The organism is Aquihabitans sp. McL0605 (assembly GCF_049993875.1).
GTDB lineage: Bacteria > Actinomycetota > Acidimicrobiia > Acidimicrobiales > Iamiaceae > Aquihabitans.
In genome coordinates this window covers 1,083,007-1,137,551 of the sequence record NZ_CP188252.1, presented here as the reverse complement: position 1 = coordinate 1,137,551, position 54,545 = coordinate 1,083,007, and the positions used below count along the sequence as shown (strand labels likewise).

Below are 54,545 nucleotides of genomic sequence, written 5' to 3'. Positions count from 1 at the left end.
GGACCCGGTTCGGCTGAATGGATGCCATCCGTGGAGGATCTGGTGCGCTGTCTCTCGGAACACGGTGGCCGGTGGATGGTCTCTCTCTACCTAGGCGAGTGCGAGCGTCCGCCAACCGGGGCCTTCTCCGTGGCAGATGCTTTCGCAACAGCGGATCAGAAACACCTGCGAACGCCCCCGGCCGCATACCGCCTTTCGGATTCGAACATTCCGAACCGGTGGACAGGTGAACGGCACTCATGGATCCGGGCGTGGGGTTCCGGTGCTACCGAGATCATCACCGTCACTCGCTCAGAGAGCGATGCGGATGCCGGGGAGCGATTCTCCATTTCGCTCCGTTACGAGGTCTGACCGGCCTGCCCCCTAACGCCGGGTCGATGGCGCGACCGCCGGCTGGCGCATGCGGGACACCCGAGAGCTTGCTTGGCTACGATCCGCCGGCGACGGCATAAGGAGATGATGTGCCAACGATCCTGATCGGGATGATCCTCGGCCTCGTCGGAGTCTTCGTCGTGACCGCGGCACGACGGCCGGGCGACGCAGTGATCGGGGGGACCCGTCCGCCACGCAGTGCACTGCTGCACACCGGCCAGTCTGTGGCGTACCTCGGCGTCGCCGCCCTGTTGGTGGGGGCGCTGCAACTGCTGTTCGACCTCTGAGGTCTCAGCGTCGCTGGGCGGGCGCCGAGTCAACGTGTGTCCCATAACGCCGGGTCGGCGCAGTGGTGAGTCGGGCAACCACGGTCAGGTCGACTCATGGCATAAGGCGCCGACCCAGAACTCGTCCTCGGCATCCTGGCCCAGCATGGCATTTACCGTCGCTCCCACGTCACGACTGCATCTCCCCCGGAGGGGTGGACGGTTCTTGCGGCAGTGCCTAAAATCTGGGTCCTCGTTACTGCTGGGGGAGAGTCCGCGGGGACCTTGCTCGGCCTCTGTGCAAGGAGGGCATATGTCTCACACTCGTCGCGTCGGTTTCGGCGTATCTGTCGTCGCCGCCAGCTTGTTGCTGGCCTTCATCCCGCTCGCCACGGCGGCGTCGGCGGCTCCACCGCCGGTGCGAGCGAACGTGACCGATGCTCCGATCTGTCCGGCAGCCACACCCAACGGGCGCTTCGTCCGTTGGATCTACCTTCAGATCCTGAACCGCTGCCCTGATGCGAGCGGTGCCAGCTACTGGACCGCCAAGCTCGACAAGGGGACCGATCGCTGGGCCTTCGCCCGCCAGATCGATTACTCGGACGAGAACATCTACAAGAACAACGTCGACGGCCTCTATAGCGACCTCCTCGGCCGGACACCGACCGCTGACGAGGCGGCCGCGGGCGCCGCGTCGATCCGCAGCACCGAAGGCGATGCCAACCTGATCGCGCACCTTGCTTCGAGCGACGAGTTCTACGCCACGATGCAGGGCGCGACGGCAGCTGACCGTGACCAGGCGTGGCTCAATTTCGCCTACAACGGCATCGTCGACCGCGACCCTGATGTGCAGGGCCGGGCCCACTACACCGCTGTGCTTGCCAGCCCTTCGACCGAGGCCACGCGCCACAAGGTCGCCATGTCGCTCGAGCACAGCGCGGAGAACGCAGGCGGCTGGACCACGGCGGTCTACTTCGCAGGCCTGAACCGTCCGCCGGACCCCTCGGGCTTCGCCCACTGGAAGAACTGGCTGCTGACCACCGGCTTCCGCACCTTCCGCATGTGGACGGGCATCTTGTCGTCGGACGAGGCCAACCGCTTCGCCCAGACTCAGCCCAACCCGCCGGCCCCCGCCCCGGCCACGCAGACCCGGGCCTGGGGTCACATGTAACCCGTCAAGCTGACCGACGCGCCTGAAACCCCACCGGCTGACAGCCGGTCGACTAAACGCCCGGTGGTCCTTGCGGCCACCGGGCGTTGTCGTCCCGACGGCGCCGAGTGCAGGACAAGCATGGAACGGTCGTCGAGGCACCAACCGGCGTGTCGCCGCTCCCGACGAGGCCGCCCCTGCGAGCCGCTCTAGCACCGACCGGCGGTGGAGGACCGCCCCCTAACGCCGGGTCACGGTCACCTCGATTGGCACATCGGGGCGAGCAGGTGCTCGGCACGATGCGCGGTCGGTAGCGTCTCGGCCCATGGCGCAGCAGGCCCCAAGAATCTCGTACTTCCGACGTCTATGTGAGGACGACTTCGGGCGTGTGGGGATCTTCATGCTCGGACTCGCCGTCGTGTCGCTGATCCTCCGCAACTGGATTTCCGTGGGGCTCAGCACTGCCACCTTTATCGCTGCGATGGCCTGCCTCTGGGTGCGCGAGCACCAACGCGCAGCCGGGAGCTGAGCCCCACCTGGGTCCTGGGGCTCCTGCCCCAGAACGCCGGCTTGAGGGGGCTACCTCGAGCGTTGTCCCTCCACGTTTGGGGTAGAACAGCGGCGTGGCGGATGACTTGTCGAAGAGGACAAGGGACGGGCTGCTCTTCCGGTCCATCTACGTCTGGTGGGCGCAGGTGCCGTTGTACGGCTTCATCTTTCTGTTGCTCGCCGGTACCGCTCTGAACCCCGATGCCCCCTGGACGGGCCGAATCGCCGCGGGTGCCGGTGCGGCCGTGATCGCCGCGGTCGGTGTCATCACGCGCCGCTCAGGGATCGTTGTCACGCCAAACGGGCTCATCGTGCGGCGGTACCTGGGGAAGGAGACCCGGGTGGACTGGGACCAGGTCGAGAACGTGCGCCTCGTGTCGGGCGGCCGGAATGCTTACGTCGCCGTTGAAGTCACCGACGGCCGCACCCTTCGCACACAGGGGCTCGCCACCGGCTCGACCCGTTCGAAATGGGGTCATCGGGTCGTCCAGCAGATCGAAGGTCACCGGCCGGCAGGCCACCGACCACCCCCCGGCCTCCACCGAGCCGCGCAGGCGGCTGCACAAGCGGCAGATGCACCTCAGCCCTCTCCGCCGCCGATGCCGAGCGAGCGGGAGACCCAACAGGCTCGGATCAAGGCACTCCAGGTGGATCTCGCCCGTCTCCGCTCGTCGCTCGACGCACCGAGCCAACCAAAACGCCCCTGACAACTGCCCCAGAACGCCGGGTCAGGGTCGCACCGAGCGGCACTTGGAGGGCACCCCCGTTGCGGTCGAAGGGTCCACCTATTGGCCAGCGCTTTGAGCATTCCGCCCTTGGATTTCAACTCCCGACAGGGCGTCGACAAGTCGGCGGCTGTGGCGGGTGACGAAGCGGTACTCGTCGCCTTCACCTGGCTTCACCGTCAAGGTCATGTCCATGAGTGCCGGCCCTCTTTGAACCTCGATGACAGGCTCTCGGCTAGCAGTGATGCTCACCTCGGCGATGTCGTGCCTGCGGGAGTGGCCGCTCGGCATCCAGGCAACCGAGCTGCCGGTCACGGAGAGCTGACCAGACCAACGCTCGGTCCCCAGAACCTGGTCGGCGGAAGCCGCGTACAACGCACCAGTGGCGCTGTCCCCCCGACGGCGCCAAGCAACCGGAACGAGCAACAGCCCCAACCCGATCGACAACGCAGCGACTTGAACGCCGTGCCGCCCTAGCAGTGCCACGAGCACGACGAGTGCGAGGGCTCTACAGGCGAGCGCTAACCGCGCAGAGTTGGATCGACCTGAGACCTTCACCCGGATCAAGACTCCCACGACGAGATGCCAAGCAGCCAGCTGCCCCCTATCGCCGGGTCAGTGACCATCTCCGACCGGCACATCGAGTGCACTAAGAGCGCCGACGATCTAGATCCCGTGAAAGACTGGGCCATCAGCGCAGCCGAACGTAACCGTCGCCCTAGCATCCCCACGGCGATGCAGGACGACGACGAAGCAGCCACGTGGAGTGCTCCTGACCGGGACCAGAAGTCCATACCCGTGGGACTCCTCCTGCTGTTCTTGCGCGGTGCGCTCCTGTGGCTGGTCGTTCCGGTCGGGTGGATCTGGTGGCTCGCGGCGTGGCGCTCGTTCCGGCGACAAGGCATCCAGCCTGGTCAGCTCGTCGGCTGGATGGATTTGAATCTCATCTCCGCAATCGAACGCACGGTGCTTCGCCCTGTGGTCCCTTCGCCTTTGCCTTGGACACCCTTCGACGCGCTTCCTCGAAGTGCGCACCGAGTCGGTTTGAACGACCCACTCTGATCCCGGGCGCCCGCTCCCGTCGTTGGTGAAGGCCGAATGCCACGCAGGCTGCCCCTGATCGCCGGATCAGTGTGACGGCAGATCGGCACGTGGATGACACCGTGGCGCTCGGCGAGCGTGCATCTGGCACGATGCCGCTTGTGGAGCTGATCACCGGTCTGAACCCTTGGAAGGTCAAGATGGCCGACGGCTCGGTTCTCCTTCTGTGGGCCTCGGGCTACACCGACGTTGGCTCGGAACGAGTGTTCACGGTGTTGATGGAGGCGACCGCAGAGGAACAGGCGTTGCTGGACGTGATCAGCCGAACACCCGCCGGACCTCCACGGGTTGACGTTGCGCTCGCGCGAATCCCGATCGCTCAGATCGAGTCGACGCGGGGTGGGTGACCAGGGACCCTGCCCCATAACGCCGGGTCAGGGGCGGCCAGCCCTCATCTTCAGACGATTAGCAAGTGGGGCCCGTGCTGAAGGCTGAACTGTTCGTAGGGCTCGGTCGAGTCGAACACGGACAACCGGCTCCCGTCGCCGAAGGTGATCGAGAGTTCGACGGGGCCGACGACCTCCGCGTGAGCCACCGGGTGCTTGAGCAGGGGCAGTAGCGCCGGCGCTGCATCGAACGGTAGGGCGAAACGCTGCACGGTGCCGTCGGGGTGGACGAGCTGCATCTCGCCTTCAATCGAGAGGCTCGCTCCGTCGAAGTTGAGAATGACCTGGAACTCGCCCACGGCGACCTGCTCCAAGCGGACGCCATCGAGATAGCTCGCGTCGTAGTCGAGGGGCACGCCGTACATGGGGCCAGTCAATCACGGCTGCCCCAGAACGCCGGGTAGCGGTCGTCACCGACCGGCACCTTCAGGGCGCCAGGTTCAGGTAGTGGCAGACCGCACGGCCTCTTCGAGGTCGAGGTGGTCGAACAGCCGCTCGTGGAGAACGTCAGCGATCTCCTCTCCGTTCCGGTCGGTGAGGAACACCTTCCTCCCGTCGGCCGCGAGCGCGGTGCCGCCGTCAAGCGTGACGAGAAGCGAGTGCGCGAGTGTTGAAAGGAACTCGGCGACCACGGCCACAAAATCCGCCTTCTGCTCAGTCGTGACGAGCACCTGGTGAAGGCGCTGCAGGGGGTCCCACGCCCGCCCGAACCGCAGCTCCCCGTCATCCACATCGTTGGAATCCACCGCCTCGGCTGCGGACCGGATGGTGGAACGAACGGCTGCCGCTACCTCGTCGAGGTACTCATCGCGAAGCTCCTCGTCCATCGGCTCAGATTGACACAGCTCAGTGGCAGCGGCACGTCTACTCCGTCTCGGCATCGCGATCTTGTTGGTGGACGATGGGGTCCGCTCCGACTGCCCCAGAACGCCGGTTCCGGGCATGGCTGGCCGCTGGCCTGCCTGCCTCGCCGCCGGGCCACGATCGTTGATCAGAACCTGTTCAGTAGGGTTTCGCCATCGGCGAGACCTGGTTCCTCGATTGGTTCGGCGACAAGCCGGTGGTCACCAGGATCACTGACGTATCCGCGTGGACGACCAGTGACGGCCTGTCTTGGACCGAGACCCCGCAGCGAGGGGATCTTCTCCGGGATGGTCGGACCGGCGTCGCTGAGCTCTCGCCCGAGGCGCTCAACGCGCTGTTCGATCCAGCAACACAGGATCCACCGGTACAGCCTCATCCCGAGGAACTCCTCCTCGAAATCGGCACCGCCAAGAGGGGCAGCCCGGGCCGGCCAAGGCCAGGGGTCCCCGAGCGCGTGCGTCAGCGGCTGCGCGCCGTACAAGCGTCAGAGTCCACACCGCCGCTTCCGCCCTGGCCGCCGCCGCTGACAGTCGGCGACCTCATAGATCTCGATGACTTCCGCCGAAGGGCCAGCGACGCCCAGCCGATGTGGACCACCCACACCATCAGGATCGACGGTGAACGCCCGATGGCGCTCAGAGCAGGGGGCGCAGTTCGGCGCTTGGGCCACGCGGTGACGGTCCACCGGTCACCGCCAGAGGCGGTGCGGCCCTGGGAGCTCACCATCTTCTGCCAGCTCGAGTTGGCAGACGACTACGCCGCAGCCTGGACCATCGGCGAGCTTGTCGTGCTCGGAAACGAGTACGACGGGCAGTACCTCGGATGGGAGCCCGCAGATCCCGAGCACTCGCCTGTTTAGGTGCCCCAGAACGCCGGGTCGGGGCTCGTGCGACCTCAGAAGAGGATTGGGTCGGTGCGGTTGCCGTTCAGTCTCACGGCGAGGATGGCGACGGGGTCGGCCGTCGAGATCACGACGAAGGCTCCCATCGGCGCCGGAGTCACCGGCCGACCACCGCCAACTCCCACCTCCTGGACGACGTCAACGTCAGGCGCACAGAAGCCGCTCACCGCCGTGACCGTCCGTGCGTGGCCTTCCGCATCCTCGTTATCCAACCTGACGGTTTCGCCCGCAACCGTCCATCCGTCCGTCCACAGGCCTGGATCATCGAGCGGGATCGCGGGGAACGTTGTCCCTCCAGACCCGGCATCCTCCCAGGTCCCATCCGCGGATCTGGTGACGATGATGGTGTCGGACGTCCAAGTCGTCCCATCACGCGACGTCCGAAGGCAGAGGAGAGCCCCGAGATCCCCGGCTCGATTCACCGCAATCACGGTCGGGTCGTGCTGCCCGTGTTCGAACTTGGCGATGTCACCGGCCATCGCGGCCTGGATCCCTGCCTGGTCAACCATGCCATCAGTGTCGCGGCTCCGCTCTCGCTGCGCCCGACAACGCCGGGTCAGGGTCCGGTCAGAGAAGGAGATCCCGATAGAAGGCCGCGGTATCTGGCGATGCGTGGGCAGCCTCGTAGATCGAGTTCAGAACCGATGAACGGGTCTGTTCCCTAAGAGCAAGACTCAGCGCCGAGGCGAGGCGCGCGGACCTGAACAGAGTTGCCCAGTTCGGGTCGGCGGCCTCCTGTGCGGTGAGGTACCGGTCATCGGTCCGCTCAGCGAGTTCCTCAAGCTTCCGTGCCAGGTTGTCATCGGGTGTCCCACGGACGAGTTGGGAAAGAGCGAGATCCACGAGCGGCTCATGATCGGTCCGAACCGTCGAAGCGCGCTGGCAGGCTTCGAGCACGAGACGTCGGAGCGACTCTGGGTCCTGTGCGTCGAGATGGACAGCCACTTCGGGTGCCTCGATCTCAAGGCGTTCTCGTGCCACCCGTTTACCGTATAACCGACTCCTCCTGGTATCCCATAACGCCGGCTCGGGGTCATGGCCCAACGGCACCTATGCCACGGTGCACAAGCCAACGACGGGGTGTCTCCAACGGGCGAACCCAGGGTTCTCGCTGTGTGCTTGACTGCCGACGTGGCCGAGTTCTCCGAGGTCGAGCGCGAGATCGTGGCTTGGCTTCTCGATGAGCTGCCTGTGCCAGGCATCGCGCAGAAAATGGGCCGGTCCGACAGGGAGATCGAGCAACGCATTCGGGTCCTCTACAGCAAGCTCGGAATCGCGAATCGCAAGGAGCTACGCGCTGTGCCGAGCCATCTGATCTACGGGCAAGCGGACTGACGCGACCGCCCCAGAACGCCGGGATGCGGCATCGCAGGTGGTGGATCGGCTCGAATCACAGGGCTAGGGCAAGTGGCGAGGCGGCTGTTGGACCTGCGGCGTCGGCGTCCGATCTGGTGGGACGAGGCCGAGGCGAGGGTAGAGGTGCTTCTCGGCTGCAGAAAGCAACTCGGCAGCCTCCGCCAGGAGCCGCTCGGCACGTTCGCTGTCACCGGGGGGCAGCGATGGCCAGGCGGCTTCGAGTGCTCGTACCGCCTCAAGCATCTGGGTGTAGCCATACAAAGCATCGGCTGAGTAGTCCATGGCGGGCAGGCTACGAGGGTTCCTGGCCTCGCATCCCTCACTGCCCCGACCGCCGGGTGGGTGATCGGTGCGGTCGAAACGTGCGGGCCAGAACGAGCGAGCGCATGGCAGTCTTTGGATCTGCCCGCCCTAGGTCGGTCCAGCCGGTAAAGGCCGATCCGAGTTGGAGAGGAGGCTGCCCGTTCAAGCCGGGCCGGGTCCGCCGTCGGGGGGCGAAAGCCCCCAGGCGGGTATCCCAGAACGCCGGACTGAGGTCACAGTGACCAGGGTGCGCCGGTGTACCAATCGGGCGGCTCGCCCTTCCCGAACCAGTTCCAATCGTTCAGGGTGCAGATGAACAGGTCTCGGTCGAACCGGGCGTAGGTCGTGTCGTTCAGCAGTGAGCGATACGGGTCCGTGTTCATAGGCGCGGGAAGTGTGGGCCTCATCGAGACGGAAAATGCCGCCACGCCGTTGACCGAGCCGAAGTCCGGCAGGAACGCGCTGCAATCGATGGCGGTCCCGCCGATGACAACGCGGGCCGGTGCTTGAACGCGGACATCCAAGTCCGCCCCAGCCATTCGCCAGGCTTCGCTCACGAGATCCACAGTCACTCGATGAGGCTATGAGCTGACCAGCCCGGTACCGCCACCTATCGCCGGATCACTTGTCACCCGCCGGCTTCAAGCGCCGCCTCGGGGCGGTTCGGGACGAGGCGGCGCTCTGATGAGATCGAGATCGGGTAGACGGTGGAACGGCGCGTAGCATCGATGTGTCGTCGCTGGCCTGACAGGTCTGGTGCAACGAGGGAGGCCGGCGGTGGGGATCGAGTACGAGGTGATCTCCGATCGGCTGACGTCGGAAGCTGCCGACCTTTACCGCGACCTGGTTGCTGTACACCTCGAGGCAGGAACAGGCGACCGGCGTTTCATGCTCATGAAGTATTTGGGCGGCAACATGCTCCGGTTCCTCGGGCAGGGTCACCGTCGAGTTTGGAGGGACGTCGACCCGGGAGCGCTCGATGACCTTGCGGGGTACGGCCTGTTGTCTACCGAGTACAGCCCGAAGGGCAGCCCCAACTATCGGATCACCGGCGAAAGTCTGGCGTTCTACCGGTGGTGGATGCGAGAGCTCGGAGCGGCGATCGATCAGGCACACCAAGAGGTGTGGCGGGCCGTCGCTGGCGAGTCGTTTGCCGAGGCCCACCCCGGCGCATCGCACCACCTCAATGAGGCCTTCGATCTGCTCTGGAAGGACCGTCTTGATGATCAGACCGTGTCCGAGCTCGGCGACCACCTGAGGAAGGCGCTCATGGATGTCGTCAACGATGTCGTGAGCGGTGAAGGCGGGAAGGTCGAGCAGCCGGTCAAGAGCCTCAAAGCGTGGCTAGATACGCGACAGATCGGTGAGCGCGAGCGCGAAGTGGTGAACGCCGTGATCGAGCTCGCCCGGGCGACTCTGAGGCTCGACCACCGACTCAACCACGTACGAGATGAGCTCGAGCTCGGTGAACCGGAAGCGTCGATGGTCGAGTTGCGCCGTGCCGCATTCGCAACAGCGATGGCCTGCGAGCAGATCGGAAGCCTGTAAAGCAGTCGGGCTCCCCGGAGAAACAGGCTGCCCCCAAACGCCGGGTCGTGGCCCCTTCGCGTGCGGGTCTTTGGGCGCCCTCAAGGGTCGAAGCCCGGCTATGTCGGTGTGTCCGACGAGAGCTCGTGGATGAGTCTGTCAACAGCATCGAGATACTGGGCATCGACAGTGAACATCAGCGCACGGCCGGTGGGTAGCCGGAGCTCGAATGTCCCCATGCCCAAGCGCCGTCGCGCAGACATCCCAGTTCGGGTTCGACAGAAGACGAGATGCTCCCGCTCGGAGGAACGCACAGAATGGCTCCACACCACGAGTGAGTTGACTGTGAGCGCCACCACCATCGCCGACGGCGGCGACACAAGGCCCGCTTCGGTCCATCGCCTCCCCGACAACCACCTCTGGCTCGCTCCAGCCAACAGCACAAGGCCGGCGAGGAACGCAACGGAGACCGCGATCGTGGCGGCTGCAGACAGCTCATCCGCGACAACGCCGAAGGCAAGCGCGGCCGGGATTCCGATCCCGGCAAACGCCAACCACACCAACAGGCCCCTGCCAGGCTCCGCGATGAGCACGGTCTCGACAGGAGCGCCGGTCTCGGGGCCCGCATCGATCCACTCGGGAACCACCTCCGGCAACCCACGCCGCTCTGACCGAACCACGACCGGCCGCCACTCCGACCTATCCATGCCGAAAGCCTACTGACGCCGTGCCGACTTCGCCTCGACCCATCGGTAGCCCTGGCCCTGGCGCCAGGGTTACAGGACCTGCCCCAGAACGCCGGCTCGGTGTCACCGCAGACAGGTGCATCTCCACGCCTGCGGCCATGGACCGGACGGCCGCCGGCTCACGATCGCGATCGGACCGCCGATTGGAACCGATGTCGTTGTTTGCACATCCGGATCGGGCATCGAAGCGACAGCGATGAGGCCCTTAGGTGACGCTGGGCATGCCGACGACGACGTCGTCCTCCCGCTGGTGAACGGCACCTACCGGTCGCGATCGGTCTTCTGGTTCTGGACACTGATGAGCAGCCTGCTGTGGCTGCTGTTCCTCGACATGGCGACTGGGGGCGAGGAATCCGATGCCGCCACCTACGAATGGAACGCGACCGCAACGATGGCGACGATGGCGTTGCCCACGCTTCTCTTGGTGATCGGCCTCTGGCGAGCTGCGAGGTCAGGGGTTCGAGTGACAGACGACGCCGTCACGGTCCGGAACGTACGGCGGTCGATCACGGTGCCCTGGGACCAGGTGCGGGGATTCGCTGTCGCGTCCACAGCCTTCTCTCCGCTGATGGGTTCGGTCCAGCGGATCGATGGCACTGCCGTGCGCTGCTACGGCATCCAACGATTGAGCAAGGGTGGATACAAGGTCACCGGCAGCATCCACCGCCTAATCGCCGGTCTGAACGCGCGGACGGTACAAGAGCACCAGCGGCGCGCCCTCCAGGTTGAGCCCATCGGGGACCCACACGTCGGCGAGCTCGCAACGCGTCGCCGGGGACCGGCGCTCGGCTCTGGCCCAACTGCCCCACCCCTCTGACCAACGACCTGCCCCAGAACGCCGGGTCTGGGTCGTGAAGGGAGGCCGACCCCTCGGTGTTCGACGTGGCGTACCCGGTGGATCCTTGTGGCGACCGTCGTGTGGCGACACACTTCGGGAGTGACCTCTCGGGCGGACAATGACGACTGGGTATTGCACCGTCTCGAAGACCTTGAGAAGGCGCTTGAACAGGTTCGGGCCGACCTGGAGCGGACCTGGGAGGGCTCCGTTCTGGTCGAGGCGGTCATCAACGAGTCTGACTACCCGATGGTGCTCGTCAACGGGTCGGGCTCGTCAGGGGGTATCGACCTGGCTGGGCCTCGACACCAGCTGGTGGCCGAGGTGGCGGACTACGTCCAGTCCCAACTCATGGATCAGTACGTCACCAGGTTCTGGCCGGCGTGTCGTGAGCACGATCGCGGGCTCCACTCGGCGGTTCGAGACGACGTAGCGGTGTGGTGGTGTCGGGGTGGCGAGCATGTCGTGAGCGGGATCGGGGGCCTCGATCCAACGCTGATCGTCTGATCGAATCATCGTCGCCACCTAGCACGAGTGGGACCAACTCGACGGCGCCTTGCCTCATCTCCGACGTACCGCGGGACGATTCGATTGCTGGTGCCCCCTATCGCCGGGTTGATGTCGTCTCAGAGTCCAGGCAAGTGACGCTGGTTGTGGGCTCGGTCGAACAGCGCCAGGTCATGGGCGAACAGGCCTTGGATCACGCGCCCCACGCAGACGACGAGTCGAACGGCGATGAGTGCGACGAGCGCCATCAGGACTGGGGCGAACACGAGTGAGCCGATGATCGATCCGATCGAGAGCGACATCAGCCAGGGCGTCTTGACCACCATCTCTTGCCGGGTGCTCCAGCCCGCCACAGCGTCGACCGCGAACACGCCTAGAACGGCAGCTTCCGCAAGGTGGCGCAGAACGAAGTGCCGCCGGACCCGCGCCAGCCGCTCAGCTTCGTCCGCCTCGGCCTGCGCGAGCACCGACTCGAACGAGATCCACTCGCCGCTCATGCCTCAACGCTATCCCTGGACCGCCACAGATGCTTGGGAGAAGGCCTGTCGATCGGCGCGGTCCAATCGGCACCGTCCCAGAACGCCGGGTCTGGGCGTGGCAGGGCTGCCGCTCTAGCGCTCGCTCAGTGCTGATCCCAGCGGTACAGGTAGGTCGTGCCGTCCGTCGAGGTACCCAGGAGGGCGAGCAGGTCATCTGATTCGGCGGTGGTGAGCGCGTCGGTGCCGGTTCGGACGGTGAGGTCGGTGTCGCCGGTGGCGGTGACGATGTGGCTGGTGTCGAAGGTGATGCCGGCGCGGGGGAACGGCCCGTCTGACGTTGGGGCGGAGAACCCGGGAAAGGTGCTGGCGGTTGCCCGGTAGCTGTCTCCGTCTGGCTGGACCGTCACGGTGCCTCCGCCTTGGGTGGGGACGGCGATCGAGCCTGACGAGCACAGGACAGGTGCCGCGATCGCGGCTGAGTCTGGGCTCGACAGGGTCGGCTGCTCGACGACCTTGGTCCAGGTGAGGTCGTCCTGGAGGGCGTAGACCGCCCAGGAACTCGCTCCGGCCGGCGCTGTGGTTCCGGTCCCGCCGGTGCTACCGCTGGAACTGGCGCCTGAAGTCGGATCCTGCGCCCGGCCGAACAGGTAGTCATGGCCGCGGGTCGAGCAGGACATCATCGGACCACTGATCCCCTTCGGCCACTCGACATCGGACCACGTGCCGTCGCGGTCGAGGATGCGGAGCGCTGGGCCGCCGATGCTGCCCGGAGCGTAGGAGTACGAGCCCCGGAAGGTCCCGGCGTCGAGCAGCGATGGCTCGCTCCCAGCCGGGATGTCGAGGGGTACGGGCTTCCAGTCGATCGGTGACTCGGCGCTGCGCAGCAGCACGGTCCGGCACGACTCGCCTGTCGGGCACTGCTCACCGAGCAGGTAGAAGTCGCCGCCGACAACGGTTGCCGATCCCGGGGAGAACCCGGCGGGCACGCTGGGGTCGGAGCCGCCGATGTCGCCGGTCGCCGCGGTGACCTTCGTCGCGGCTGGGGTGACGGCAAGCACGAGCGTGACGGTCTCGCCGGGCAACAAGAGGATCCTGCGCTGCGCCGCGAGGTCTACGTGCACGGCGACGGGGTCGGTGGTCTGGGTCGCGGGTCCGGTGGTGACCGTCGAGGAGCGGTCGTGCAGCGTGATCGCTGTGGCGGCCATCACGGCGACGAGGATCAGCACGGCTGCGATGGGCAGCCACCCAGCGCGGCGCGGGCGCGACGCCGGGGCGACTGGTACGGGGGCGGGCTCGTGGGTGATCTCGGCGAGCCGATCGGGCGGCTGGATGTCTCGGGTGGCGGCGGAGAACCACGCGGCGATGTCGTCATCGTCGTTCACGTGTCCATCTCCTTTCGTAGCGCGGTGATGCCCCGGCTGATGAGCGGTCCGACGGTGCCCGGTCGGCACTCGAGCGCGGCGGCGATCTGGGCTTCGGTGAGGTCCGCGACGTATCTCAAGACGACCGCCGCACGCTGCCGCTCGGGAAGGCGCGTCAGCGCCCGGCTCAGATCGATGAACTCCTCGGTGGGGGGCGGTGCCTCGCTCACCTCCACCGGCCGGTCGGCGCGTTCACGTCGGCGTAGCCAGCCGAATGCGGCGTTGGTGCTGCAGCGGTAGAGGTACGCGGCGGGGCTGTCGAGGGTCTCCCAGCGTCGGTACACCTCGATCATGGCGTCGTGCGCCAGCTCCTCGGCCACCGCCGTGGACCCCACGAGGAGCGCTACCTGGCGCACGGTCGGGCCCAACCGGTCGCGGTAGAACTCGTCGAACACCGGTGGGGTGATCGCAGCCACGCACTGCCTCTCGATCGTCGGGACCTGCACCATCACCCAGTCATGAGTGCTCCCGGCGCCGGTTTCATGCAACAGAGCTTCGGGCGCAGCCCTGGCTCGCATGGTCCCGCCGCCGGTGCTCCACAGAGTGAACCACGCCTGCCACCAATGCCGAGCCTGCAGCCGCCAAGGCTCACGGTCGCGTCCTGCCGACCGTTGAGATGGCATGGGCAAGACCGCGAGGCTGAGGGTGGCGGTGCTGAGGTAGCCGACCGCCTGTCCCAGAACGCCGGGTGGAGGTCAGTCATCGGAGGAGTTGTTCCGCAGGGTGGGGCTTGCTCAGGGGCGGGCGGCGAGGGTGGCCACGATGCCGGATTCTGGTCGCCACACGAGGTAGCCGTCGCCGTCAAACGCACCACACACGACTGCTTCGATTCCGGCTGCTGCCTCGCTGATCGCGGTCGTTGGGATCTCGCTGGTCTCCCTGAGCTCTGGGCTGGTGTCGTTGACCAGGAAGCCAGCTCCACCCCAACCGGGGTAGTCGTAGATCTCCTGGATCGCCTGCCTGATGGCGTTGTCGTCGAAGTCGTCGAAGGCCAGTGAGAACACCTCCTCGCCGAAGAACCAAGCATCCTGCGGTGGGTCCAAGACGTCGGGGTTCATCCGGAAGCTGTCGGACTTCCGTGGGAGCGGCTCCTCCACCCAGAGCGATCCTGAGGGAACATGGTTGAAGAAGGTGCACACCAACTCGGTCATGGCGACCAGCGAACTACTACGAGCGAGCTGAGTGCTCTGAGCAGGGTCGGCATCCTCGACGAGGAAGTTCTCTGGGAACCAGGCCACCGCGGTTCCAGCGTCGAGGTCGGTCAGATCGACCGCTGCCTTCGAGAGCGCCAGGCCGCCGTCGAGGCGAGCCCGCACGTAGTCCACCCCTCGTTGCCCCAAGTCGACCCACGCGCTCATCTCACGATGATGCCGCTCTGCCTCCAGCCGCCATCTCGCAGTTACGACGAATCGCCGATGCCCGAGAACGCCGGGTTCAGGTCACCTGACCGGCCGAATCGCCTCAACAATCGAAGCCACCGACCGACTAGGAGAGCGCGTCCGGTGCCTCGGCGAGTACGTGAGGAGACGCACCCAGAGGTCGGGTAGCTCTGGATAGAGCAGGCTGAGGAGATGGCATCTTGCGGGCGCTAATCGTGATCCTCGGCGGCATGTTCCTAGTGCACCTCACGACAGCTCCGTCGCTCTGGCGATCCGTTCGGCGGGCGGGTGATCGGATCGAGTCCATCCAGTCGCCGTTCACCACGCGGCTCTGGGCGAGACAACTTGAGATGGACGAAGCTCGCGTTCGAGCCATCTACGCGGCGTTCGTGCGGTGTGTTTGGTTTGCATTCGGCGTCGCGATGGTCGTCGGCGGCGTGGTGTTTCTGGTGCAGCATGGGTGGGCCTGGGATTTGTGACACCGGGGGTTGTCAACTCGCCACCACAGGTGCCATCTGGGTCGGGGACGACGACCGTCGGGTGCCCCAATCGCCGGTTCTGGGCAAGTTCTCCCTTGGCTGCAGTGCAAACGCGGTGGGGTGCCGGGACCCCGAGGTGATTGACTGCCACGCATGGCGGAGGAACTCGGCCCGTGCCCGCGATGTGGACGACCGCTGGCACCGGACTACCGGGTGAACGCCCGCCATCCCGCCACCGGGCAATGGGCGGTGATGCAGATCGTTATCTGCCCTGGCGGAATCCACGCCTGGAGCCGATGGACCGACGACACCGCAGGCGCAGGCGGGTGGGCGGTAGGCGGCCGCGGCGGCAACGAGGCACACCGATCAGGGCAGGCCGGCACCGAAGCGGAGCCCCTTGTGGAGGTGCGGGACTGGTCCGCAATCCGCGCCTACCGCCGGGTGCCGCCCTCGAAGCTGCGAAGCGACCTCACATCGGCGGTCAAGGAGATAGGACTCCTGAAGGTGCACAAGAGCACGGGCTTCAAGGAGATCGTTCAGTGGGCGATCGACAACCTGCCCCAGGCTGCGCCGAACCATCCACGCTCGGCTGAGGCCAAGGCGATGGCCACGTACTACTGGCGCCACCGGTAGTCGGGGACTGTCCGTGAACTCGACGAGCTTGGCTGTCCCAGAACGCCAGGTAGCGGTCGCACCGCGCGGCACGTTGATAGCAGTCACGCAACGGTGTCTCGCTCTGGGTGCGACCTGACGGCACTCCGGTCATCGGCGGTTCACCGCGTCGGCGCGTGCATCGATGCTGGCGACGCAGTCATCTCGGCGATGAGCATTTCGTTCGACGTCGAAGCCCTCGGCCGCTTCGCGGAGACCATCGGCCCCGCCGTCGCCTGATCAGCGCGTGCGGCGGGTCCGTTCGAGGGCGTCGAGGATGAGGTCGAGCCCGGGCTCGAACTCCTCGGCGAACTGGTAGTCGGTGCGGCTGGCGTAATCGGCGGCCATCTCGGCGAGGTGCGGGATCGAGTCGGTCGGGACCGAGGCGAGGATCTCGGCGGCGAGGTCGGCCGTGTCCTCGCCCGGGGCCATGGGGAGCGCCAGTTCCTGGATCACGAAGCCGTAGACGAACGCGTCGACGGTGGCGAAGGCGAGGCCGGCGCCCCGGATGGTGAAGCCGCCGGCGCGCAGGCAACCGAGCACGGCGTCGTGGTGCTGGAGGTTCGCCATGCCGGGTGTCCGTCGGGAGTCGAGCCGACCCACCGCCCACGGGTGGCGCAGCAGCACCTCCCGTAGCGAGGTGCACCGGATCCGGACCTGGGCCTGCCACCGACCATCCGCCTCGGGCGCGGTGACCTCCGTGAACACCACGTCCACCATGGTGTCGAGCAGCTCGTCCTTGTTGGCGACGTGGTGGTACAGCGACATCGCCTCGACCCCCAAGGCCTGGGCGAGCTTGCGCATGCTGAGGGACTCGATGCCCTCCTCGTCGGCCAGCTCGACAGCCGCAGCCACCACGCGTTCCCTGCTGAGGGCCGCTCGTCGGGTTCGGGGTTGACTGGGGGCCATGGTGGGACTCCGGAGGGTGAGGCTGGCGCATCTGCACCTTACGGTGTACGTTGACCTTACGCCGTAAGTTACCCACCGACATCAGAGGATTCGACATGCCCGCCACGACGGAGCCACCGACCACCACCACCAGCAGGGGGAGCGATCCCGAGCCAGCGGACGGCACCATGCGTGCCGTGGTCGCCGACCGCTACGGATCACCCGAGGTCCTGCAGGTCCGCACCATCGCCCGGCCGAACCCGGGGAAGGACGAGGTCCTCGTCCAGGTCGCGTTCGCCGGCCTGAGCCGGGCCGCCCTCCACCTCCTCACCGGCACGCCGTACCTGCTCCGGCTGGCCGGCTTCGGCTTCCGGGCACCCAAGAACCCGGTCGGCACCGAGCTGGCCGGCACGGTCGTGGCGATCGGTACCGAGGTGACCCGCTTCGCGGTGGGCGACGAGGTGTTCGGTTACGCCAAGGGCACCTGCGCCGACATCGCCGTCGCCAAGCAGGACAAGCTCGCTCACCGGCCCGACGGTCTGAGCGCAGCGAACGCCGCAGCACTGGTCGACTCGGCCTCGACCGCCCTCCAAGCGATCCGGGACCACGGGAGGGTGGGCGCCGGCCACCGCGTCCTCGTGCTCGGCGCTTCCGGCGGGGTCGGCTCGTTCGCCGTCCAGATCGCCAAGGCGCTCGGTGCCGACGTCACAGCGACGGCGAGCACGGCGAAGCTCGACTTCGTCCGATCCCTCGGTGCGGACGCAGTGGTCGACCACGCCACCACCGACCCGCTCGAGACCGACCAGCACGTCGACGTCATCATCGACATCGGCGGGAACCGCTCGCCGAATGCGATGCGCCGAGCCCTGACCGCCGACGGCACCCTGGTGATCGTCGGGGGCGAGGGCGGCGGTCGGCTGACCGGAGGGTTCCAGCGCCAGCTCCTCGCTCCGATCCGGGCGACCGGGCGCGCCCAGACGGTGAAGACGTTCGTCGCAACCGAGCACCACCGCTTCCTCGATGATCTGGCCGAGCTGGTCCTGGCCGGCCAGGTGACCCCGGCCGTCGATCAGACCCACTCCCTTACCAAGACGGCGAGTGCGCTCGAGCGGATGGCCGCCGGCGAGATCCGCGGCAAGGACCTGGTCGAGGTCCGTCCCGCACCCTGACCGTCCGCCTTGGATCAACGGCTGCGCGTGCCGCCTCAGCCTTGTCAGCCGATTTGGACGGACCGCCCACCACCAAGGCAGCCTGACTGTCCCCGAACGCCGGTTCCCGGTCACCGCCTACCGGCACCTAGTGATACCGGCACCGTCCTGACGATACGGCCATGCATCCCGCCTACGACCGTGGCGTTGCCCGACATTCGTGGGGGCGGTTTTTGCGATGGACGGGGCTGTTTGGGTGCAGTTGCGGGTACCGATGGTCCGTACCCGAGCGTCGGGTGCTGAGGAGGCGATTGGCATGGATGCCTGGATCATCGTTGCGTTGATCGTGGTTGCACTCGTGGTAGCAGCGATTGTTTACATGGCGGCGCAAAGGAAGCGTCACGCTGTGATCGACGAGCGTCGAGATCAAGCGGCCGAGCACCGAGCCACCGCCCGCAAGCGTGAGCTCGAAGCGGAGGCCGTGCAGGCGGAAGCGGATGAGCGAGCAGCGCAAGCTCGCCGAAGCGCCATCGAGGCGGAGGTTCATCAGGCTGAGGCCGAGCAGCGACGCGACGAGGCGACAGAGCTGTCACGACGCGCAGACGACCTTGACCCAGATGTTGATCCAGCGGCCACTCCTGACGAGGCAACCGAAACCAACCGGACCTAGGCGCTCTTGGGACGTGTGCCTCCGGTCGCGTAGGTCGTTCCGCTCTACATCTTGAGCCTGCAACGCGACGAGGCGGTCTACGGCACGAGGCCATCTGCGACCTAGCCGGGAATCTCCGCACGAGACAGCGTGGACCCGTGTCCCCGAACGCCGGGTGGGTGGCGCGCCGGCCTGGCCTACGTTCGGGCTTGCGGGTAACTCATTGTTGGCATCGAGGCAGTGTCCCGCCCCGGAATCCCGCTGGTGCGGCTTGGATCACCGGTCACCCGCATCCTGCAGCGCCGGGCGGCCGACGCGTACCTCGCAGCGCTCCACACGTGGGTCCGGTCTGCGTCCGACCGTCCCTGAACGCCGGGTTCGAGCGCCGTGCAGGAGCCGGCCGAGTTGTCTCAGCCCGGGGGGCCGGTGGCGTGCCTGCTGCCAGCACGCTCCGGCGCAAACCAGGTCGGGACTATCGTCGCGTTGGTGGCAACCACAGGCGGGTGGCGGCGAAGCCGGCGACGGATCGGGGTCGTTCTCGCGGCGCTGGTCGCCGTCGCAGTCGCTGCTGGGTGCGAGCCGATCCACGAGTATGCGAGCGGGGACTACGTCGTCCAGGCCGCGCAGTTCCGGGTGCATGCGTTGACGAGCGGTGGCACCTCTGGGGTGGAGATCCGCATCCGCGACTGCGACAAGGTGGAGTTCAAGGACAGCCCGAACTCCCCGACGGTCATCACTGCGAGCCCGCTGCGGCCGTGGTCGACGGTCACCGACTCCAAGGGGGTCGTGGTGTTCCGGAACGCGCCCCGTGCGCCGCACACCTACCCGAGCCCGACCGACAACGTCTATCCGGCCCGCTACTCCGTGTCCGACGGCGATTCAGCCGCTGGTGACAGCATCTGGATCGGGGTGAGCGCAGCCCGCGGCCCGTTCAGGGTCACGGCCGGGTGCACGAATCAGGGCAGCGCGATCCGCGCTGGCGAGTACGACTTCACGATCGGGAGTTGCACCACGATCGACCTGGTGTGCGGGCCCGTGAAGGGTGGCGCCGGCTCGATCATCGAGCCGATTGCCTGACGCCTGCCACTAAACGCCGGGTGGTGGGCAGGGCTAAACGGCGCCACCGGGCGATCCAGTTCGTGTGATGCTGGGGCCGTGGCGCTGCAGGTCGAGTTTGCGAACGTCATCGCCCGGCTTCGATCGGTCGAGCGCCGAGTGGCCGGTGGCCTCGATGCCTACGCAGCCCGCCACGCGAACTACACCCACGACGACCACCTCTGCCGCGTCGGCTTCATGTCCACGAGCGAGGCCGCGGGTCTCCGCGATGAACTTGCTAGTTCAGGCCTTGGTGCAGACGAGGTGACCATCGTCGAGAGCACCTCTGGCCTTCCTAGCTGGTTGGAGTACGGCGCCCTGCCCGACGGGCACGGCGTGTGGCTCCGAGGGACCGAGCCCGGCCCCCTGATCCCAACCGGCTTCGGGTTCTTGCTTCGAGGTCCGGCGAGCCTGGCCAACCGTTTTTCGTCCGTCCTCACAGCGCAGGGCATGACGATTGAGTCGAGTCCGGAACGAGTGGCGGGAGCCATCGGCTACACCGTCCGTCAAGACAGGGCGGCGGTAGCGCTCGACGTGATCACGTCGGGCGGGAACGCCAGCGGCTTCTGGGCGATGCGAGAGCCGGAACGCCCCGCGAGTCGCTTCGTCGCCGATCTCGCACTCAGCCACAGGATCGAGGAGATCCTTCGGCAAGAGGGCGGGTCGTAGGGCCGCGGTTGCGCCCCCACTGCCCCACAACGCCGGGTCGGGGCCGTCGCTGAACCTGCACGTTCAGGGGACCGTGGATGGCGCGAGCGCCGCCCAACGACTGGATCCTCGGTCAGGCGGAACCGATGTGCCTCTCTCGCCGTTCGAGCAGGTTCAACGCGAGAGTCGGTACGAAGACGATGAGCGTCGCGTAGGAACTCCAGTTCCACAGGTGGTTCCCGAAAACGACCAGCGCGACCAGAACAACGATCGCGCCCAAGGCCACCTGCCGTCGCAGCTTGGTGCGCTTGGTTGTGGGGACGCTCACCTGTCGGATGTTACCGACGTCTCGCGTCTCCAAACGCCAGGTCAGAGCTGGTCCTTCGAGTCGTTGGCTCGTCGACGGCGGAAGCGCAGGATGGCAGTGTCTCGGGCCCGGATCGGCAAGGTGAGCAGGCAGGCCAACAACCAGTTGCCCAGCTTCGGGCGCAATGGCACGCCTACCTCGAACTCCGTTGGTCGCGGCGGGAACCACGGTTCTCCGGTCCAGTCCCGCACCTTCAACATGTGAACAAGCTAGGGACCTTGTTGGGTGCCCCTGATCGCCGGGAGGGTGCGGCAGCGAGCGGCACCTCCGGAGGGCGCCGCCGTAGCAAGTCAGCCGAAGTCGCGGAGCATCCAGGCGAAGAACAGGAGCACGATGAACCCGACCACGACCAGCGAGGCGAGGACGCCCAACACGTTCACCGGGCCAGACGCCCTGCCGAAGCGGGCGCGGGAGGACGAATCGGGCATGGTCGCCAATCGGCTGGGCCAGGCAAGAACTGAGGCTCAGCCGAGCAGCCGGCTGTCCGCGGCCACTGCTCCGGGGAGTGCCCCGGAACGCCGGCTCTGGGTCATGGCAGATCGGCACCTTGAGTGCATCCTGACCCGGGGTTCTCCGCCGGTCGGGGACCGGGGACTGGCTACCCTTCGGCGATGTGGCAGATGTTGCAGGGCTACCGAGCGCGAGTGGGCCTCTCCCTGTTCCTGGTGGTTGCAGAGGCGGCCGGCGCGGTGGTCGTGCCCTTCGTGCTCGGTCTGGCCCTGACCGACTACGCCGACGGCTCCAACCGTGGACTGATCCTGTTGGCGGCAACCGGGCTCGTCACCATGGTGTTCGCAACGGTTCGTCGTCTCCACGACGTCCGGCTGTACTCGCAGATCTACCAGCGCGCCGGCGAGACGGCCTTCGCACAAGAAGCAGGCCTGTCTGAGAAGACCGCCCGGCTGAACATGCTGCGCGAGGTGGTCGACTTCCTCGAGCACTCCATGCCTGCGCTCGTCGGCAGCATCAGTGGGTACATCGGCACCCTGGTCTTCCTGGCACTGCTCTCGGTCCCGGTGCTCATCGGAGCACTGGTGATGAGTGCCTTGATCGTGCTGATCTACGCCGCCAGCAGTCGCCGCACCGTCGCCTTCAACCGCGGCTACAACGACGAGTACGAGCGTCAGGTCGACGTGCTCGGACGCAACGACAGCACCCTCACACGCCGCCACATCGGTCTGATGAACAGCTGGACCATCAAGCTGTCCGACGTCGACACGATCAACTTCGCGCTCTCGCTGACCCTCACCGTCGCACTTCAGGTGTTCGCGATCGTCTCATCGACCAGGCAAGGGATGGACGAGGGCACGCTCCTCTCCGTCGTCCTCTACGTGTTCGAGGTCTCCGCCGCCGCGTCGTACCTACCTGCCTCATGGCAGGAGTACCTGCGCCTCCGAGACATCCTCCAGCGCCTGAACAACCAAACATCCGTAGCCGCCACCAGCTGACAAGCCGGGTCGTCCGTCCGGAGCTCGCAGGCGGTGCGCCAGGCCGTCCAGCGCACGAAGGCCTCGAGCGTCGAGAAGGCGCGGGCGCCGAGTGACCCGGATCGCCAGCTCGGCGGCGCATCCGATCCTGCTCTGCGACACTGTCGAGGTGGGTGGAGCTTCGGTGATCGGGCGCCGGGTCATCGTGACGGGACTCGCCGGCTCCGGCAAGAGCACGCTGGCGCTGGCGATCGCATCCAAGACCGGACTGCCCGTGATCCACCTCGACCTCCACTACTGGAAGCCGGATTGGATCGCGCCGTCGGAGACTGAATGGCGCAGGGTGCAACGGGACGTGCTCGCTGGCGATGCATGGATCGCCGACGGCAACTACCCCGAGACGCTCGACCTCCGACTCGATCGAGCCGACACGGTCGTGCTCCTCGACCTGTCCTGGTGGGTCTGCTCGGGACGGGCGTTGCTGCGCGGCTTCCACATGCCGGGCGAGCTCCCGCCGGGGTGCGAGTACACGAGATGGATGAGGTTGCGCGACGAGTGGCGGCTGGCCGTTCGCATCGGGCGAAAGGACCGCTCGCAACCGGAGCGAGAACGAGCGATCGTCTCTCAGCATGGCTCGCACGTGACCGTCTACGAGCTCGGGTCGAAACGGGAGGTCACAGAGTTCCTGCACAACCTGGCGCTGAACAGTGCGCCAGATGGCGATTCGTGACCGGTCGCACGCACGGAGCACAGAGCAGGTGTCCCACAACGCCGGGTATGCATCACTCCTTCGTAGGGTGCTGCGGTGATCTCGGTCAGGCGTCCAGATCTGCGTGAGGCGGAGCGGTACCGGCAGGCCCGGTTGCAGATGGAGCCGACGGCCGCGCCGTCAGCTGTTCTCCCCAAGGGCTTCCGCCGCGACGTCTTCACGCGTGTCATCGGTTCCGGCGCCGACGACTTCGAGCGGGCCAAGCGCGGTCTTGAGCAGTGGGCTGCTCACCGTGGATCCGGCGTCGAGGTGCTCCCGCCGGACGCCGCATTGGCGACAGGAACGACGGTCGCGCTCGTCACGCGGCAGGTCGGCCTGTGGGTGCTGGCTGCCTGCCGGGTGGATTCCGTGATCGACGAGCCCACGAGGTTCGGCTTCGTCTACGTGACCCTGCCCGACCACCCTGAGTGCGGCGTCGAGTCGTTCACGATCACCGGCACGGAACACGAGGTCATGTTTCGCATCGAGGCGGTGTCCCGCCCGGGAGTCCCGCTGGTGCGGCTTGGATCACCGGTCACCCGCATCCTGCAGCGCCGGGCGGCCGACGCGTACCTCGCAGCGCTCCACACGTGGGTCCGGTCTGCGTCCGACCGTCCCTGAACGCCGGGTCGTGGTCGCCGGCAGCGTGGAACACCCGGGATGGTGGTTCACAGGACCGTGCGGGCAAGAAGCGTGTCGGTCACCTCGGAGTCAGCGCTGGCAATGGTGGAAGCGCTCCAGTTGGTCGGCGATCGCTTCAAGATTCGACCTGGAGGATGCGAGTGCCATGACGAAGTCGTAGATCTCGGCGTTTGACGCAACGGCGACGCTGGCGTCGTTGATCTCCAAGAAGACAGCAGTGGCGAGCCATCCAAGACGCTTGTTTCCGTCGATCAGCGCCTGGTTGCCGACGATTGACTGAAGTAGCGCTGCGGCCTTCAACCAGACGGTTGGGTAGGCGTCTTCGCCTCCGATGGTGGTTTGCGGACGCGCGACTGCCGATCCGAGCAGGCCGGCATCTCGAATCGGGGGTGGGTCACCAAGCAGTCGCCGGGCGAGTTCGATGATGTCGTCGAGGTCGAGGAACTCGACCTGATCCCTCACGTTCCGAGACGCTCGATCGCCTGGGCATGAACATCGAGGATCAGCTCCGTCGCCGTCGACACCTTGGAACGGTGCTCACTCCTGGCGACGTAGTCGCGAATCGCCCGGCGTGCGACGTCCTGCATGGAGATGCCCTCCGCCGCTGCGCGCGCTTTGAGCGCCTCCTGCTCCTGGTAGTCGAGCCTCAGGGTCATGGCCATCGCGCCGATGGTATCAGATTGATACCAGAAGGGCACCAGAGCTCCGAAGCTACGCCGCCTCCGCCGCCATCCAGATTCGCAGCGCCGGGGGACTGCCCCAGAACGCCGGGTTGAGGTCGCACCGATCGGCACGCGGAGGCACCCGGAGGCCATCGTGTGGCGCCCCGTGAGCTGGGTCAGGCGACTGCGTCGAGGGTGGCGAGTTGGGCGTCGGTGAGCGTGAGGGTTTGGGCCCCGAGATTGTCCTCGAGGTGACTGATCGACTTGGTGCCGGGGATCGGGAGCATGACGGGGCTCTTGTGCAGCAGCCAGGCCAGGGCGATCTGGCTCGGTGTGGCGCCGGTCTCGTCCTCGATGGCGGCCACCGGCCCGCCCGTCTTGGTGAGCTCGCCGGTGGCGATCGGGAACCAGGGGATGAAGCCGATGCCCAGCTCGTCGCAGCGGGCGAGCACGTCCTCGGACGCCCGGTCGATGAGGTTGTAGCGGTTCTGCACGGTGGCCACCTCGATCTGCTGGCGAGCGGCATCGAGCTCCTCGACCGAGATCTCCGAGAGGCCGATGTGGCGGATGACGCCCTCGTCCTGCAACTCCTTGAGCACGCCGAACTGCTCCTCGCGCGGCACGTCTGGGTCGATGCGGTGGAGCTGGAAGAGGTCGAGCCGATCCACGCCCAGACGCCACCGAGTGACCTCTGCTTCCTGGCGCAGGTACTCGGGACGGCCGAGCGGGTGCCACTCGCCGGGCCCGGTGCGCAGCAGGCCGGCCTTGGTGGCGATCGTGACACCGTCGTAGGGCGACAGGGCCTCGGCGATCAGCTCATCGGCCACGTACGGGCCGTACGAGTTGGCGGTGTCGATGAAGTCGACGCCGAGATCGACGGCCTTGCGCAGGACCGCCAGCGCCCCGGCCTTGTCCTCGGCAGGTCCCCACACGCCCTTGCCGGGCAACTGCATGGCGCCGTAGCCGAGGCGGTTGACCGTGAGGTCGCCCCCGATGGTGAAGGTGACGGCTGGGGATGCGGCCATGGGAGAGCTCCTGGATCAGTCGGGGCGGCCCAGGGTAGGGACGGCGCCTGCCGATCCCACGAGGATCCGGCGATGATCTGTCCCGTACCGCCGGATCCGGGTCGCACCGAGTGAATCCTCTCTGGGTCAAGAGGGTCTTCTGAGCCGTGTTGGGGCGCGTCGAGGAGACGGCGTGGCGTCGTGGTTCTAGCGTTGGGTCGGGTCCGGGAGTGACCTCGCCGAAGAGCCGGTCGTCAGGGATGTAGGGCCGGTCACGCTGGCGTTCGAGTCGTTCCCGTTTGTCCTCCCGGGCCCGTTTCAGCCGCGGGTGTTGGCGGCGTCGGCGACGAGGTGGCGGTAGGCGGTGTTGCTGAGCTGGCGCTTGAGGGCGCGCAGGGCTTCTTTCTTGGTCTTGCCGCCGGCGACGCGCCGGTCGAAGTAGGCGCGGCCTTCGCAGTGGGGTTGGCGGAGCTGGCAGATGGCGGCCATGTGCAGCGCGTTGTTGACGTTGCGGTTGCCGCGGGTCGACAGCCGGTGGACGGTGCGGCCGCCGGAGGAGAACTCGACGGGTGCGGTGCCGTTGTAGGCGGCGTAGCGATCGCGGTTGGCGAACCGGCTGATGTCGCCGCTGAACCCGATGAGCATCGCGGCGATGATCGGGCCGATCCCGAAGACGTCGGTGAGCGTCGTGCCTGATGCGGCGACGGCGGTGCGGATCCGTTTGTGCGATGCCTTGAGCTGCTCGTCGAGTCGGCGGATGTCGGCGAGGAGCTCGAGGGCCAGGTCGTAGCGGACCTGTTCGGCCGGCGTCGCCGGCGAGATCTCGGCGAGGAAGCGGTCCACGTCAGAGGCGTTGATCTCCTTGGCGATCCCGCCCGGATCGAGCTCGATCAGAAGGGCGTGCATCCTCGACACGACTCGGCAGCGGTGGCTGCCGATGTCGCGGTTGCGTTTGGCCAGCAGCCGCAGCACCTCGCTGTGACCGACCGGCCGGACGGGGTGCAGCCCGGCGGTGCGCAGGGCGGTGACGGCGACGGACAGGGCGTCGTTCGGGTCGTTCTTGTTGGTGTGGCCGGTGCCCAGCAGTCGGGTCCGCGACGCGAGCGTGGCGGGCACGTTGACGACGTGCTCACCGGTGGCGACGAGCTGCTGCGCCAGCAGGTAGCCCATGCCATCGGCGCCCTCGATCGCCCAGGTCCGGGCGGGGAACGGTTCCGCCCACGTCAGCAGGTGGTCGACTTGGGTTCGTGCCGCCCGGACCTTCTTGTGGTCGAGCTCCTGCTCGTTCGTGTCGATCGCGACTGCGGTGTGCGTGGCCTTGTGGGGGTCGACCCCGATGATCACTTGCATCCAACGTCCTCCGTGGCTCGTTCGGGTGGGGAACCGCGCCGGGCACTCCTGCTTCGGATCGGGTGCTGTTCCTCTCTCGAGCCACGACACGGCGAAGCCCCGACCGAGTCGCTCTTCGTTTAGAAGCCAGACTCGCGAACGAGCCGGCAGGCACTTAGCGAGCTACCTCGGCTGGGACCTCTCGAACGCTACGAACCATCCGCAACGCCCGCCTCAAGTCTCAAGCAGGGCACCTAGGGGCGGCCAGCTGCGGGCTCCTCAGGGGCGTCGCTGGTCGGCACTGGGGGCATCGGGTCTGCTCGAAATGGACGACCGAGTCGGCACCGTGCTGCTGCGGGACTCAATCCGTGGGGACGTAGCACCTGCCCTTCGCCTTGTAGTCAGCGTAGAGATGCCGGTTGTTCCCGGTCACGATGCCAGGCTCCTTGACAGCATCGAAGTCGACATACGCGTCGTCGTCGACATATGGGTCCTTCTTGGTGGTGCTGCCGCGATGGAGAACGACGTCGATCATCGACGGAAGATCGGTGCGGCCCATCCGAAGAACCCCGTCGTCCACGGTGATCTGCGACAGTTCGTACACGCGCCGACCGTCGGCCAGGTGTTCGACGAGCTCCGGCTCGAACGGGCCGTCGGGCAGGCGCCCGACATCGGATTCGGACGTGGCGTCGCGAAGCTCCATGCTCGTGACATGAGCTCTGGTTCAACATCGTCGAGCCGTAGCCGGCGACCTTCGGTCTCAGAAGATTCGGGCCATCAAGGACATTGGGGGGTAGTCCGTCCCGAGGCCGGTGCAGGCGCTCCGGGCGACATCATCGAACGAACGACAGCGTGCATGAGCGCCATGGTGCAGGCCGTCCACCGCGTCTGCCCCAGAACGCGGGGGAGTAGGTGCGGCTCACGGCACCGCAGGGCACCGTCACCCAGCTATGCATCCGCCGCCAAGGCGGAACGTGGTCAACACCCAGATCGCACCAGACCGTTCCCATCGCTCTGTCGTCTTGGCGCCTCGATGCCCGTAGCAGTCCTCGTACGTGACGCGGTCCGCTGGCTTCGGAAGAACGGCTAGCCGCGGGACGACGTGGGGGACCGCGAGGCTCAGGGCGAGGTAGAGCGCCAGACCGATCACGACCGCGACAGCCGCTCGTCGAAACCGTCGGTGGTGGCCGCTCTCCACAGGAGCGCCGAGGTCCGACTTGCTGTCCTGGAGATGCTCCGCCGCCGACGTCACCCACTTCCGATCGGCCTCCCCTCACGAACGTTGAGGAGGTGGCACCGGAGCGGCAAACGGAGGGTGCCCCCCCAACGCCGGGTCGTGGTCGCTGCCGATCGGCACCTCAGGGACACCTCCACCCGACTTGCTGGCCTGGTGCCAAGCCCAGCCACGCCCGGGCAGCGATAGCTTCGGGCGGGCCGCCCGAGGAGGACCCGAAGTGAGCCCTGTCCAGCCCCCAGCAGTGCCCCGCATGACCGACGGCTACGTCCGCACGATCGCTCAGGCGGCGTACGTGTGGGCCTGGCCCATGGTGAACATGCACAACCGGCGGGTGGCGTTCTCGCAGGTCCCCGAGCCGGGGCTGATGGGCGGGGTCATGCCCTGTGGCCCCTTGAACGAGATCGCGATGCTCACCGACTACATCACCCCCGACCAGAAGTTCGTGGCCTGCCCGAACCAGGACGTCGTGTACGGCTTCGGGATCTTGTCCCTCGACCTCGAGCCGGCGGTGGTCCAAGTTCCGGAGATGGGCGGCGACCGGTTCTGGGTGTACCAGATCGCCGATCAGCGCACCGACGCCTTCGGCGGCCTCGGCAAGCAGTACGGGACCGAGCCCGGGCACTACCTGGTGGTGGGGCCCGACTGGAACGGGGACGTCCCGGACGGCATCGCCGGTGTCCTCCACTCGCCAACGAACCTGGCGTGCTGCATCCCCCGCCTCTTCCTCGACGACACCGACGAGGACCGAGCGGCCGTCCAGCCGCTGCTGAGCCAGATCAGCGTCTACCCGGTGAGCCGCTACGACGGGACGATGAAGATCAAGGACTGGCACGCCATCCCCGAGTTCCCCGGCCAGGACACCGGCGGCGAGGAGATCCGCTGGGTCGACCCGGCCACGTTTTTCGAGTCGCTGCCCACCGTGCTCGATGACGTCCCACCGCTCCCCGGCGAAGAGGCCCTCTACGCCGCGGTCCGGGCGATCCTCGCCGCCGCCGAAGCCGACCCCCACGTCAAGGAGCTCCTGGACGAGGTCGCCAGCGAGACCGAACGCGACGTCGTGCACCCCCTCTTCCACTGGTCCAACGTCGGGCTCCCCGTCGGGGCCGGCTGGACCAGCCCCAAAACCAGCGCCGAGTTCGGCACCGACTACTACGCCCGCCTATCGGTCGCCCGCACCAACATCTTCGTCAACCTCCCGACCGAGACGACCTACTTCTACAACCAGGCCGACGACACCGGCGCCGACCTCCACGGCGACCACGCCTACACCGTCACGTTCCCCGCCGGCGGCCTCCCGCCCGTCCAGGGGTTCTGGTCGCTCACCCTCTACAACGAGCACCACTTCTTCGCCACCAACGACCTCGTCCGCTACTCGCTCGGCACCAAGAACGCCGACCTCGAGCACAGCGAAGACGGGTCCCTCACGCTTCACGTGCAGGCCACGCCGCCCGCCGAAGCCCCCCACGCCAACTGGCTCCCCGCTCCCGCCGGCCAGCCGTTCTCGCTCTACCTCCGGACCTACTGGCCCGCCGAAGCGGTCCTCGCCGGCGAGTGGGTCCCGCCCACCATCGCCAGAAGTGACCGCTGACCGATCCACGACAGGTCAACACGGGCCCGCTGCCTCGGGTGTCCCCGAACGCCGGCTCCGGGTCATGGGCGCTTACCGGCTGTACGGTCCGGTGTGGCCACCCCAGGTCTCGCGTTAGAACTCTGCGGATGCCAAACAGTTCCGACTCCTCGGCAATCCAGACGGGGTGGCCGGGCCGGCCTTCGGCGCCGCTCGTGGTCGGGTTGGGCGCATGCTTCGACCTGGCGTCTGACGATGGGAGCTGGCGCGCTGCGGTAGCGGAGGTTGGCAGGGATGTGGACCGGGACGGGCCTCATGGTTCGGGTCTGTCGTGGACGCGGGTGGAGGTTCCGTGTTCGGGTGGGCCGAAGTTGCGCGACATCGACCAGGGAGCAGTTCGCGCCGAGGACCTGGGAGAGCCGCTGGCGCGCTTCCCGAAGAAGCTCGAGCACGTCTACTTCGACGAGGCCCTCGGGTCGGCCCACGTCGGGGTCGGTCTGCGGACCTTCTTCCAGGCACCTCAGGTTGGCGTCATCGATGCTCGCTCGGTCGTCCCGGACGACGCGATCGACTCGGTGGCAGCTGCTCGTCTTGACCGACTGCGTGAGCTGGCCCGATGTGAGGCGATCGTCTCGGGCTTCGTGCACGTGGACACCTGTCACGACCCGTATCAAGAGATCTACGCGAGCGGAAACCTCCGGTCGGTGCCATCGATCTATGCGCCTGGCTACTACTGGGCGGTCTTGTTGACCCAGCCGCACATCAAAGCCCTCGGCGGCGCCGACGCGGTGATCGAGCGGGCGCCCGTATGGCGGGTGGAACCCATCCCACGCGGGACCCCAACCCTGCTGTGCGTCCTCACCGAATCGCCAGACGACCTCACCGAGGAGGCCGTCCGCGCCTGGCGAGAGTTCCTGCTCCCCGTCCTACCCTTCGCCGTCCCACGCCCCCTTGAGGGCACCCGGGAAGGGCGCGCGCCGCTGAGCCGACCCGTGTGGATCTTCGAGGGACCGGCTTTGCCGCGTTACTCGCTCACGGTCCTGCGAGGCCAGGTGAGCCATCCCATCGTGCTACCTGACATGCCCGTGCTCCAGCTCGAGGGCCCGAGCGTCCCACCCGAAGATCCCTCCGAGCCCGACGTGCTCCACTGCTCGATGCCGATGGGTCCTCGCTTCGATCTTGAGGTTCACGGACCGCTCATCCAGGCCGTCGTCGATGCCTGGCTCGAGATGGGACTCCGCGGCGACCTTCGCGATCTTGACGCTTCCCTGCGCAGTGTCAACGAAACCGTTGAGTTCCATGGCGGCGACGGTGACCCGGTGGTCATGGAGTGGGGGTTCGCACCTGGAACTGCGGACCCGATGACGGCACTCAACATCCTCCACGGAGCACTGCTACCCCTTGAGCGGTTCATCGGCGCCAGCATCATCGGCCACGCCATCACCCTCGACATCCGATAGGGCCACCTCCTGCACGAGATGCCCGGATGGTGCGGCGCAATCGCAGGCCTCAACCGACCATCGAAGCAGGAGGGTGGAGACCCTGATATCCCGAATCGGCGGCTCGGGGTCGACGCTGACCGGCACAGTGGGCCCAGCTGGTGCTTGGGCGCGATGCGCGGCCGGTAGCGTCTCGGCCCATGGCGCAGGAGGCCCCAAGAATCTCGTACGTTCGGCGCCTGTATGAGGACGACTTCGGGCGTGCAGGGATCGTCATGCTCGGACTCGCCGTCGTGTCGCTGATCCTCCGCAACTGGATTTTCGTGGGGCTCAGCACCGTCACCCTCATCGCTGCGATGGCCTCCCTCTGGGTGCGGGAGCATCGACGCGCAAGCGGGAGCTGACCCCCATCTGGGTCCTGGGGACCTGCCTCAGAACGCCGGGTAGCGGTCGTCGCCGACCGGCACCTCTGGGGCGCGACGAAGGCGCTCAGCCACACCCCACCGGGAGGTCGATCCCCGGGCGCGGCACAGGCTCGGCCTCTCCCTGCTCGATTGTCCAGTACGTCGGCTCGCGCTTGAGGAGGGAGCCGACCAGATCGCCCACCGACGTGGCGTACTGGTGGCTCATGGCGTTGAACGCCTCGTTCGCCGTCCGCAAGGTCCTCCGCTCCATCTCGCAGGCCATCAAGACCGATGTCGTCTGCGTGGTGCTCGAGCCTGGTCCGAATCCATCCGTCACCGACGGCCGGCCGCATCCCGGCGGGATGCGGGCCCCCGGCAGCGGCCGCACCTCGGGTTTCCCGGCGACGACGGTCCAGAGATCGGACTTCTCGTAGAGGAGTCCGACGTTGATCAGTTCGTCATCGGACTCCGGATACTGCCCGTTCACGTCCTCGTACTCATCTTGCGCCTGGCGGTACAGCTCGTAGTCCGCGTTGCACGTGGCGAGGTCGCCGGCCGAGGGAAGCGAGCCGCTCATCGACCCATCAACCCCTGCCGTCGTCGTGGGGGACCCTTGGTCCGTTGGCTTCGCCTTCCCGCCACCACATCCGGCGGTCATCAGGACCAACGCGGCCAACACGCATGCGAAGCGACCCACCTGAACCTCCCGTCCCCTCCCCGCGACGCCGGACAGTACCAATCGACCGACGCCAGCGCAGGAGCTGGCTTTAGTGTCCAGAACGTGCGGACCCGACGGAACCTTCTATTCGCTGCGTTGGCGGTCGGCAGCTTCCTCACCACCGCTGGTGCTTGTGGTGGCGACTTCCACCAGACGAATCGGGTGGTCTCGGCGACGCCCACGAAGGTTTGCGTGACCCGTGTGGATGACAAGGTGAAGCCGGACGGCTCAGCCTGGATCGACTGCTTCGATCCCCGATCTGTTGGCGCAGATGAGACCTTCAAGGTCGGCCAGTGCGTACGGACGGCCCGGCGGGCGGAGAGCGCGACCATCACCGGCGCAACCTCGACGGTCTGCCCGGAATAACTGCCCCCTATCGCCGAGTCAGGGTCGCGGTTGAAGTGCGTCGAGGCACGCGCCCCGGCGTTGGGTGCTGGTACTTTTCGGGCCGTGCCGATCGACTTGACGACTCCTGCGATGGTCGCGTTGAACCTCCTGATGGCGGGGGTGTTGGGTGCATGCCTGCTTGTCATCTGGAATGCCCGCCACAGCCTTGGCCTGCTGGTGTTTGCGACCGTCATCTCCGGTGCGGTGGGGGGCGTGGGCATCCCGTTCTTCGCCGTCCTGGCGGCGATCACGGTCACCGTGACCGACCGCAATGCGAACAAGCCGCCGAGGCAGCACGGCCGACTGATGGCGATGGTCCTGCGACACTTCCGCGGCCGACCAGATCCCGCGTCGGTGGACGGATCAGAGATCAGCCCCGTTCAGGTCTGACTCCGCCGAGTGCCCCAGATCGCCGGCTCTAGGCCATGGCAGAGCGGCACATCGGGCACGGTCGAGGTTGCCGATCTCTGACCAACTCGCGCTCTGGGACAGACCGAATCGCTACTTGGGCGGAAGTGACTTGGCGTAGGTGACCCCACGGTCGACCCAGGCCGCCAGCTGGGTGCGCCGCCCGAGGTTGGCCGTGTCGATGGCGAGCCAGCCGGTCATTCTCCGGCCGCGCATCTCCATCGGCTCGGCGTTGGTGCGGGCGACGAGTGCTTCGCTGTCAGCTGGATCGATGCGGACCATGAGGCCGCCGGTGCTCAATGGCGCGACTGCCATGTTCCCGTTCACCATGAACCCGAGGCCGCCGAACATCTTCTTCTCGGTCACGTTGGGCTCGGCGACCAGGAGATCTCGGATCCGTTCGGCCAGCTTCTCGTCGTAAGCCACCTCGTCATCGTACGGTCCGAACCTGAGGCCGTCCGAGGTGCCCCCGAACGCCGCCTCGGTGACGCGGCAGATCGAACTTCGAGGGTGTTCGGCGACGACGCCTCGAACCCACGAGGTACTTCGGGACGAGCGCGAACGGACCGCGGGATCAGTCAGGTCCGATGACGCAGAACTCGTTGCCCGCTGGATCCTGCAGGACCCGCGTCGTCCACTCACCGGCCTCGGTGTGGGAAACGGTCGAGGCCCCCGCTGCCAGCATCTCCTCGACGAGGGGCTGAGCGTGATCGACGAACAGGTCGAGGTGAAGTCGAGCCTTTGCTTCCTTCGGCTCCGGAACCGTCTGGAAGGTCAGGATCGGCGGCCCATCCGGGCCGTCATCGCCCCGCTCGATCGTCACGTAGGGGCTTCCCGGATTGCCAGGGCGTCGCGCGTACCCCAGGAAGCGCTCCCAGAACGAAGCCAACTGCGCCGCGTCAGCGCAGTCCACCGTGATGCCAACCTGGCGCAGAACCATGCAACTCCTCGGGTCATGTGGTCAGCCGAGGGTACGAGCGGTCCCCGCCGCGGACCAGCGACTTTCGACCGCCCCCGAACGCGCCGGGTGAGAGCCAGGGCAGACCGGCACCTCGAGGGCGCCCCGTGACCGACCGAGCGGCCTCAGCGGTGGAGGCGCCAGGCGGAGACGGCCACGAACACCGAGAGGGTTGACGGAACCACCATGAGGCCGAGGAGCCCCGCGCCCTTGCCGGTGAACGCCACCCAGCCCACGAGGTAGATCGTGGCGTAGACCATCCCGCCCGCGACGAACAGGGCGACGGCCGATCCCCACCGTCGCTTGGACACGATCCCGGCCGAGGCGACGGCGGACCCGATGATGCCGATCGCGATGTCGGCGAAGAGGAACGAGTCGGTCACCGCGTGCTGGCGCGTCGACATCTCGAACACCTTGCGGATCGCAGGCACGGCGGCCACCGCCACCCAGAAGCCGATGCCAGCCACCGCCTGCAACGCGAAGTACCCGGCGTAGACCCGTGTGGCCGTCTCGTCCACCGCGGCTCGCGCCGCATCGTCGTCGACACCGAGGGTCGGGGTGGTGACCACGAACCGACGGTACCGGCAGGCGCTGCCGTCGTCCCGGATGGGGGTCCAACGATCCCCTCACGAGGCCGCAGCACTGCCCAGAACCCGGCTCGGCGACACGCCGAACGCACGCACCTTCGTGGTGTGGACCCGGCTCAGCTGAGCTGTTGGGCGAGCCCGACGAGGATGCCCTCCGGCCCGCGGATGTAGCAGAGCCGATACATGGTCTCGTACTGGACCACATCACTGCTGACGAGCTGCGCGCCGTGCTTGCCCAGCCGGTCGAGCGTGTCGTCGATGTCGTCCACCGCGAACATCACTCGGAGGTAGCCCAGAGCGTTCACTGGGGCGTTCCGGTGATCGGCGACCACATCCGGAGCGAGGAAGCGCGAGAGCTCCAGGCGGCCATGGCCGTCCGGCGTGCGCATCATGGCGATCTCGACGCGCTGGTCACCTAGGCCGGTGACGCGCCCTGCCCACTCGCCCTCGACCATGGATCGGCCTTCCAACTCGAGGCCGAGCTCCTGGAAGAACTGGATCGCGGCGGCGAGGTCCTCGACGACGATGCCGACGTTGTCCATCCTGAGCGCCATGGGGCGAGGCTACCGAGCAGTCCTGTCCCCGCTTGATCGCTACTGGGGGAGCATGGCGGTTGCGGCGCGGCGCCCGAAGAAGGTTCCCTCCCCCAAGGAGATCCCGGAGCAGTACCGCTCCAGCGCGAGGCTCCCGGCGGCACGGCCGGCGGCGTAGAGGCCCGGCACCGTGGTGCCGTCCTGCCGGACGACCCGCGCATGGTCGTCGGTGACGGTGCCTCCGAGAGGGAACCCGGCGTAGAGGATGGTGGCGACGCGCAGGTCGATGGCCCCGAACGGGGCTTCGGTGAGCGGCACGACCCACTCGGATGCCTTGGCGAACTGCCGGTCCTCACCATGGGCTGCCGCCTCGTTGTAGGCCGCCATGGTCTCGGCCAGGCGAGCGGGCGGCAGACCGATCTCCTCGGCCAGCTCGGACCACGTCTCGCAGACGTTCTCGGCGCGCATGCCCATCCGGTTCACGACGTAGCGGGGCTCGTCGAAGAGGAGCCACGCCACGCCATCCTGCTCGGTGAGGATGGTCTGGCCGAGGTGGCCGAAGTAGGTGTCCTCGTTGATGAACCGCTCGCCGTGGCGGTTCACGATCACGCCGCGCACCACGGTCCGGGGCGGCGTGATGGGTACGGCGACCTCCATGGCGTCCATGCCCTCGATCGCGGCACCGAGGCCCTGCGTCACGCGCAGCGCCCAGCCGTCGTCGGCGTCGGTGCCGAGGCGCCAGCCGATCTCGAGGAGGAGCGGGGTGTGCTCAGCGAGCAGCGCCTCGTTGTACGCCCACCCGCCCGACGCCAGCACGACGCCCCGCCGGGCCCGCAGCGCGTGGAGCTCGCCATCCACCCGGACCGTGACGCCGACGACCTGGTCGCCGTCGACCACGAGCCGCTCGGCCCGGTGATCGGTCAGCACCCGAGCCGACGTGCGCTCCAGCGCGTCGCGGAGGCGTTCGACGAGGAACCAGCCGGCGGCGTTCGGCGTTGCCGGGACGTGGCCGCGCGCCACCGGCCGGTGCTGCTGACGGTAGGGGTTGGCGTCTTCGCCGCCGCTGTAGATGAGGCCTTCGGTGCCTGGCGGCTCCATGCCCGGCTCGTCCCAGAACACCGGCTCGAACGCCACGCCGTGGCGGACCAGCCAGTCGTGGTGGTCGATGCTCCCGGCGCAGTAGGCGGTGAGTCGCGGATCATCGGCCGGCCGCCCCAAGGCGTCGGCGAGGAACGCTCGCATCTCGCTGGGGGTGTCGGACACGCCGGCGCCAAGCTGCGTCGCCGTGCCACCACCGAGGTAGAGGATCCCGCCTGCGTTCGCGGAGGTGCCCCCACCGCCGCTGCGGTCGAGCGCGATCACGTCGGCGCCGCGCTCTGCCGCCTCGATCGAAGTGGCCAGCCCGGCCGCACCCAAGCCGACCACGATCACGTCGGCCTCGTCGGACCACCCGTCCTCGAGGTCGTCGACAGCGAGCGGCGGGATCGGATCGGCGAGAGCGTCAGACACGGTGAACGTCTATTGCGAGGAGCTGGTGGCGGGCAAGTCTCACACCAGCCCTGACTCGACCGCTCGAAGACGCTCGACGCTGGCACCTCACATCAGGCGGCACCTCGGGCGGGCCGGTATCGCATGGCGACCGCACCGGACCGGAACTCCTGGCGATCCACGAGCTCGAGCTGGATGCGCTCGCGCAGGCCGGCGAGCAACGTCGGACCGTGTCCGGCCAGGACCGGCTGCACGAGGAACTCGTACTCGTCGATCAGTCCCAGGTCTGCCAACGCCAGGGGGAGCGTCACGCCCCCCACGAACAGGCCCTCACCTGGCTCCTGCTTGAGCCGCTGAACCGCCTGGCCCAAGTCGCCCGGCACCAGCTCGGCGTTCCAATCGACCCCGCTCAGCGTGCTCGACACGACGTACTTCTTCGCCCCGTCGATGGCCTCGGCGAACGGGATCTCCCGCTCACCCATCCAGTCCGGCCACGTGCCCGTGGCCGGCCGCCGCCACGCCGACTCCATCATCTCGTAGGTCACCCGGCCGAACAGCAGGGCATCGGCTCGTTCCATCCCCGCGGTCCAGTAGCGCATCGATTCGTCGTCGGGCGGGAGCCCTGCCTCGTGATGGCAGCAGCCATCGAGCGTGACGTTGATCGAGTAGCGAAGTGGTCTCATCTCGTTGCTCTCCCTTGATGCCGCTCCGGACGTGCGCCGGACGCTACCCAGACGACTGCCGGCACGATTTCTCATCGGCGCCCGATCGCACCTGCGCAACACCACCGTGGCGTGGACCACACCGCAGGCCGAGCGCGCGACCGGTCGAGCGCTCGGCGCTCAGGAGACGTCGCGCTCGGCCTTGATCGTGTCCGTGTCGTTGAGGCGGACGAGCAGCTCGCGGAGCTGGGAGTACGACGCGGTGCCGAGCTCGACCTCGAGCTCCTTCTCGATCTGGGTCACGGTGCGGCGGATGATCCGTCGGAGCCCTTCGCCCCGCTCGGTGAGCTGCACCCGCTTCGATCGCTGATCGTCGGGATCGTCGCTCCGGTAGATGTAGCCAGCCCGTTCGAGTTGGCCGAGGAGGTAGTTCATCGCTTGCTTCGTGGTCCCGACGTCGGCGGCGAGGTCGGATGGGCGGCGACCGTCCGGGCCGGGGTACCGCAGCACCGCCAGGTGGGCCGGCACCAGGTCCGTGAAGCCCGCTTCGTGCGCTTCGCGCAGGATCCGCAGGTGCACCGCCTCGGCCGGTCGTCGGACGAGCGCACCGATCAGCGGTGGGGCAGGCTCCCTCGTCATCGATCTCATTATAAAGCCACTTTACTACTGAGGAGGACATTGGTACAGTGGCTTTACCAGACCTGTGAGAGGAGCCCTCTGTGGCCAAGGCATCGAAGGCATTGATCGAGTCCCCCGGCATCGACGTCCAGTTCCTCGTGGATGCCGAGGATTCGGGCGGGAGCACGACCGCATTCATCGCTCGCGTCAGTCCGGGCGCCCGGACACCGCCGGCGCACAAGCACGACGACTGGGATGAGACCGTCTACTGCACGCAGGGGACGATGACCTACGTCATCGACGGAGACAAGGTCGACCTCGAGCAGGGGCAGGCGGTCTGCGTCCGGCGGGGCCAGACCCACAAGTTCGACAACCACACGGCCGACGACGCGTGGATGCTCGTCGTGTCGACGCCTGGCCTGTTCGAGGAGGACTACTTCCTCAGCATCGCCGAGATCCTCAACGCCGCCACCGACGGACCTCCCGACTTCGCTGCGCTTCTCGCCGTGCAGGCCCGCCACGGCGTCACGGTGCTTCCAGGCTGAGGCCACCGGCGTTCGTGGCCGCCCTCGAACGCCGGGTTCGCTCCCGTTGGTCGGCGATCGCGGTCCTAGGGTCTCGCCATGACCGATTCCACCCCCACGGCCATCGACCTCGTCGGTCGGGCGTACCTCTACTACTACCCCCTCGTCGAGAACCTGGCGCAGGTCGAGCGGTACGTGACGACCGGTGTCGGGTCCAACCCGGCGGCACCGTTCAACTCGTTCTCCCACGCCCGGAAGCTGGCGGACGAGACCGACACGTTCGTCACGATCAACAACGACACCGTGTACTCGATGGGGTCCCTCGACCTCTCGGTCGGCCCGCTGCGCCTCGAGGTGCCGCCCACCGGCGACCGCTACCACGTGCTGCAGTTCGTCGACGCCTGGACCAACAACTTCGCCTACATCGGCACCCGCGCCACCGGCAACGACGGCGGCACCTACCTGATCACCCCTCCCGGCTGGACCGGCGACGTCCCCGAAGGCCAGACCCAGATCGCCGCGCCCACCACGATCGTGTCGATCGTCGGCCGGTTCGCCTGCGACGGTCCCGACGACATCGGCGGCGTCGCCGCGCTGCAGGACCAGCTCGTCCTCACACCGGTCGCAGCCGACGCCGTCGCGCCGACGGGCATCCCCACCCCAGCCCCCGGTGTCGACCCGGCGATCGCCTTCCTCGAGCAGGCGCGCGTGCTGTCCCAGGCGTTCCGCGCCACCCCCGGTGACCTGGCCTACGCCGCCCAGTTCGCACCGCTCGGCGTCGACGAGGCGGCGAGCCCGTACGTCGATGCCGATCCGACCCTCGTCGCCGACCTGGCGGCCGGCCTCGACGCGGGCAAGGCGCAGATGGAGCAGACCAGCCACCACGGGCACGCCCCGGTGGTCAACGGCTGGACCGTCGGACTCCACATGTTCGACTACAACCTCGAGGTCCTGGGCCTCGGCACGATCGACGAGCCGGCCTGGAAGATGGCCTACCCCGACGATACCCGCTACGTCCTGCGCGCCGTCGCCGACCGCCTCGGTCTCTGGGGCAACCACGGCTACGAGGCCGTCTACTGCCAGGCGTTCACCGACATCGACGGCGAACCGCTCGTCGGGGCCAGCAGCTACACCATCGACTTCGACCAGGACCCGCCCGTCGGGGCGTTCTGGTCGATCACCATGTACGACATCCCGGACTACTACCTGGTGGCGAACCCGATCCGCCGCTTCTCGATCGGCGACCGGACGGCCGGCATCCAACGCGACGGCCAGGGCACCCTCACGTTGACGATCACCCACGACGAGCCCACGGACCCGACCGCACGGGCGAACTGGCTGCCCGCCCCCGGCGGCAGCTTCCGGCTCGTCTTCCGGCTCTACATCCCCGGCCCCCCGATCCTCGACGGCAGCTACGACTTCCCGCCGATCCGCAGAAGCCGCTGATCCACGCCCCACCTGCCGCACCTCGGGGCACCGATCGTTCTGGCCTGCTCCTGCGTCAGAGGACGACAGAGGAGGAGGTCACCTGCGGGTCGTGGCTCCACCGCAAACCAGAAAGGATCGCAATACGATGCAAGCGGTGGTGACCGAGCCCGATGCCTTGGGTGACACCCCACCGACCGGGAAGCGACAGAAGGGAAGGCCGATGGAACCTCACGCTGAACCCGAGCAGTGTGTCGTCGGAGGCTGCGATGCCGCCGTCCGACGAACGTCGTACCCGGCCGGAGCTGGTCGGTCCCCCGATCACGCCAAGTGCGACCGAGGACACCGGCTGCACTGGGTCGACGGCCACGGCTGGCAGGCGAACAGCACGACCTCGACCGGCGAATCCGACCGCTGAGCGGCTGCTGCGCCCTCAGCCTGTGAGCGCACGGCGTCGGTCTCACCGCTGCCGGTGTTCCCGCCAGTCGTCGCGGGAAGGGTCAGCCCCCACCTACGCTTCGGTGCGTGGGCGCTACGAACCGCTGTGCCAGGTGCGGGCGGCCGCTCGACACGCAGTGGACGCCCACGGCTGAAGGTGAGCTGTGCTCCTGGTGCACGACCGGGCACGGGCCGGGCTGGATGGAGGAACCCGAACCGGACGGGTTCGTGGGGCGCGGCCTGGCGCGCGCCCGGGCGTTCTTCAAGAAGCACGGCAGGCAGTCGATGCGGTGATCGCGTCGAGCTCGTCGGCCTCCCGACGTCGGTAGCGGTCGCCGCCTGATCAGCGGACCCTCGACCTCGGTGATGTCGTCGAGGCCGATCAGTGCGTTCGGCCCAGGGGTGACGACGTCTCAGAGGAAGGCGGCGAGCACCTCTCGAATGCCCTCGGGGAGGTACGTCTCGACGGGGGTCTCTTCGGCTTCGACGAGGTCGGCGAGGGTGTTCGACACCTCCGCGGGGTCGAGCTGGTCGGTCAGGATGATCTGGCGCACGAGCGTGTGGATCTCGGTGGTCGCCGTGTCCCCGTCCTCGATGAAATCGGCGGCGCCGTTCACCATCTGGTCGTTGAAGCCGGTGTCGTAGGGGCCGGGGTTGACCTTGGTGACGTCGATGCCGTGCGGTGCGAGCTCGGCGCGCAGCGACTTCGTGAACGCTTCCACCGCGTGCTTGGTCATGCTGTAGGGCGACCCGAGCGGCGACGCGAGGATGCCCGCGACGGACGAGACGTTGATGATGCGTCCCCAACCGCGCTCGCGCATGCCGGGGATGACGGCTTGCGAGAGCGCGACCATGCCGAAGACGTTGACCTCGAAGGTGCGGCGGACATCGGTCATCGGAACCGAGGCCATCGGACCGACCAGGCCGAGACCCGCGTTGTTGATCAGGACGTCGATCCCAAGGTCGGCGGCGCCTTCGACATCAGCGGCATCGGTGACGTCGAGCTTGATCACCGTCAGCTCTGGGTGCTCGGCACCGAGCGCTTCAGCCTGCTGGTCCGTCTCGCAGCCGGCGACCACGTCGTGGCCTCGACGGGCGAGCTCGATGGCCGCGCCTTTGCCGAACCCGGACCCGGCCCCCGTGATCAGGACCCTTCTGCGCGTGGTGTCTGCCATCGTTCGCCTCCATGCGAGTTCGACGGCCTCGAGCGACCGCCGGAGGCACCGTACCGGTCGGTGGCGCTCACCTCATCTGAGGGGGCGGGCTGGCGCCGCTGCACCGTCGCCTAGAGCGCCGGCTCGCGTCAGCGGGCCAGGGCGGCCTGGATGTCCCGGTCACCTGTCGGCGTGGTCGGGCGCGTCGTTGGACCAGAGGTCCGCACCGGGTCGACGCCGACGGTTCCACCACATCGCGGCCCGGAACCGCCGAGAGGTGCTGCGCGGGTCCTGGATCTCGAGATGACCGATGACCTCGTCGTCGGCGTCGAGGAGCTCCGTGGTGCGAGCGGCCGCCAGGTCGACCGTCACGACCCAGCCGTGCGGGGGAACGGGCCTGGTCCGACCGTCGGTTCGAGTCTGGGTCGCCGGCGCGACGAGGTGCCAGAGCCCGACGCTGTCCCCGGTCCGGACGTCGCTCTGCGTCGCGCTCTCCGACCATCCGTCGTTGCCCGACAGCGAACGAGGCGGGAGCGTCGGCTCGCTGAAGTCCGAGGTGGGCCCCACCTGCTCCCAGACCCACGCGCCGTCGTGGCGACGGAAGCGGTGGGCTTCGATCGCGAGCCCAGCCCGCTTGCCGCGGCGGGCCACCGCCACGGCGGCGAGGTCACCGCTCGCGTCGAGGCCCAGGAGCTGCCACCGTCGCCGGCGGCTCATGTCAGCAGGCGAACCAACCCCGCCACGGTCGAGCGCCACCGTCGCGGCAGCAACGATGTCTGCTCGTTGTGCCAGCACTCGTTCCCGATCAGCGCGGCGCACGGTGGCAACGATCGCACATGCGCCCAGACGCCCCCACGAGTTTCACGCGGCGGCGTATCGAACCATCTTCCACGACCGCCCGTGCTTCTCGACCGGCACGAAGCCAACCGACTCGTAGAGGGCACGCGCGGGGTTGTTCTCGCTGACGGCGAGGCTCAACGCAGGGTGCCCCTGCACGACGCTGGCCTCGATGAGGTCGACGAGGAGCCGTCGTCCGATGCCCTCGTGCCGACGCGAGGCGATGACCGCGATCGCCAGTTCAGGTACGTCCTCGGCGACGAAGCCGTGGCCGAGGTCCGCCTCGGTGAACGTCCGGTACCAAGCTGCTCCAAGCGGTCCGTCGTCTTCGGCGACGAGTCCGTGGTCGCCTTGCCGCGGCCATCCGGCCAGGTACTGCGCGTACCTCGGATCGGCCATCACCTGCACTGCGGTCGGAGTCGGCTTGTCCGGACGCCACACCGCGGACTCGCCCAGCATCGTGGCGAGGAAGGTGAAGTCCCCGGTTCCCGCCGATCGACACCGAACCTCATGCATCCCGGCAGTCCAGCAGGTCCATCAGGTCCGGGTCAGGCAATGATCCTGACCCGCGGTCGACGGCAAGCAGCTACGGTCCGGACCGCCCCGATCGAGCGTGTTCGGGGCTGCACCGAGCGATGACGATTGGGGTGCCATGGGACTGGTCGCTGCGCCGGATCTGCCGTTCCTGCTCACGGAGTCGCGGGCCACACCGATGCACGTCGGCGGCCTCCAGGTGTTCGAGCTGCCCGAGGGCGCCGGCCCCACCTGGCTGCGCGAGCAGTTCGAGGCGATGCTCGCCCACGACGACATCGCGCCGCTCTTCCGCCAGCGGCCCTACCGGTCGGTGCGGACCGGCGGGCAGTGGGCCTGGCGCGAGGACGACGAGCTCGACATCGAGTACCACGTGCGCCACTCGGCCCTGCCCGAGCCCGGCCGCGTCCGAGAGCTCCTGGCGCTCGGCTCGCGCCTCCACGGCTCGCTGCTCGACCGGCAGCGGCCCCTGTGGGAGTTCCACCTGATCGAAGGGCTCGAGGGCAACCGCTTCGCGGCGTACACCAAGGTCCACCATGCGATGGTCGACGGCGTGTCCGCCCTGCGCCTGCTCGAGCGCTGGCTGTCCACCGACCCCACGGCCGTGGTGCCGCCGGCGTGGGCGGCGCGCCCCAAGCGCGACCGGCCGGCGGGGGAGGGCGGTGCCAGCCCGCTCGACCTCCTGCTCGGCACCGCGAAGGGCGCGGTCGACATCGTCGGGGTGGCGCCCACGATGCTGCGCTCGGCCCGGCGGGCCCTGGAGGAGGAGCTGGCGGCGTTCCCGTTCAAGGCGCCGCCCACCATGCTCAACGTCCACATCACCGGTGCTCGCCGCATCGCCGCCCAGACGTGGAGCCTGGCGCGGGTCAAGGCCGTGGCCAAGGCCTCCGACGCCACGCTCAACGACATCGTCCTGGCCATGTGCGCGGGTGCGCTGCGGAGCTACCTCATCGAGCAGGGCGAGCTCCCGGAGGAGTCGCTGACCGCCATGGTCCCCGTCTCGCTGCGCACCGACGACAGCGCCGGCGGCAACGCGGTGGGGGCCGTGCTCACGTCGCTCGCCACCGACACCGCCGAGCCCAGCTGGCGCCTCGCCCGCATCCGCGAATCGATGAGCATCGCCAAGGGCACGCTCTCGGGCCTGTCGCCGGTGCAGGTCCTGGCCCTCAGCGCGTCGAACATGTTCGCCACGCCGCTGGTGTCGATGCTCGGCGGCGGCGAGGGCATGCGCCCGCCGTTCAACATCATCATCTCCAACGTGCCCGGCCCCCGCTCGCCGCTGTACCTCAACGGGGCGCGGCTCCAGGGCATCTACCCGGTGTCGATCCCGTACCACGGCCAGGCGCTCAACATCACCCTCACCAGCTACGTCGACAACCTCGAGATCGGCCTGACCGGGTGCCGCCGGCGGGTGCCCCACCTGCAGCGGCTCCTGGCCCACCTGGAGTCGTCGCTCGTCGAGCTCGAGGTGGCCGTCGGGCTCAGCTCCGGCACGTCGAAGCGCAACGGCCCGCCCGCCGACGCCTAGGCGCGTCGCGATCGTCGAGATCGTTTGCGTGGCGAAGGGAACCATCCGGGCCGTCCGTTCGTCGTAGCGTGCTGTCGGGATCCAGATCGGTGTCCCGGGACAGGGGGAACGACATGGCGGTACGGCGAACTTCTCGTGGCGGGCGGTTCCAGGGGCACGGACGGCGGTGGGCCCTCGCGGGCGGCGCCGCCGTGCTCATCGGCACCGGTGCGCTGGCCCCGGTCACCGCGGGTGCGGTCGTCGCCGGCGCCGACCTCTCGGTCACCATCAGCCACAGCCCGGACTCCCCGGTGTCGCCGTCGGACATGACGTTCACGGTCACCGCGCACAACGCCGGGCCCGACACCGCCACCGCCGCGGTCGCCGCCCTCGGGCTGCAGTACCCGATCTACACCCGCGACCTGCCCGACGCCTGCCGTCGTGCGTCCAACTACAACTCGCTCGTGTGCGACCTGGGCGACATCGCCTCGGGCGCCTCGGCCTCGATCGAGATCCCGGTGCAGGCCCAAGGGTCCGGCCTGGTGACCGTGCCCGCGGCCGTGGCCTCCGACACCGCCGACCCGGTGGCGGCCAACGGTGCCACGAACGACATCGTGCTGATCCGGCCCGGTCCCCCGCAGGCCGACCGGTACATCACCGGCATCTTCCCGATCATCCTCGACCGTCCGGTCGACCAGGCGAGCCTCACCTACTGGGCCGCCAAGTGGAAGGCCGAGAACAACCGGTACCCGCGCCACCTCGAGAAGATCCCGGCCGGGATCATGCAGAGCAACGAGTACCGCCGGCTCCAGATCCGTGCGCTGTACACCAAGGTCCTCGGCCGGTCCGCCGACGCCGCCAGCCTCACGTACTGGACCGCCAAGGCCGCTTCGGGCTGGAGCTACCCGCGGATCGAGCGCAGCCTGATCGCGTCGAACGAGTACCTGAACAAGCACCACGGCACCGAGATCCAGTCGGTCTTCCAGACCGTGCTCGGGCGCACGGCCACGTCGGCCGAGCTGAGCAAGTACGCGCACCTCACCGGTGGCCTCGACGTGCTCGCCGGGGCGCTGCAGCGCACCACCGAGGGCTACAACCTGGTCATCAACGCGGGGTACCACGACATCTTGGGCGTGGCGCCCACCCAGTTCGGCAAGTACATCTGGCAGGGCCGGCTCCGCCAGGGCGCGACGGCCGAGACCCTGCGGGCCCAGCTGCTCGTCAGCGGTGACTTCCTGCAGCACTACCCGTACACCGACGACGACTACAGCTACGGCGAGCCGGTCTACGACCTCCGCGCCACCGCGAACGCGGCCGCCGCTGCTCAGGCCGGCTGACCCGCACCGCTCACCAGCACGTCCTGGCGTAGATCCCCGTCGCTCGCCGACGCGGATCTACGCCAGAAGGGCTCGTCGCGGCGATCCCGGCTGAGGAGCACCGCCGTCAGATGGGGAGGTCGCCGGTGCCCATGCGGGTGCTGCCGGTGTCGCGGTAGGCGGCGATGGTGCGCTGGGCGATGCGCATCTGGTGGATCTCGTCGGCACCGTCGGCGAAGCGGGCCCACCGGGCGTGCTGGAACATGTGGGCGAGCGGCGTGTCGGTGGAGTAGCCGAGGGCGCCGTGCACCTGGATGGCCCGGTCGATGACCCGGCCCAGCATGTTGGCGACGAAGTGCTTGGCCATCGACACCTCGCTCTTGAAGTCGAGCTTGTTGTCGATGCGGTACGCGGCGTGCAGCACCATGAGCTTCGCCTGGTACAGCTCCATCGTGGAGTCGGCGATCATCCACTGGACGCCCTGCTTCTCCGCCAGCATCGAGCCGTGCGAGAACCGGTTGAGGGACCGGTCGACCATCATGTCGAGCGCCGTCTCGGCCTGGGCGATCCATCGCATGCAGTGCGCCAGGCGGGCTGGACCGAGGCGCGACTGGCCGAGGAGGTGGCCCTCGCCGCGGCCGCCCAGCATGTTGGCGTCGGGCACCCGCAGGTCCTCGATGACGATCTCGGAGTGGCCGGTGCCGCCGTGCATCGTCTCCACCTCGCGCACCCGGTTCCAGCCCTCGCTCGGGATGTCGACGATGAACGCGGTGTTGGCCGCCTGGGGCAGGTCGGGGTTGTCCTCGGTGCGGCAGATGAGGATGGCGAACTTGGCCCGGCGGGCGTTGGAGATGAACCACTTGTGGCCGTTGATGACCCACTCGTCGCCGTCTTGCACCGCGTGGGTGCGGATCAGCGTGGGATCGGAGCCGGCGACCTCGGGCTCGGTCATGGCGAAGCAGCTCATGGCGATGCCCTGGGTGAGCGGCTTGAGGTACTTCTCCTTCTGCTCGTCGGTGGCCCAGTTGAGGAGGGTGTGCATGTTGCCCTCGTCGGGGGCCTGGCAGTTGAAGACGAACGGCCCGTAGTACGCCTTGGCCGCCTCGGCCTGCACCATCGCCAGCTCGACGTGCCCGAGCCCCATGCCGCCCCACTCCTTCGGCATGTGGGGCAGCCAGATGCCGGCCTCCTGCGCCTTGGTGCGCATCCCGATGAGCTTGGTGAGGTACTCGCTGCGGTCCTCGATGTGGTCCGGGTCGGTGAGCTCGGCCTCGGTGGGCTTGATCACGTCGTCGACGAAGGCCCGGATGCGGAGCCGCAGCTCTTCGAGTTCGGGCGTCAGGGTGAAGTCGATGGCCATGGGCGAGAAGGTATCGCTCCCCGCCGCCCGTGTCTTGACCCGCGGGTCAAGTTTGGCGCCCACCAGCACGGTCGTTGACGCCCCCTTCGGGTGACTGATACGAATACGTATAGGCCACCCCGCTGACATGCATTCCAACGACGGATGGAAAGAACCATGAAGCGACGTACGGGCCTCACGCTGGCCGCTGCTGCCACCCTTGCCGCATCGGGGCTGGTCCCGGGCGGCATCCACCCCGCCTCGGCCGACACCCCCGAAGCCGACCCCGGGGCCAACCAACCCGACAACGGCATCGTTCCTGCCGACGTGACGGCCGACCTCGAGTCCCAGAACGAACAGCCCGGGCACTACGTCCTGGAGGCGCCGCCCTCCCATGCCGAGATGATCGCCGCGGCCGGCGCGAGCACCGACCTCATCGCCACGGGCGGCCCGGTGCTGATCCATGGCACGGTCACCGGTCCCTCCGGGGGCTCGGGCGGTGGCGAGCTCCTCGTGTACCTCGCCGACGAGTCCGCCGGTGCCGACGGCACGGTCTCGATGTCGCCCATCGCGCGCGCCGTGCTGACCTCCAGCGGCACCTACTCCATCAACCCGCAGGTCACGGCGCGGATGGTCGCCCAGATGATCGGCCAGGGCAACGTCAACCTGATGATCGCCGGCACCTTCCAGGGCAAGGCGTTCACCACCTCGCTGGTCCGGACCTATCACCAGGACCCCGGGAACTGGACGACCACGACCGACGCCACCAACCCGGCGGTCGATCTCGTCGCGTCGATCGCCACCGCGCCGTTGTCCGCCGCTCAGCAGGCCGCCCGGGCCAGCGCGGCCCCCGCCGCCGCGCCCTCGATGGGAGGTTGCTCGTCGCACACGGTGAGCAGCTACCAGGTCTCGTCCATCGTCGGCGAGGTGCACGACTCGTCGCTGTTCAACGGCGAGTTCGCGTACTCCAACGCCAGCGACACCGAGCTGGGCACCGAGGTCAGCCTCAGCGGCGGGCCGTGGAAGGTCGACGGTGCGTACAAGGTCTCGCACACCAACGCCGCCGCCAACAGCTTCCCGCTCCACACCGACGAGCACCTGTTCGTCTACGGCAACTTCCAGTACCACGACGAGCTGCACGAGTGCACCGACGGCTACTCCTACTCGTACTGGACCACCGCGCTGCCCTACGGGTGGAACGGTGGCATCCGGCGGGGGAGGAGCACGAGCGTCAAGTACTGCGGCGGCAACGACTGGACCTACCGCCAGACCGTCGAGGCCGGCGGCGAGTTCAAGCGCTCGTCGAACAAGGCCCAGACCTGGGTCGGGGGCCTCTCGGTCCACGGCATCGGGCTCCGGGCCCGGTCCGGCTTCAGCAGCGCGGTCAGCCAGAAGTGGAAGACCGGCAAGGCGGCCTCGTTCGTGTGCGGGAACGGCAACTCGCCCACGAAGTCCACCCGCGTCTTCACCTCGAACACCCAGGCGTGAGCCCCGCGCTCGGCCACCGCCGTGCCGGCCCAAGGCCCCGGCGGCGGTGGCCGCTGCTCCTCGTCCTGTTCCTCCTCGTCACCGGCTGTGCCGACCACCATCGGTTCCCGATCCGGTACGAGGACCGGCCTGGGCAGCACAAGTACCCCCTCACCGCCACGAGCGCGTACGGCGCCAGTGTCGTCGTGAAGTCGCCAGGCATGCCCTACACGGCATCGGTGATCGTGTCCGAGACCGGACGAGACACGGCGCACCTGATCAAGGTCGAACCCATCGCCCACTCCGCCAACCTCGAGGTCATCGGGACATCGGCAGCCGGCCCGCACCGGCACTTCGGCCAGGCCATCGGCTCGCACGGCTACCCGCCGGCCGATCTGCCGAAGCCGGCGCGCACGGGGTACCGGCCCATCGATGAGGTGCCCGTCCGCCCCGACGATCCCAAGCGGCCTCTCGGCGTCGACGTCCTGATGGGCGTCCGCTACCAGACCGGCACGCGCGCCTGGTTCGATGGGATCCGGGTCACCTACCGGGTGGGCGACCAGACCTACATCGGCGACTTCCCGGTGTCATGGGCTATGTGCGACGAGCAGCCCTGCGAGATGCCGGACTACGGCAGCCCGTGGGGGCCCGCATGACGTTCGACGAGCTCCTCGCCCTCATCGCCGAGGTGGCCGACCTCCACCTCCAGGGCGTCGGGCCCAACACCCCGCTCACCGACGCCGGCCTCGACTCGCTCGGCCTGGTCCTGCTGCTCCTGCACGTCGAGGAGCAGGGGGTGCCCCTCCCCGACGAGCTGGTCGAGTCGTGGACCACCCTCGGCGACCTCCACCACCAGATCGACCGGTGGTACGCGGCCGGTCGCCCCGACGACCGGGTCGAGCCACCCCCACCCGTGCGCCCGGCCGACCCGCTCGACGTGCTCCAGGTCGAGGGCCGCCACGTGGCGGTCGCGCCGGTGCAGCCCGACCACGTGCCCGTGCTCCACCACCTCGCCGGCACCAGCCGCAACGCGGTGAGCTGGTGGCCCCGGGGCCGCACCGTCAGCCTGGGGGAGTTCGAGGAGCGCCTCTGGCACGATGCGGTCCTCCAGCAGGTGGTGATCGACCGCCGGTCCCGAGAGCTGCTCGGGCTGGTGCGCATCGCCGACTACCACGAGCGCGACGGGCACGCGCAGCTCATGGTCCTGGGCTCGCCGCACGTGCGCAGCTGGTTGGCCGAAGGGGTGGCACTGACCGTGTTCCGCGCCTTCACCATGTGGCCGTTGCGGAAGCTCTACCTCCTCGTCCCGGCGTTCAACGACGGCCTCATCCGCAACCGGTCCGAGCTGCTGGCCCACGAGGGCACGTTCGTCGCCCACGAGTACTTCGACGGGCGCTACCACGACCTGCACGTGTACGCCCTGTACCGCGAGCAGTTCTTCGAGCGCTGGGATCTGCTCCAGGGCCGGGTGCGGGCCCGCTGACAGCTCCCGGTCCTACCGGTCGCGGCGGTCCCGCCGCAGGTTGGGACCGGCTTGGGACCGGTGACCCCTAGGTGCGGGGGGACGGCCGTGGAACCATGCGCCTTTCTCGGTCGCACCCTCCAGGAGCCAGCCCATGTCCTTCCCCCGTCGCCTCGCCGCCGTCGCCCTCACGGCCTCGTTCCTGCTGGGGGTCGCCGCGTGCGGGTCCAGCGGGGCCTCCGACAGCTCGTCCGACGACAAGGCCACCACCACCGCGGCCGATGGCGGCAGCGGCGACGCCACCACCACGGCGGCGGACAGCGGTTCGGGCGACACCGCCCAGGGGACCGGCAAGGTCACCCTGGCCGACGGTGAGGCGCCCGCCGACAAGACGTTCACCTTCACCAGCGACGGTGGCTTCGACCCGACCTCGCTCGAGGTGAACGTCGGGGAGCTGTTCACGGTCAAGAACGGTGGCGACGGGGTCAACGCCGTGAAGTTCGGCGACTCGTCCGACACCTACACGATCACCGGCGGCCTGATCGAGAGCTTCACCATCGACGCGCCCGGCACCTACACGATGACCGAAGACCTCACCAGCAAGACCGCCACCATCACGGTGACCGCCTAGCCCCCCCACACCATCGATCGGCCGGGCGGGGGCAGACGGGACCCTCGCCCGGCCATCGACACCATCGAACCCGCGCCTCCCTCGGGCGCTGGGCTCACCCGTCGGCGGGCGGGGCGGGTTGTGCCTCCCGCCCGCCGACGATGGTCTGGCCCTCAGGCTCCGGCGCGGGCCCGGGCGGCGGCGCCGAGCACCGCCTTGAGCGAGGCCGTGATGATGTTGGGGTCGGTGCCGATGCCCCAGCGCACGGTGCTGGCCGCGTCGACCGTCTCCACGTAGGCCACGGCGGTGGCGTCGGCGCCCGCACCCATGGAGTGCTCCACGTAGTCGACGACGTCGATCTCGATGCCGAGGTGGCTGATGCCGTCGACGAACGCGGCGATGGGCCCGTTGCCGGCACCGGTCACCGTGACCGGCTCGCCGTCGACCACGAGGTGGGCGGTGATCGACGTGTTGCCGTTCGTGTCGGTGGCCAGCTCGCTGGAGCGCAGCACGAGCGGGGCGTCGTCGGCCAGGTAGATCGACGAGAACGCATCCCACATGGCGCCGGGGGTGATCTCGGTGCCCGAGTCCTCGGCGATGTTCTGGATGGTGCGGGAGAACTCGATCTGCAGGCGGCGGGGGAGGGCGAAGCCGTGCTCGGTCTCCATGATGTACGCCACGCCGCCCTTGCCGGACTGGCTGTTGACCCTGATCACCGCCTCGTAGGTGCGGCCGACGTGGGCCGGGTCGATGGGCAGGTACGGCACGCCCCAGGCCTCGTAGTCCTTGGCCGGGTTCTCGACGCCCGCCGCCGAGGCGCCGGCGTAGAGGGCGGCGAACCCCTTCTTGATGGCGTCTTGGTGCGAGCCGGAGAACGCGGTGTAGACGAGGTCGCCCGCGTACGGGTGCCGCTCGTGCACGCCCAAGCGGTTGCAGTACTCGGCGACACGGCGGATGGCGTCGATGTCGGAGAAGTCGATCTCCGGGTCGATGCCCTGGGCGAACAGGTTGAGGCCCAGCGTGACCAGGTCGACGTTGCCGGTGCGCTCGCCGTTGCCGAACAGGCAGCCCTCGACGCGGTCGGCGCCGGCCAGCACGCCCAGCTCCGCGGCGGCGACGGCGCAGCCCCGGTCGTTGTGGGGGTGCAGCGACAAGGTGATGGCCTCGCGGTTGCGGACCGTGCGCAGGAACCACTCGATGGTGTCGGCGTACAGGTTGGGCGTGTACATCTCCACCGTGGCCGGCAGGTTCATGATCAGCTTCTTGTCGGCCGTGGGCTCGATGACCTCGGCCACGGCATCGCAGATCTCCACCGCGTACTCGACCTCGGTGCCCGTGTAGCTCTCGGGGGAGTACTCGTACCGGATGCGGTTCTCGGGGACCTCCTCCTCCAGCTTCCGGCACAGCTTGGCGGCGTTGACGGCGATCTCGGTGATGCCCGCCTTGTCGAGGCCGAAGACCACCTTGCGCTGCAGGGTGGAGGTGGAGTTGTAGAAGTGGACGATGGCCTCGCGGGCCCCGGCGATGCTCTCGTAGGTGCGGCGGATCAGGTCGTCGCGGCACTGCGTCAGCACCTGGATGGTGACGTCGTCGGGGATGAGGTCCTCTTCGATCAGCTGGCGCACGAAGTCGAAGTCGGTCTGGCTCGCCGACGGGAACCCGACCTCGATCTCCTTGTAGCCCATGGCCACCAGGGTGTTGAACATCTTGAGCTTGCGGCTCGGGTCCATCGGGTCGATGAGCGCCTGGTTGCCGTCGCGCAGATCGACCGCGCACCACTTCGGGGCCTTGGTCAGGCGGTGGTCGGGCCAGGTGCGGTCGCGGAGATCGAGCGGGATGTACGGCGCGTACTTCTCGAACGGCATCTTCTTGGGGGTCGCAGGCTGCGGGGGCATCTCGGTCTCGCTTCTCGGGTTCTGGGTTCAGTCTTGTGTGCGGAGCGGGCCGCGCCAGGGTTTGGGCGCCTCGCTGGGGTGGCGGGTGGGCCGCACCGTGGCCCGAAAACGAAGAAAGCTCCCGGCCCGAGGGCGCAGGAGCGTAGGCACGTGCCGCGGTGCGGCGAGCACGTGCCTACATAAGCAGAAGGAGGTGGGCGGAAGGACGCATCACCGCCAGTATGCGCCCACCCGAGCCGAACTGGCAACCCACCCACCCGCCTCCGCTCCGCTGGTCGATCTTCCACCCTGGGCGTGGACGATCGACCAGAGCCCGCCGCAGCCCGCCTCGGCTGGTCGATCTTCCACCGTGGGCGGGGAGGATCGACCACAAAGCAAGCGGCCGGTGGGTCGGCAGCGGCCATGATCTCTCGGTGAGCCGCCGCGGGTTGATCCTGTTCGCGACCATGTCGGTGATCTGGGGGCTGCCGTACCTGCTGATCTCCGTGGCGGTGGAGTCCCTGGCGCCGGCGACGGTGGTGGCGGGGCGCACCGGGATCGCCGCCCTCCTGCTGCTGCCGCTCGCCATCCGCCAGGGCTCGCTGCGGATCGCCCTCCAGCACTGGCGGTGGATCCTCGCCTTCGCGGCGATCGAGATGTCGGTGCCGTTCATCCTGCTGGGCCATGCCGAGCAGACCCTCCCGTCGGGCCTGACCGGGCTGCTGGTTGCCACCGTCCCCCTGTTCGGTGCGATCGTCTCGTACGTGCTGGGCGACCACCACGCCCTCACCCGCAGCCGGATCCTCGGGCTGGTCCTCGGGCTGGCCGGCGTCGCCCTGGTGGTGGGGGCGGCGGGCGGCGACGGCGACGTCCGGCTCGTCAACGTGGTCGAGGTCCTCATCGTCGCCGTCTGCTACTCGATCGCTCCCTTCATCACCGACCGCAAGCTGCAGGCGGTCCCCGGCATCGGCCTGGCCACGCTCGCCCTGGGCATGGTGGCGGTGGTCTACACGCCGATCGCCGCGCTCACGCAGGACGGCACCCCCACGCACCGGAGCCTCGAGGCGCTGCTCGCGCTGGCGATCGTGTGCACGGCGATCGCGTTCGTCGTGTTCTTCGCCCTCATCCGCGAGGTGGGACCCGCCCGGGCCACGGTGATCACGTTCATCAACCCGGTGATCGCGCTCGCCCTCGGCGTCGTCATCCTCGGCGAGACCCTGTCGGCCGGCCAGCTCCTCGGCCTCCCCATCGTCCTGGCCGGCTGCTGGCTCGCCGCCGGCCAGCGCACCGACGACGGCCCGATCCTCATCCCCGAGCCCTGACCCGGATCTTGTGGTCGATCTTCCCCCGAGGAGGGGGAGGATCGACCAGAAAGAGGGGTCTGGCGGCGTGGCGGGTCAGGCGGGTTGGAGCTGGTTGAGGGCGGCGACGTTGTCGGCGAGGATCAGCTTCTGGTCGGCCGCGGGGAGGTGGAGCACCTCGGCCACGTAGTCGAGCGGGTTGGGAAGGGCCTCGATGTGGGGCCAGTCGGACCCGAAGATGACCCGGTCGACGCCGCACGCCTGGATCACGTCGTCGACCTGATCCTCCCAGAACGGGTTGACCCACACGTGACGGCGGAACGTCTCGACCGGGTCCTCGGGGAACCAGCCGTTCATCTTGCGGCCCAGCACCTGGAGCCGCTCGAACATCCCGGGCAGGAACTTCGACCCGTTCTCCACCGACGCCACCCGCAGGTTGGGGAAGCGGTGGAAGAGGTTGTCGCACACCAGGGCCGACAGCCAGTCCTCGATGGGGCGCTCGAGCTGCATCATGCGGATGGGCTGGGGCACGCCGGCGAAGTCGGTGGTGAACCCGTCGGTGGCGTAGCCGTGCGACGTGTACCCGCTGTCGCCGGCGTGGACGACGACGGTGATCCCCGCCTCGTTGACCCGGGCCCAGAACGGGTCGAAGCGGACGTTGCCGGGGGAGAAGGGACCGTCGGCGGTGACGGCGGCGGCGGGGCGGGTCACGATCGTGCGGGCGCCCCGCTCGATGGCCCACTCGAGCTCGGCGCAGGCCCAGTCGACGTCGACGAGCGTGAAGTACGGCGCCGCGAAGATGCGGTCCTGGTAGGCGAAGCCCCAGTCCTCGTCGAGCCAGCGGTTGAAGGCGGTGAAGAGGAGCATCACGGCCTCGGGGTCGTGCTTGAGGGCGTCTTCGTAGATCATGCCGAGGGTGGGGAAGAGCCAGACCTTGTCGAGGCCGTGCTCGTCCATGGCGACGAGGCGGGCGTCTCGGTCGCGGTACTCGGCCCGGATGGGCTCGTGGCGGCTGAGCAGCTCGAGCGGGTCCTCGTTCTTGGGGTTGCCGCGGAAGTAGTCGGCCAGCACCCCGGGGTAGGCGACCGGGTCGAAGGTGGCGTTCTTGACGCCGCGGAACACCTTGCCGCCGAGCACCGGGTACGTGCGG

66 protein-coding genes (1 of these 66 running past the window's edge) are annotated in these 54,545 nt (G+C 68.1%); 33 read left to right on the top strand and 33 right to left on the bottom strand.

Features of this window, described 5'->3' with window-relative positions; all coding sequences use genetic code 11:
• Nucleotides 1-461: 461 nt before the first annotated feature.
• The 6 genes from ACPPVX_RS05230 (at nt 462) to ACPPVX_RS05205 (ending at nt 4,510) form a co-directional block, all read left to right on the top strand.
• A complete protein-coding gene (locus ACPPVX_RS05230) occupies nt 462-659 on the top strand; it encodes a hypothetical protein (protein ID WP_426573842.1) in 198 nt (65 codons plus the stop codon).
• Between the two features lie 292 nt (nt 660-951).
• Nucleotides 952-1,809 (top strand): DUF4214 domain-containing protein, encoded by an 858-nt coding sequence (locus ACPPVX_RS05225; protein WP_426573841.1) that lies wholly within the window; start codon nt 952-954, stop codon nt 1,807-1,809.
• 304 nt (nt 1,810-2,113) lie between these two features.
• Entirely contained in the window at nt 2,114-2,317 is a 204-nt protein-coding gene (locus tag ACPPVX_RS05220; protein ID WP_426573840.1) for a hypothetical protein, read from the top strand.
• A 94-nt stretch (nt 2,318-2,411) separates the two neighbouring features.
• Nucleotides 2,412-3,044, top strand: coding sequence for a PH domain-containing protein (locus tag ACPPVX_RS05215; RefSeq protein WP_426573839.1), 633 nt, complete (start codon nt 2,412-2,414; stop codon nt 3,042-3,044).
• Between the two features lie 636 nt (nt 3,045-3,680).
• On the top strand, nt 3,681-4,124 hold the full coding sequence (locus tag ACPPVX_RS05210) for a hypothetical protein (protein ID WP_426573838.1): 444 nt from the start codon (nt 3,681-3,683) through the stop codon (nt 4,122-4,124).
• A gap of 89 nt (nt 4,125-4,213) precedes the next feature.
• A complete protein-coding gene (locus tag ACPPVX_RS05205; RefSeq protein WP_426573837.1) occupies nt 4,214-4,510 on the top strand; it encodes a hypothetical protein in 297 nt (98 codons plus the stop codon).
• A gap of 50 nt (nt 4,511-4,560) precedes the next feature.
• Here the strand turns inward: ACPPVX_RS05205 and ACPPVX_RS05200 are convergent, their stop codons facing one another.
• Together ACPPVX_RS05200 and ACPPVX_RS05195 are read right to left on the bottom strand one after the other, a co-directional pair.
• Nucleotides 4,561-4,905, bottom strand: coding sequence for a DUF6188 family protein (locus ACPPVX_RS05200; protein ID WP_426573836.1), 345 nt, complete (start codon nt 4,903-4,905; stop codon nt 4,561-4,563).
• 84 nt (nt 4,906-4,989) lie between these two features.
• Complete coding sequence (locus ACPPVX_RS05195) at nt 4,990-5,376, bottom strand: hypothetical protein (RefSeq protein ID WP_426573835.1); 387 nt, start codon at nt 5,374-5,376, stop codon at nt 4,990-4,992.
• Between the two features lie 233 nt (nt 5,377-5,609).
• Here ACPPVX_RS05195 and ACPPVX_RS05190 point away from each other — a divergent pair, with 233 nt between their 5' ends.
• On the top strand, nt 5,610-6,272 hold the full coding sequence (locus tag ACPPVX_RS05190; protein WP_426573834.1) for a hypothetical protein: 663 nt from the start codon (nt 5,610-5,612) through the stop codon (nt 6,270-6,272).
• 35 nt (nt 6,273-6,307) lie between these two features.
• Here the strand turns inward: ACPPVX_RS05190 and ACPPVX_RS05185 are convergent, their stop codons facing one another.
• Nucleotides 6,308-6,823: a hypothetical protein gene (locus ACPPVX_RS05185; RefSeq protein ID WP_426573833.1), complete on the bottom strand. Its 516-nt coding sequence runs from the start codon at nt 6,821-6,823 to the stop codon at nt 6,308-6,310.
• 58 nt (nt 6,824-6,881) lie between these two features.
• The gene (locus tag ACPPVX_RS05180; protein ID WP_426573832.1) at nt 6,882-7,295 is read right to left on the bottom strand and encodes a hypothetical protein; all 414 of its coding nucleotides are present in this window, start codon (nt 7,293-7,295) and stop codon (nt 6,882-6,884) included.
• 150 nt (nt 7,296-7,445) lie between these two features.
• Between ACPPVX_RS05180 and ACPPVX_RS05175 the strand changes: the two genes are divergently transcribed.
• Nucleotides 7,446-7,649 carry a hypothetical protein gene (locus tag ACPPVX_RS05175; protein ID WP_426573831.1) on the top strand — a complete coding sequence of 68 codons (204 nt, stop codon included), beginning with the start codon at nt 7,446-7,448 and terminating at the stop codon, nt 7,647-7,649.
• A 557-nt stretch (nt 7,650-8,206) separates the two neighbouring features.
• On the opposite strand, the gene ACPPVX_RS05170 is transcribed toward ACPPVX_RS05175, so the two are convergent.
• The gene (locus tag ACPPVX_RS05170) at nt 8,207-8,545 is read right to left on the bottom strand and encodes a hypothetical protein (RefSeq protein WP_426573830.1); all 339 of its coding nucleotides are present in this window, start codon (nt 8,543-8,545) and stop codon (nt 8,207-8,209) included.
• A gap of 205 nt (nt 8,546-8,750) precedes the next feature.
• Here ACPPVX_RS05170 and ACPPVX_RS05165 point away from each other — a divergent pair, with 205 nt between their 5' ends.
• A complete protein-coding gene (locus tag ACPPVX_RS05165; RefSeq protein ID WP_426573829.1) occupies nt 8,751-9,521 on the top strand; it encodes a hypothetical protein in 771 nt (256 codons plus the stop codon).
• 98 nt (nt 9,522-9,619) lie between these two features.
• Here ACPPVX_RS05165 and ACPPVX_RS05160 read toward each other — a convergent pair whose 3' ends face one another.
• Nucleotides 9,620-10,207: a hypothetical protein gene (locus tag ACPPVX_RS05160; RefSeq protein ID WP_426573828.1), complete on the bottom strand. Its 588-nt coding sequence runs from the start codon at nt 10,205-10,207 to the stop codon at nt 9,620-9,622.
• A gap of 115 nt (nt 10,208-10,322) precedes the next feature.
• On the opposite strand from ACPPVX_RS05160, the gene ACPPVX_RS05155 reads away from it, so the two are divergent.
• Nucleotides 10,323-11,063: a PH domain-containing protein gene (locus ACPPVX_RS05155; RefSeq protein WP_426573827.1), complete on the top strand. Its 741-nt coding sequence runs from the start codon at nt 10,323-10,325 to the stop codon at nt 11,061-11,063.
• A gap of 120 nt (nt 11,064-11,183) precedes the next feature.
• Nucleotides 11,184-11,588, top strand: coding sequence for a hypothetical protein (locus ACPPVX_RS05150; RefSeq protein WP_426573826.1), 405 nt, complete (start codon nt 11,184-11,186; stop codon nt 11,586-11,588).
• 119 nt (nt 11,589-11,707) lie between these two features.
• Here the strand turns inward: ACPPVX_RS05150 and ACPPVX_RS05145 are convergent, their stop codons facing one another.
• The 4 genes from ACPPVX_RS05145 to ACPPVX_RS05130 form a co-directional block, all read right to left on the bottom strand.
• Nucleotides 11,708-12,085 carry a hypothetical protein gene (locus ACPPVX_RS05145; protein WP_426573825.1) on the bottom strand — a complete coding sequence of 126 codons (378 nt, stop codon included), beginning with the start codon at nt 12,083-12,085 and terminating at the stop codon, nt 11,708-11,710.
• Between the two features lie 125 nt (nt 12,086-12,210).
• Nucleotides 12,211-13,449, bottom strand: coding sequence for a hypothetical protein (locus ACPPVX_RS05140; RefSeq protein WP_426573824.1), 1,239 nt, complete (start codon nt 13,447-13,449; stop codon nt 12,211-12,213).
• A complete protein-coding gene (locus tag ACPPVX_RS05135; protein ID WP_426573823.1) occupies nt 13,446-13,904 on the bottom strand; it encodes a sigma-70 family RNA polymerase sigma factor in 459 nt (152 codons plus the stop codon). The genes ACPPVX_RS05140 and ACPPVX_RS05135 overlap by 4 nt, the downstream gene beginning before the upstream one ends.
• A 318-nt stretch (nt 13,905-14,222) precedes the next feature.
• The gene (locus tag ACPPVX_RS05130; RefSeq protein ID WP_426573822.1) at nt 14,223-14,846 is read right to left on the bottom strand and encodes a hypothetical protein; all 624 of its coding nucleotides are present in this window, start codon (nt 14,844-14,846) and stop codon (nt 14,223-14,225) included.
• Nucleotides 14,847-15,499: 653 nt separating this feature from the next.
• Here ACPPVX_RS05130 and ACPPVX_RS05125 point away from each other — a divergent pair.
• The gene (locus tag ACPPVX_RS05125; RefSeq protein ID WP_426573821.1) at nt 15,500-15,979 is read left to right on the top strand and encodes a hypothetical protein; all 480 of its coding nucleotides are present in this window, start codon (nt 15,500-15,502) and stop codon (nt 15,977-15,979) included.
• A 258-nt stretch (nt 15,980-16,237) separates the two neighbouring features.
• Here the strand turns inward: ACPPVX_RS05125 and ACPPVX_RS05120 are convergent, their stop codons facing one another.
• On the bottom strand, nt 16,238-16,852 hold the full coding sequence (locus tag ACPPVX_RS05120; RefSeq protein ID WP_426573820.1) for a TetR/AcrR family transcriptional regulator C-terminal domain-containing protein: 615 nt from the start codon (nt 16,850-16,852) through the stop codon (nt 16,238-16,240).
• A gap of 149 nt (nt 16,853-17,001) precedes the next feature.
• Between ACPPVX_RS05120 and ACPPVX_RS05115 the strand changes: the two genes are divergently transcribed.
• The 5 genes from ACPPVX_RS05115 (at nt 17,002) to ACPPVX_RS05095 (ending at nt 20,446) form a co-directional block, all read left to right on the top strand.
• Complete coding sequence (locus ACPPVX_RS05115) at nt 17,002-18,054, top strand: NAD(P)-dependent alcohol dehydrogenase (protein ID WP_426573819.1); 1,053 nt, start codon at nt 17,002-17,004, stop codon at nt 18,052-18,054.
• Between the two features lie 295 nt (nt 18,055-18,349).
• The gene (locus tag ACPPVX_RS05110; RefSeq protein ID WP_426573818.1) at nt 18,350-18,703 is read left to right on the top strand and encodes a hypothetical protein; all 354 of its coding nucleotides are present in this window, start codon (nt 18,350-18,352) and stop codon (nt 18,701-18,703) included.
• Nucleotides 18,704-18,922: 219 nt separating this feature from the next.
• Nucleotides 18,923-19,051: a hypothetical protein gene (locus tag ACPPVX_RS05105; RefSeq protein ID WP_426573817.1), complete on the top strand. Its 129-nt coding sequence runs from the start codon at nt 18,923-18,925 to the stop codon at nt 19,049-19,051.
• Nucleotides 19,052-19,168: 117 nt separating this feature from the next.
• Nucleotides 19,169-19,759, top strand: coding sequence for a hypothetical protein (locus ACPPVX_RS05100; protein ID WP_426573816.1), 591 nt, complete (start codon nt 19,169-19,171; stop codon nt 19,757-19,759).
• A gap of 78 nt (nt 19,760-19,837) precedes the next feature.
• The gene (locus tag ACPPVX_RS05095; RefSeq protein ID WP_426573815.1) at nt 19,838-20,446 is read left to right on the top strand and encodes a hypothetical protein; all 609 of its coding nucleotides are present in this window, start codon (nt 19,838-19,840) and stop codon (nt 20,444-20,446) included.
• 112 nt (nt 20,447-20,558) lie between these two features.
• On the opposite strand, the gene ACPPVX_RS05090 is transcribed toward ACPPVX_RS05095, so the two are convergent.
• From ACPPVX_RS05090 to ACPPVX_RS05080, 3 genes are all read right to left on the bottom strand, one after another.
• Nucleotides 20,559-20,753 (bottom strand): hypothetical protein, encoded by a 195-nt coding sequence (locus ACPPVX_RS05090; RefSeq protein ID WP_426573814.1) that lies wholly within the window; start codon nt 20,751-20,753, stop codon nt 20,559-20,561.
• Between the two features lie 41 nt (nt 20,754-20,794).
• A complete protein-coding gene (locus tag ACPPVX_RS05085) occupies nt 20,795-20,992 on the bottom strand; it encodes a hypothetical protein (protein ID WP_426573813.1) in 198 nt (65 codons plus the stop codon).
• A gap of 90 nt (nt 20,993-21,082) precedes the next feature.
• Nucleotides 21,083-21,220, bottom strand: coding sequence for a hypothetical protein (locus ACPPVX_RS05080; protein ID WP_426573812.1), 138 nt, complete (start codon nt 21,218-21,220; stop codon nt 21,083-21,085).
• Nucleotides 21,221-21,403: 183 nt separating this feature from the next.
• Here ACPPVX_RS05080 and ACPPVX_RS05075 point away from each other — a divergent pair, with 183 nt between their 5' ends.
• The 3 genes from ACPPVX_RS05075 to ACPPVX_RS05065 all read left to right on the top strand — a co-directional run bounded on the left by ACPPVX_RS05075 (nt 21,404) and on the right by ACPPVX_RS05065 (nt 23,588).
• On the top strand, nt 21,404-22,240 hold the full coding sequence (locus ACPPVX_RS05075) for an ABC transporter six-transmembrane domain-containing protein (RefSeq protein WP_426573811.1): 837 nt from the start codon (nt 21,404-21,406) through the stop codon (nt 22,238-22,240).
• A gap of 91 nt (nt 22,241-22,331) precedes the next feature.
• Entirely contained in the window at nt 22,332-22,949 is a 618-nt protein-coding gene (locus ACPPVX_RS05070) for a hypothetical protein (RefSeq protein ID WP_426573810.1), read from the top strand.
• A gap of 75 nt (nt 22,950-23,024) precedes the next feature.
• Complete coding sequence (locus ACPPVX_RS05065) at nt 23,025-23,588, top strand: DUF1990 family protein (RefSeq protein WP_426573809.1); 564 nt, start codon at nt 23,025-23,027, stop codon at nt 23,586-23,588.
• A gap of 90 nt (nt 23,589-23,678) precedes the next feature.
• Here the strand turns inward: ACPPVX_RS05065 and ACPPVX_RS05060 are convergent, their stop codons facing one another.
• From ACPPVX_RS05060 to ACPPVX_RS05040, 5 genes are all read right to left on the bottom strand, one after another.
• Nucleotides 23,679-24,071 (bottom strand): type II toxin-antitoxin system death-on-curing family toxin, encoded by a 393-nt coding sequence (locus ACPPVX_RS05060; protein WP_426573808.1) that lies wholly within the window; start codon nt 24,069-24,071, stop codon nt 23,679-23,681.
• Nucleotides 24,068-24,271: a ribbon-helix-helix protein, CopG family gene (locus ACPPVX_RS05055; protein WP_426573807.1), complete on the bottom strand. Its 204-nt coding sequence runs from the start codon at nt 24,269-24,271 to the stop codon at nt 24,068-24,070. Before ACPPVX_RS05055 ends, ACPPVX_RS05060 begins: the two co-directional genes overlap by 4 nt.
• A 176-nt stretch (nt 24,272-24,447) precedes the next feature.
• Entirely contained in the window at nt 24,448-25,296 is an 849-nt protein-coding gene (locus ACPPVX_RS05050; RefSeq protein WP_426573806.1) for an aldo/keto reductase, read from the bottom strand.
• 297 nt (nt 25,297-25,593) lie between these two features.
• A complete protein-coding gene (locus ACPPVX_RS05045) occupies nt 25,594-26,625 on the bottom strand; it encodes an IS110 family transposase (RefSeq protein ID WP_426573805.1) in 1,032 nt (343 codons plus the stop codon).
• Nucleotides 26,626-26,965: 340 nt separating this feature from the next.
• The gene (locus ACPPVX_RS05040) at nt 26,966-27,307 is read right to left on the bottom strand and encodes a hypothetical protein (protein ID WP_426573804.1); all 342 of its coding nucleotides are present in this window, start codon (nt 27,305-27,307) and stop codon (nt 26,966-26,968) included.
• Between the two features lie 784 nt (nt 27,308-28,091).
• On the opposite strand from ACPPVX_RS05040, the gene ACPPVX_RS05035 reads away from it, so the two are divergent.
• From ACPPVX_RS05035 to ACPPVX_RS05025, 3 genes are all read left to right on the top strand, one after another.
• On the top strand, nt 28,092-29,429 hold the full coding sequence (locus ACPPVX_RS05035; protein ID WP_426573803.1) for a DUF1254 domain-containing protein: 1,338 nt from the start codon (nt 28,092-28,094) through the stop codon (nt 29,427-29,429).
• Nucleotides 29,430-29,779: 350 nt separating this feature from the next.
• The gene (locus ACPPVX_RS05030; protein WP_426573802.1) at nt 29,780-30,868 is read left to right on the top strand and encodes a hypothetical protein; all 1,089 of its coding nucleotides are present in this window, start codon (nt 29,780-29,782) and stop codon (nt 30,866-30,868) included.
• Between the two features lie 179 nt (nt 30,869-31,047).
• Nucleotides 31,048-31,251, top strand: a complete 204-nt coding sequence (locus tag ACPPVX_RS05025) for a hypothetical protein (RefSeq protein WP_426573801.1) — start codon at nt 31,048-31,050, stop codon at nt 31,249-31,251.
• 85 nt (nt 31,252-31,336) lie between these two features.
• Here ACPPVX_RS05025 and ACPPVX_RS05020 read toward each other — a convergent pair whose 3' ends face one another.
• Nucleotides 31,337-31,930, bottom strand: coding sequence for a hypothetical protein (locus tag ACPPVX_RS05020; RefSeq protein ID WP_426573800.1), 594 nt, complete (start codon nt 31,928-31,930; stop codon nt 31,337-31,339).
• A 489-nt stretch (nt 31,931-32,419) separates the two neighbouring features.
• On the opposite strand from ACPPVX_RS05020, the gene ACPPVX_RS05015 reads away from it, so the two are divergent.
• Complete coding sequence (locus tag ACPPVX_RS05015; protein WP_426573799.1) at nt 32,420-32,746, top strand: hypothetical protein; 327 nt, start codon at nt 32,420-32,422, stop codon at nt 32,744-32,746.
• A gap of 111 nt (nt 32,747-32,857) precedes the next feature.
• Here ACPPVX_RS05015 and ACPPVX_RS05010 read toward each other — a convergent pair whose 3' ends face one another.
• The 7 genes from ACPPVX_RS05010 to ACPPVX_RS04980 all read right to left on the bottom strand — a co-directional run bounded on the left by ACPPVX_RS05010 (nt 32,858) and on the right by ACPPVX_RS04980 (nt 37,631).
• On the bottom strand, nt 32,858-33,190 hold the full coding sequence (locus ACPPVX_RS05010; RefSeq protein WP_426573798.1) for a TfoX/Sxy family protein: 333 nt from the start codon (nt 33,188-33,190) through the stop codon (nt 32,858-32,860).
• 148 nt (nt 33,191-33,338) lie between these two features.
• Nucleotides 33,339-33,704, bottom strand: a complete 366-nt coding sequence (locus ACPPVX_RS05005; protein WP_426573797.1) for a VOC family protein — start codon at nt 33,702-33,704, stop codon at nt 33,339-33,341.
• Between the two features lie 143 nt (nt 33,705-33,847).
• Nucleotides 33,848-34,291 (bottom strand): hypothetical protein, encoded by a 444-nt coding sequence (locus tag ACPPVX_RS05000; RefSeq protein WP_426573796.1) that lies wholly within the window; start codon nt 34,289-34,291, stop codon nt 33,848-33,850.
• Between the two features lie 134 nt (nt 34,292-34,425).
• A complete protein-coding gene (locus tag ACPPVX_RS04995) occupies nt 34,426-34,863 on the bottom strand; it encodes a VOC family protein (protein WP_426573795.1) in 438 nt (145 codons plus the stop codon).
• A gap of 39 nt (nt 34,864-34,902) precedes the next feature.
• The gene (locus ACPPVX_RS04990) at nt 34,903-36,351 is read right to left on the bottom strand and encodes an FAD-dependent oxidoreductase (protein WP_426573794.1); all 1,449 of its coding nucleotides are present in this window, start codon (nt 36,349-36,351) and stop codon (nt 34,903-34,905) included.
• Nucleotides 36,352-36,443: 92 nt separating this feature from the next.
• Entirely contained in the window at nt 36,444-37,013 is a 570-nt protein-coding gene (locus tag ACPPVX_RS04985) for a dihydrofolate reductase family protein (protein ID WP_426573793.1), read from the bottom strand.
• Between the two features lie 159 nt (nt 37,014-37,172).
• Complete coding sequence (locus ACPPVX_RS04980; RefSeq protein WP_426573792.1) at nt 37,173-37,631, bottom strand: MarR family winged helix-turn-helix transcriptional regulator; 459 nt, start codon at nt 37,629-37,631, stop codon at nt 37,173-37,175.
• 80 nt (nt 37,632-37,711) lie between these two features.
• Between ACPPVX_RS04980 and ACPPVX_RS04975 the strand changes: the two genes are divergently transcribed.
• Together ACPPVX_RS04975 and ACPPVX_RS04970 are read left to right on the top strand one after the other, a co-directional pair.
• Complete coding sequence (locus ACPPVX_RS04975; RefSeq protein ID WP_426573791.1) at nt 37,712-38,155, top strand: cupin domain-containing protein; 444 nt, start codon at nt 37,712-37,714, stop codon at nt 38,153-38,155.
• A 78-nt stretch (nt 38,156-38,233) separates the two neighbouring features.
• A complete protein-coding gene (locus tag ACPPVX_RS04970) occupies nt 38,234-39,580 on the top strand; it encodes a DUF1254 domain-containing protein (RefSeq protein WP_426573789.1) in 1,347 nt (448 codons plus the stop codon).
• Nucleotides 39,581-40,410: 830 nt separating this feature from the next.
• Here ACPPVX_RS04970 and ACPPVX_RS04965 read toward each other — a convergent pair.
• The 3 genes from ACPPVX_RS04965 to ACPPVX_RS04955 form a co-directional block, all read right to left on the bottom strand.
• Nucleotides 40,411-41,172 carry an SDR family NAD(P)-dependent oxidoreductase gene (locus tag ACPPVX_RS04965; RefSeq protein WP_426573788.1) on the bottom strand — a complete coding sequence of 254 codons (762 nt, stop codon included), beginning with the start codon at nt 41,170-41,172 and terminating at the stop codon, nt 40,411-40,413.
• A gap of 159 nt (nt 41,173-41,331) precedes the next feature.
• Entirely contained in the window at nt 41,332-41,868 is a 537-nt protein-coding gene (locus tag ACPPVX_RS04960) for a hypothetical protein (RefSeq protein WP_426573787.1), read from the bottom strand.
• 144 nt (nt 41,869-42,012) lie between these two features.
• The gene (locus ACPPVX_RS04955; protein WP_426573786.1) at nt 42,013-42,447 is read right to left on the bottom strand and encodes an N-acetyltransferase family protein; all 435 of its coding nucleotides are present in this window, start codon (nt 42,445-42,447) and stop codon (nt 42,013-42,015) included.
• Between the two features lie 193 nt (nt 42,448-42,640).
• On the opposite strand from ACPPVX_RS04955, the gene ACPPVX_RS04950 reads away from it, so the two are divergent.
• Complete coding sequence (locus tag ACPPVX_RS04950; RefSeq protein WP_426573785.1) at nt 42,641-44,047, top strand: WS/DGAT/MGAT family O-acyltransferase; 1,407 nt, start codon at nt 42,641-42,643, stop codon at nt 44,045-44,047.
• A 113-nt stretch (nt 44,048-44,160) separates the two neighbouring features.
• Nucleotides 44,161-45,363: a hypothetical protein gene (locus ACPPVX_RS04945; protein ID WP_426573784.1), complete on the top strand. Its 1,203-nt coding sequence runs from the start codon at nt 44,161-44,163 to the stop codon at nt 45,361-45,363.
• Between the two features lie 106 nt (nt 45,364-45,469).
• Here ACPPVX_RS04945 and ACPPVX_RS04940 read toward each other — a convergent pair whose 3' ends face one another.
• Nucleotides 45,470-46,702 carry an acyl-CoA dehydrogenase family protein gene (locus tag ACPPVX_RS04940; protein ID WP_426573783.1) on the bottom strand — a complete coding sequence of 411 codons (1,233 nt, stop codon included), beginning with the start codon at nt 46,700-46,702 and terminating at the stop codon, nt 45,470-45,472.
• 156 nt (nt 46,703-46,858) lie between these two features.
• Between ACPPVX_RS04940 and ACPPVX_RS04935 the strand changes: the two genes are divergently transcribed.
• The 4 genes from ACPPVX_RS04935 (at nt 46,859) to ACPPVX_RS04920 (ending at nt 50,241) form a co-directional block, all read left to right on the top strand.
• A complete protein-coding gene (locus ACPPVX_RS04935; protein WP_426573782.1) occupies nt 46,859-48,169 on the top strand; it encodes a hypothetical protein in 1,311 nt (436 codons plus the stop codon).
• Nucleotides 48,166-48,804: a hypothetical protein gene (locus ACPPVX_RS04930; protein ID WP_426573781.1), complete on the top strand. Its 639-nt coding sequence runs from the start codon at nt 48,166-48,168 to the stop codon at nt 48,802-48,804. Before ACPPVX_RS04935 ends, ACPPVX_RS04930 begins: the two co-directional genes overlap by 4 nt.
• Complete coding sequence (locus tag ACPPVX_RS04925) at nt 48,801-49,631, top strand: GNAT family N-acetyltransferase (RefSeq protein WP_426573780.1); 831 nt, start codon at nt 48,801-48,803, stop codon at nt 49,629-49,631. The genes ACPPVX_RS04930 and ACPPVX_RS04925 overlap by 4 nt, the downstream gene beginning before the upstream one ends.
• 133 nt (nt 49,632-49,764) lie before the next feature.
• The gene (locus ACPPVX_RS04920; protein ID WP_426573779.1) at nt 49,765-50,241 is read left to right on the top strand and encodes a cupredoxin domain-containing protein; all 477 of its coding nucleotides are present in this window, start codon (nt 49,765-49,767) and stop codon (nt 50,239-50,241) included.
• A 152-nt stretch (nt 50,242-50,393) separates the two neighbouring features.
• Here the strand turns inward: ACPPVX_RS04920 and leuA are convergent, their stop codons facing one another.
• Complete coding sequence (leuA, locus tag ACPPVX_RS04915; protein ID WP_426573778.1) at nt 50,394-52,115, bottom strand: 2-isopropylmalate synthase; 1,722 nt, start codon at nt 52,113-52,115, stop codon at nt 50,394-50,396.
• 413 nt (nt 52,116-52,528) lie between these two features.
• Between leuA and ACPPVX_RS04910 the strand changes: the two genes are divergently transcribed.
• Complete coding sequence (locus tag ACPPVX_RS04910; RefSeq protein ID WP_426573777.1) at nt 52,529-53,416, top strand: DMT family transporter; 888 nt, start codon at nt 52,529-52,531, stop codon at nt 53,414-53,416.
• Nucleotides 53,417-53,491: 75 nt separating this feature from the next.
• Here the strand turns inward: ACPPVX_RS04910 and ACPPVX_RS04905 are convergent, their stop codons facing one another.
• On the bottom strand, nt 53,492-54,545 hold the 3' portion of the coding sequence (locus tag ACPPVX_RS04905; protein WP_426573776.1) for an amidohydrolase family protein. The gene runs 161 nt beyond the window's last position; the window shows 1,054 of its 1,215 coding nt (coding positions 162-1,215); its start codon lies beyond the right edge, outside the window — the gene reads right to left on this strand; its stop codon occupies nt 53,492-53,494.

Bases quoted from the DNA above. Each gene is read 5' to 3' on its own strand.
- ACPPVX_RS05085 (WP_426573813.1), bottom strand. From the start codon at position 20,992: ATGTTGAAGGTGCGGGACTGGACCGGAGAACCGTGGTTCCCGCCGCGA.
- ACPPVX_RS05080 (WP_426573812.1), bottom strand. From the start codon at position 21,220: ATGCCCGATTCGTCCTCCCGCGCCCGCTTCGGCAGGGCGTCTGGCCCG.
- ACPPVX_RS05040 (WP_426573804.1), bottom strand. From the start codon at position 27,307: ATGGAGCTTCGCGACGCCACGTCCGAATCCGATGTCGGGCGCCTGCCC.
- ACPPVX_RS04920 (WP_426573779.1), top strand. From the start codon at position 49,765: ATGTCCTTCCCCCGTCGCCTCGCCGCCGTCGCCCTCACGGCCTCGTTC.
- ACPPVX_RS05145 (WP_426573825.1), bottom strand. From the start codon at position 12,085: ATGAGCGGCGAGTGGATCTCGTTCGAGTCGGTGCTCGCGCAGGCCGAG.
- ACPPVX_RS05110 (WP_426573818.1), top strand. From the start codon at position 18,350: ATGGATGCCTGGATCATCGTTGCGTTGATCGTGGTTGCACTCGTGGTA.
- ACPPVX_RS05130 (WP_426573822.1), bottom strand. From the start codon at position 14,846: ATGAGCGCGTGGGTCGACTTGGGGCAACGAGGGGTGGACTACGTGCGG.
- ACPPVX_RS05220 (WP_426573840.1), top strand. From the start codon at position 2,114: ATGGCGCAGCAGGCCCCAAGAATCTCGTACTTCCGACGTCTATGTGAG.
- ACPPVX_RS04970 (WP_426573789.1), top strand. From the start codon at position 38,234: ATGACCGATTCCACCCCCACGGCCATCGACCTCGTCGGTCGGGCGTAC.
- ACPPVX_RS05005 (WP_426573797.1), bottom strand. From the start codon at position 33,704: ATGGTTCTGCGCCAGGTTGGCATCACGGTGGACTGCGCTGACGCGGCG.
- ACPPVX_RS04995 (WP_426573795.1), bottom strand. From the start codon at position 34,863: ATGGCGCTCAGGATGGACAACGTCGGCATCGTCGTCGAGGACCTCGCC.
- ACPPVX_RS04955 (WP_426573786.1), bottom strand. From the start codon at position 42,447: ATGCTGGGCGAGTCCGCGGTGTGGCGTCCGGACAAGCCGACTCCGACC.
- ACPPVX_RS04940 (WP_426573783.1), bottom strand. From the start codon at position 46,702: ATGGCCATCGACTTCACCCTGACGCCCGAACTCGAAGAGCTGCGGCTC.
- ACPPVX_RS04960 (WP_426573787.1), bottom strand. From the start codon at position 41,868: ATGAGCCGCCGGCGACGGTGGCAGCTCCTGGGCCTCGACGCGAGCGGT.
- leuA (WP_426573778.1), bottom strand. From the start codon at position 52,115: ATGCCCCCGCAGCCTGCGACCCCCAAGAAGATGCCGTTCGAGAAGTAC.
- ACPPVX_RS05125 (WP_426573821.1), top strand. From the start codon at position 15,500: ATGGCGGAGGAACTCGGCCCGTGCCCGCGATGTGGACGACCGCTGGCA.
- ACPPVX_RS05185 (WP_426573833.1), bottom strand. From the start codon at position 6,823: ATGGTTGACCAGGCAGGGATCCAGGCCGCGATGGCCGGTGACATCGCC.
- ACPPVX_RS05050 (WP_426573806.1), bottom strand. From the start codon at position 25,296: ATGGCCGCATCCCCAGCCGTCACCTTCACCATCGGGGGCGACCTCACG.
- ACPPVX_RS04925 (WP_426573780.1), top strand. From the start codon at position 48,801: ATGACGTTCGACGAGCTCCTCGCCCTCATCGCCGAGGTGGCCGACCTC.
- ACPPVX_RS04985 (WP_426573793.1), bottom strand. From the start codon at position 37,013: ATGAGACCACTTCGCTACTCGATCAACGTCACGCTCGATGGCTGCTGC.
- ACPPVX_RS05160 (WP_426573828.1), bottom strand. From the start codon at position 10,207: ATGGATAGGTCGGAGTGGCGGCCGGTCGTGGTTCGGTCAGAGCGGCGT.
- ACPPVX_RS04965 (WP_426573788.1), bottom strand. From the start codon at position 41,172: ATGGCAGACACCACGCGCAGAAGGGTCCTGATCACGGGGGCCGGGTCC.
- ACPPVX_RS05035 (WP_426573803.1), top strand. From the start codon at position 28,092: ATGACCGACGGCTACGTCCGCACGATCGCTCAGGCGGCGTACGTGTGG.
- ACPPVX_RS05225 (WP_426573841.1), top strand. From the start codon at position 952: ATGTCTCACACTCGTCGCGTCGGTTTCGGCGTATCTGTCGTCGCCGCC.
- ACPPVX_RS04980 (WP_426573792.1), bottom strand. From the start codon at position 37,631: ATGACGAGGGAGCCTGCCCCACCGCTGATCGGTGCGCTCGTCCGACGA.
- ACPPVX_RS04945 (WP_426573784.1), top strand. From the start codon at position 44,161: ATGGCGGTACGGCGAACTTCTCGTGGCGGGCGGTTCCAGGGGCACGGA.
- ACPPVX_RS05115 (WP_426573819.1), top strand. From the start codon at position 17,002: ATGCCCGCCACGACGGAGCCACCGACCACCACCACCAGCAGGGGGAGC.
- ACPPVX_RS05055 (WP_426573807.1), bottom strand. From the start codon at position 24,271: ATGGCCATGACCCTGAGGCTCGACTACCAGGAGCAGGAGGCGCTCAAA.
- ACPPVX_RS05025 (WP_426573801.1), top strand. From the start codon at position 31,048: ATGGCGCAGGAGGCCCCAAGAATCTCGTACGTTCGGCGCCTGTATGAG.
- ACPPVX_RS04935 (WP_426573782.1), top strand. From the start codon at position 46,859: ATGAAGCGACGTACGGGCCTCACGCTGGCCGCTGCTGCCACCCTTGCC.
- ACPPVX_RS05195 (WP_426573835.1), bottom strand. From the start codon at position 5,376: ATGGACGAGGAGCTTCGCGATGAGTACCTCGACGAGGTAGCGGCAGCC.
- ACPPVX_RS04950 (WP_426573785.1), top strand. From the start codon at position 42,641: ATGGGACTGGTCGCTGCGCCGGATCTGCCGTTCCTGCTCACGGAGTCG.
- ACPPVX_RS05075 (WP_426573811.1), top strand. From the start codon at position 21,404: ATGTGGCAGATGTTGCAGGGCTACCGAGCGCGAGTGGGCCTCTCCCTG.
- ACPPVX_RS05045 (WP_426573805.1), bottom strand. From the start codon at position 26,625: ATGCAAGTGATCATCGGGGTCGACCCCCACAAGGCCACGCACACCGCA.